This is a genomic window from Nocardioides sp. NPDC092400 (assembly GCF_040684155.1).
GTDB lineage: Bacteria > Actinomycetota > Actinomycetes > Propionibacteriales > Nocardioidaceae > Nocardioides.
Map to the genome: position 1 here is coordinate 471,913 of NZ_JBFBFJ010000001.1, position 56,526 is coordinate 528,438.

At 74.0% G+C, this 56,526-nt stretch carries 52 protein-coding genes and 3 tRNA genes (2 of these 55 cut by a window edge); 29 read left to right on the top strand and 26 right to left on the bottom strand.

Annotated elements, in window-relative coordinates; all coding sequences use genetic code 11:
• Nucleotides 1–299, top strand: the 3' portion of a protein-coding gene (locus tag AB0N29_RS02355) for a serine/threonine-protein kinase (RefSeq protein ID WP_364863803.1). It extends 1,060 nt beyond the left edge of the window; 299 of the gene's 1,359 nt are visible here — the last part of the coding sequence; its start codon lies off the left edge, out of view; it ends in the stop codon at nt 297–299.
• A gap of 29 nt (nt 300–328) precedes the next feature.
• Here AB0N29_RS02355 and AB0N29_RS02360 read toward each other — a convergent pair whose 3' ends face one another.
• The 6 genes from AB0N29_RS02360 to AB0N29_RS02385 all read right to left on the bottom strand — a co-directional run bounded on the left by AB0N29_RS02360 (nt 329) and on the right by AB0N29_RS02385 (nt 5,178).
• Nucleotides 329–529, bottom strand: a complete 201-nt coding sequence (locus AB0N29_RS02360) for a hypothetical protein (protein WP_364863805.1) — start codon at nt 527–529, stop codon at nt 329–331.
• 71 nt (nt 530–600) lie between these two features.
• Nucleotides 601–2,127: an FAD-dependent oxidoreductase gene (locus AB0N29_RS02365; RefSeq protein WP_364863807.1), complete on the bottom strand. Its 1,527-nt coding sequence runs from the start codon at nt 2,125–2,127 to the stop codon at nt 601–603.
• Nucleotides 2,127–2,360: a hypothetical protein gene (locus AB0N29_RS02370; RefSeq protein WP_302270297.1), complete on the bottom strand. Its 234-nt coding sequence runs from the start codon at nt 2,358–2,360 to the stop codon at nt 2,127–2,129. The genes AB0N29_RS02365 and AB0N29_RS02370 overlap by 1 nt, the downstream gene beginning before the upstream one ends.
• A gap of 55 nt (nt 2,361–2,415) precedes the next feature.
• A complete protein-coding gene (locus tag AB0N29_RS02375) occupies nt 2,416–3,366 on the bottom strand; it encodes an alpha/beta hydrolase fold domain-containing protein (RefSeq protein WP_364863810.1) in 951 nt (316 codons plus the stop codon).
• Nucleotides 3,367–3,445: 79 nt separating this feature from the next.
• Nucleotides 3,446–3,521 (bottom strand) — tRNA-Lys (locus AB0N29_RS02380).
• Nucleotides 3,522–3,591: 70 nt separating this feature from the next.
• On the bottom strand, nt 3,592–5,178 hold the full coding sequence (locus AB0N29_RS02385) for an NAD(P)/FAD-dependent oxidoreductase (RefSeq protein ID WP_364863812.1): 1,587 nt from the start codon (nt 5,176–5,178) through the stop codon (nt 3,592–3,594).
• Between the two features lie 133 nt (nt 5,179–5,311).
• Between AB0N29_RS02385 and AB0N29_RS02390 the strand changes: the two genes are divergently transcribed.
• Genes AB0N29_RS02390 through AB0N29_RS02400 form a run of 3 tightly spaced genes read left to right on the top strand, consistent with a single transcriptional unit; the run spans nt 5,312 to nt 9,957 of the window.
• Entirely contained in the window at nt 5,312–7,333 is a 2,022-nt protein-coding gene (locus AB0N29_RS02390; protein ID WP_364863814.1) for an ATP-binding protein, read from the top strand.
• Between the two features lie 27 nt (nt 7,334–7,360).
• A complete protein-coding gene (locus AB0N29_RS02395) occupies nt 7,361–9,445 on the top strand; it encodes a penicillin acylase family protein (RefSeq protein WP_364863816.1) in 2,085 nt (694 codons plus the stop codon).
• Entirely contained in the window at nt 9,442–9,957 is a 516-nt protein-coding gene (locus AB0N29_RS02400) for a GNAT family N-acetyltransferase (RefSeq protein WP_364863818.1), read from the top strand. Before AB0N29_RS02395 ends, AB0N29_RS02400 begins: the two co-directional genes overlap by 4 nt.
• A gap of 291 nt (nt 9,958–10,248) precedes the next feature.
• On the opposite strand, the gene AB0N29_RS02405 is transcribed toward AB0N29_RS02400, so the two are convergent.
• The 5 genes from AB0N29_RS02405 to AB0N29_RS02425 form a co-directional block, all read right to left on the bottom strand.
• Nucleotides 10,249–11,802 (bottom strand): DUF222 domain-containing protein, encoded by a 1,554-nt coding sequence (locus tag AB0N29_RS02405; protein WP_364863820.1) that lies wholly within the window; start codon nt 11,800–11,802, stop codon nt 10,249–10,251.
• Nucleotides 11,803–11,863: 61 nt separating this feature from the next.
• Nucleotides 11,864–12,481, bottom strand: coding sequence for a response regulator transcription factor (locus AB0N29_RS02410; protein WP_302270305.1), 618 nt, complete (start codon nt 12,479–12,481; stop codon nt 11,864–11,866).
• 48 nt (nt 12,482–12,529) lie between these two features.
• A complete protein-coding gene (locus AB0N29_RS02415; protein ID WP_364863822.1) occupies nt 12,530–13,594 on the bottom strand; it encodes a CDP-glycerol glycerophosphotransferase family protein in 1,065 nt (354 codons plus the stop codon).
• Complete coding sequence (locus tag AB0N29_RS02420; protein ID WP_364863824.1) at nt 13,591–14,364, bottom strand: HAD family phosphatase; 774 nt, start codon at nt 14,362–14,364, stop codon at nt 13,591–13,593. Before AB0N29_RS02420 ends, AB0N29_RS02415 begins: the two co-directional genes overlap by 4 nt.
• Complete coding sequence (locus AB0N29_RS02425; RefSeq protein WP_302270311.1) at nt 14,342–15,826, bottom strand: mannitol dehydrogenase family protein; 1,485 nt, start codon at nt 15,824–15,826, stop codon at nt 14,342–14,344. Before AB0N29_RS02425 ends, AB0N29_RS02420 begins: the two co-directional genes overlap by 23 nt.
• A 215-nt stretch (nt 15,827–16,041) precedes the next feature.
• Between AB0N29_RS02425 and AB0N29_RS02430 the strand changes: the two genes are divergently transcribed.
• From AB0N29_RS02430 to AB0N29_RS02440, 3 genes are all read left to right on the top strand, one after another.
• Nucleotides 16,042–17,538, top strand: a complete 1,497-nt coding sequence (locus AB0N29_RS02430) for an ABC transporter substrate-binding protein/permease (RefSeq protein WP_364863827.1) — start codon at nt 16,042–16,044, stop codon at nt 17,536–17,538.
• Complete coding sequence (locus tag AB0N29_RS02435; protein ID WP_364863829.1) at nt 17,535–18,299, top strand: amino acid ABC transporter ATP-binding protein; 765 nt, start codon at nt 17,535–17,537, stop codon at nt 18,297–18,299. Before AB0N29_RS02430 ends, AB0N29_RS02435 begins: the two co-directional genes overlap by 4 nt.
• A 91-nt stretch (nt 18,300–18,390) precedes the next feature.
• On the top strand, nt 18,391–19,839 hold the full coding sequence (locus AB0N29_RS02440; protein WP_364863831.1) for a sugar porter family MFS transporter: 1,449 nt from the start codon (nt 18,391–18,393) through the stop codon (nt 19,837–19,839).
• Nucleotides 19,840–19,921: 82 nt separating this feature from the next.
• Here the strand turns inward: AB0N29_RS02440 and AB0N29_RS02445 are convergent.
• Both AB0N29_RS02445 and orn read right to left on the bottom strand, forming a co-directional pair.
• Nucleotides 19,922–19,997, bottom strand: a tRNA-His gene (locus AB0N29_RS02445).
• A gap of 46 nt (nt 19,998–20,043) precedes the next feature.
• Nucleotides 20,044–20,679, bottom strand: coding sequence for an oligoribonuclease (orn, locus tag AB0N29_RS02450; protein WP_302270319.1), 636 nt, complete (start codon nt 20,677–20,679; stop codon nt 20,044–20,046).
• A gap of 127 nt (nt 20,680–20,806) precedes the next feature.
• Between orn and AB0N29_RS02455 the strand changes: the two genes are divergently transcribed.
• The 5 genes from AB0N29_RS02455 to AB0N29_RS02475 all read left to right on the top strand — a co-directional run bounded on the left by AB0N29_RS02455 (nt 20,807) and on the right by AB0N29_RS02475 (nt 25,128).
• Nucleotides 20,807–21,289, top strand: a complete 483-nt coding sequence (locus tag AB0N29_RS02455) for a MauE/DoxX family redox-associated membrane protein (RefSeq protein ID WP_364863834.1) — start codon at nt 20,807–20,809, stop codon at nt 21,287–21,289.
• A gap of 1 nt (nt 21,290) precedes the next feature.
• Nucleotides 21,291–22,028, top strand: coding sequence for a thioredoxin domain-containing protein (locus AB0N29_RS02460; RefSeq protein WP_302270322.1), 738 nt, complete (start codon nt 21,291–21,293; stop codon nt 22,026–22,028).
• Between the two features lie 15 nt (nt 22,029–22,043).
• Nucleotides 22,044–23,087, top strand: a complete 1,044-nt coding sequence (locus tag AB0N29_RS02465) for an adenosine deaminase (RefSeq protein ID WP_364863837.1) — start codon at nt 22,044–22,046, stop codon at nt 23,085–23,087.
• Nucleotides 23,088–23,164: 77 nt separating this feature from the next.
• Nucleotides 23,165–23,839: a response regulator transcription factor gene (locus AB0N29_RS02470; RefSeq protein WP_364863839.1), complete on the top strand. Its 675-nt coding sequence runs from the start codon at nt 23,165–23,167 to the stop codon at nt 23,837–23,839.
• Nucleotides 23,840–23,883: 44 nt separating this feature from the next.
• Complete coding sequence (locus AB0N29_RS02475; protein ID WP_364863841.1) at nt 23,884–25,128, top strand: cytochrome P450; 1,245 nt, start codon at nt 23,884–23,886, stop codon at nt 25,126–25,128.
• Here AB0N29_RS02475 and AB0N29_RS02480 read toward each other — a convergent pair.
• The 3 genes from AB0N29_RS02480 to AB0N29_RS02490 all read right to left on the bottom strand — a co-directional run bounded on the left by AB0N29_RS02480 (nt 25,067) and on the right by AB0N29_RS02490 (nt 30,152).
• Nucleotides 25,067–25,876 carry a sigma-70 family RNA polymerase sigma factor gene (locus tag AB0N29_RS02480; protein WP_364863843.1) on the bottom strand — a complete coding sequence of 270 codons (810 nt, stop codon included), beginning with the start codon at nt 25,874–25,876 and terminating at the stop codon, nt 25,067–25,069. The two genes, AB0N29_RS02475 and AB0N29_RS02480, sit on opposite strands and share 62 nt — an antisense overlap.
• A gap of 116 nt (nt 25,877–25,992) precedes the next feature.
• Nucleotides 25,993–29,793 carry a SpoIIE family protein phosphatase gene (locus AB0N29_RS02485; protein WP_364863845.1) on the bottom strand — a complete coding sequence of 1,267 codons (3,801 nt, stop codon included), beginning with the start codon at nt 29,791–29,793 and terminating at the stop codon, nt 25,993–25,995.
• A complete protein-coding gene (locus AB0N29_RS02490) occupies nt 29,790–30,152 on the bottom strand; it encodes an STAS domain-containing protein (protein WP_302270330.1) in 363 nt (120 codons plus the stop codon). Before AB0N29_RS02490 ends, AB0N29_RS02485 begins: the two co-directional genes overlap by 4 nt.
• A 391-nt stretch (nt 30,153–30,543) precedes the next feature.
• Between AB0N29_RS02490 and AB0N29_RS02495 the strand changes: the two genes are divergently transcribed.
• Nucleotides 30,544–30,882, top strand: a complete 339-nt coding sequence (locus AB0N29_RS02495) for a transglycosylase family protein (RefSeq protein ID WP_302270331.1) — start codon at nt 30,544–30,546, stop codon at nt 30,880–30,882.
• 26 nt (nt 30,883–30,908) lie between these two features.
• On the opposite strand, the gene AB0N29_RS02500 is transcribed toward AB0N29_RS02495, so the two are convergent.
• Nucleotides 30,909–30,985 (bottom strand) — tRNA-Arg (locus AB0N29_RS02500).
• A 103-nt stretch (nt 30,986–31,088) separates the two neighbouring features.
• Here AB0N29_RS02500 and AB0N29_RS02505 point away from each other — a divergent pair.
• Both AB0N29_RS02505 and AB0N29_RS02510 read left to right on the top strand, forming a co-directional pair.
• Nucleotides 31,089–31,529, top strand: coding sequence for a helix-turn-helix transcriptional regulator (locus AB0N29_RS02505; RefSeq protein ID WP_364863848.1), 441 nt, complete (start codon nt 31,089–31,091; stop codon nt 31,527–31,529).
• Nucleotides 31,530–31,543: 14 nt separating this feature from the next.
• Nucleotides 31,544–31,957, top strand: coding sequence for a VOC family protein (locus AB0N29_RS02510; RefSeq protein ID WP_364863850.1), 414 nt, complete (start codon nt 31,544–31,546; stop codon nt 31,955–31,957).
• 18 nt (nt 31,958–31,975) lie between these two features.
• Here AB0N29_RS02510 and AB0N29_RS02515 read toward each other — a convergent pair whose 3' ends face one another.
• A complete protein-coding gene (locus AB0N29_RS02515; protein ID WP_364863852.1) occupies nt 31,976–32,608 on the bottom strand; it encodes a hypothetical protein in 633 nt (210 codons plus the stop codon).
• 154 nt (nt 32,609–32,762) lie between these two features.
• Between AB0N29_RS02515 and AB0N29_RS02520 the strand changes: the two genes are divergently transcribed.
• Nucleotides 32,763–33,185, top strand: a complete 423-nt coding sequence (locus AB0N29_RS02520) for a hypothetical protein (RefSeq protein WP_302270336.1) — start codon at nt 32,763–32,765, stop codon at nt 33,183–33,185.
• Nucleotides 33,185–34,663, top strand: coding sequence for a hypothetical protein (locus AB0N29_RS02525; RefSeq protein ID WP_364863854.1), 1,479 nt, complete (start codon nt 33,185–33,187; stop codon nt 34,661–34,663). The genes AB0N29_RS02520 and AB0N29_RS02525 overlap by 1 nt, the downstream gene beginning before the upstream one ends.
• Before the next feature lie 99 nt (nt 34,664–34,762).
• Here AB0N29_RS02525 and AB0N29_RS02530 read toward each other — a convergent pair whose 3' ends face one another.
• Nucleotides 34,763–36,229: an aminopeptidase P family protein gene (locus AB0N29_RS02530; RefSeq protein ID WP_364863856.1), complete on the bottom strand. Its 1,467-nt coding sequence runs from the start codon at nt 36,227–36,229 to the stop codon at nt 34,763–34,765.
• A 70-nt stretch (nt 36,230–36,299) separates the two neighbouring features.
• On the opposite strand from AB0N29_RS02530, the gene AB0N29_RS02535 reads away from it, so the two are divergent.
• From AB0N29_RS02535 to AB0N29_RS02560, 6 genes are all read left to right on the top strand, one after another.
• Complete coding sequence (locus AB0N29_RS02535; RefSeq protein ID WP_364863858.1) at nt 36,300–37,421, top strand: PrsW family intramembrane metalloprotease; 1,122 nt, start codon at nt 36,300–36,302, stop codon at nt 37,419–37,421.
• The gene (locus AB0N29_RS02540; protein WP_364863860.1) at nt 37,418–39,208 is read left to right on the top strand and encodes a GTPase domain-containing protein; all 1,791 of its coding nucleotides are present in this window, start codon (nt 37,418–37,420) and stop codon (nt 39,206–39,208) included. Before AB0N29_RS02535 ends, AB0N29_RS02540 begins: the two co-directional genes overlap by 4 nt.
• 57 nt (nt 39,209–39,265) lie before the next feature.
• Nucleotides 39,266–40,915, top strand: coding sequence for a YfjP family GTPase (locus AB0N29_RS02545; RefSeq protein WP_364863862.1), 1,650 nt, complete (start codon nt 39,266–39,268; stop codon nt 40,913–40,915).
• 170 nt (nt 40,916–41,085) lie between these two features.
• Nucleotides 41,086–41,547 (top strand): single-stranded DNA-binding protein, encoded by a 462-nt coding sequence (ssb, locus tag AB0N29_RS02550; protein WP_364863864.1) that lies wholly within the window; start codon nt 41,086–41,088, stop codon nt 41,545–41,547.
• An 87-nt stretch (nt 41,548–41,634) separates the two neighbouring features.
• On the top strand, nt 41,635–43,317 hold the full coding sequence (gene ettA, locus AB0N29_RS02555) for an energy-dependent translational throttle protein EttA (RefSeq protein ID WP_302270344.1): 1,683 nt from the start codon (nt 41,635–41,637) through the stop codon (nt 43,315–43,317).
• 142 nt (nt 43,318–43,459) lie between these two features.
• Nucleotides 43,460–44,266, top strand: coding sequence for a hypothetical protein (locus tag AB0N29_RS02560; protein WP_364863867.1), 807 nt, complete (start codon nt 43,460–43,462; stop codon nt 44,264–44,266).
• 48 nt (nt 44,267–44,314) lie between these two features.
• Here AB0N29_RS02560 and AB0N29_RS02565 read toward each other — a convergent pair whose 3' ends face one another.
• Complete coding sequence (locus tag AB0N29_RS02565) at nt 44,315–44,806, bottom strand: MarR family transcriptional regulator (protein WP_302270346.1); 492 nt, start codon at nt 44,804–44,806, stop codon at nt 44,315–44,317.
• A 173-nt stretch (nt 44,807–44,979) separates the two neighbouring features.
• On the bottom strand, nt 44,980–46,194 hold the full coding sequence (locus AB0N29_RS02570) for an acetyl-CoA C-acetyltransferase (protein ID WP_364863870.1): 1,215 nt from the start codon (nt 46,192–46,194) through the stop codon (nt 44,980–44,982).
• A gap of 68 nt (nt 46,195–46,262) precedes the next feature.
• On the opposite strand from AB0N29_RS02570, the gene AB0N29_RS02575 reads away from it, so the two are divergent.
• On the top strand, nt 46,263–47,123 hold the full coding sequence (locus AB0N29_RS02575; protein WP_364863872.1) for a thioesterase family protein: 861 nt from the start codon (nt 46,263–46,265) through the stop codon (nt 47,121–47,123).
• On the opposite strand, the gene AB0N29_RS02580 is transcribed toward AB0N29_RS02575, so the two are convergent.
• Nucleotides 47,063–47,701: an RNA polymerase sigma factor gene (locus AB0N29_RS02580; protein ID WP_302270351.1), complete on the bottom strand. Its 639-nt coding sequence runs from the start codon at nt 47,699–47,701 to the stop codon at nt 47,063–47,065. The two genes, AB0N29_RS02575 and AB0N29_RS02580, sit on opposite strands and share 61 nt — an antisense overlap.
• Nucleotides 47,680–48,471, bottom strand: coding sequence for a hypothetical protein (locus AB0N29_RS02585; RefSeq protein WP_364863874.1), 792 nt, complete (start codon nt 48,469–48,471; stop codon nt 47,680–47,682). Before AB0N29_RS02585 ends, AB0N29_RS02580 begins: the two co-directional genes overlap by 22 nt.
• A 331-nt stretch (nt 48,472–48,802) precedes the next feature.
• Between AB0N29_RS02585 and AB0N29_RS02590 the strand changes: the two genes are divergently transcribed.
• Nucleotides 48,803–49,489 carry a DapH/DapD/GlmU-related protein gene (locus AB0N29_RS02590; RefSeq protein WP_364863876.1) on the top strand — a complete coding sequence of 229 codons (687 nt, stop codon included), beginning with the start codon at nt 48,803–48,805 and terminating at the stop codon, nt 49,487–49,489.
• Nucleotides 49,490–49,492: 3 nt separating this feature from the next.
• On the opposite strand, the gene AB0N29_RS02595 is transcribed toward AB0N29_RS02590, so the two are convergent.
• Nucleotides 49,493–49,885 (bottom strand): globin, encoded by a 393-nt coding sequence (locus AB0N29_RS02595; RefSeq protein ID WP_364863878.1) that lies wholly within the window; start codon nt 49,883–49,885, stop codon nt 49,493–49,495.
• Nucleotides 49,886–49,995: 110 nt separating this feature from the next.
• Here AB0N29_RS02595 and AB0N29_RS02600 point away from each other — a divergent pair, with 110 nt between their 5' ends.
• Entirely contained in the window at nt 49,996–50,424 is a 429-nt protein-coding gene (locus AB0N29_RS02600; protein ID WP_302270355.1) for an OsmC family peroxiredoxin, read from the top strand.
• Between the two features lie 81 nt (nt 50,425–50,505).
• Here AB0N29_RS02600 and AB0N29_RS02605 read toward each other — a convergent pair whose 3' ends face one another.
• Nucleotides 50,506–51,549 carry a mechanosensitive ion channel family protein gene (locus tag AB0N29_RS02605; protein ID WP_364863881.1) on the bottom strand — a complete coding sequence of 348 codons (1,044 nt, stop codon included), beginning with the start codon at nt 51,547–51,549 and terminating at the stop codon, nt 50,506–50,508.
• A 114-nt stretch (nt 51,550–51,663) separates the two neighbouring features.
• On the opposite strand from AB0N29_RS02605, the gene AB0N29_RS02610 reads away from it, so the two are divergent.
• Both AB0N29_RS02610 and AB0N29_RS02615 read left to right on the top strand, forming a co-directional pair.
• Nucleotides 51,664–52,026 (top strand): hypothetical protein, encoded by a 363-nt coding sequence (locus AB0N29_RS02610; RefSeq protein WP_302270357.1) that lies wholly within the window; start codon nt 51,664–51,666, stop codon nt 52,024–52,026.
• The gene (locus AB0N29_RS02615) at nt 52,013–52,402 is read left to right on the top strand and encodes a DUF5130 family protein (RefSeq protein WP_302270358.1); all 390 of its coding nucleotides are present in this window, start codon (nt 52,013–52,015) and stop codon (nt 52,400–52,402) included. The genes AB0N29_RS02610 and AB0N29_RS02615 overlap by 14 nt, the downstream gene beginning before the upstream one ends.
• 87 nt (nt 52,403–52,489) lie before the next feature.
• On the opposite strand, the gene pepN is transcribed toward AB0N29_RS02615, so the two are convergent.
• Nucleotides 52,490–55,054, bottom strand: a complete 2,565-nt coding sequence (gene pepN / locus AB0N29_RS02620; protein ID WP_364863884.1) for an aminopeptidase N — start codon at nt 55,052–55,054, stop codon at nt 52,490–52,492.
• A gap of 112 nt (nt 55,055–55,166) precedes the next feature.
• Here pepN and AB0N29_RS02625 point away from each other — a divergent pair, with 112 nt between their 5' ends.
• On the top strand, nt 55,167–56,526 hold the 5' portion of the coding sequence (locus AB0N29_RS02625) for a CHAP domain-containing protein (RefSeq protein ID WP_364863886.1). 287 nt of this gene lie beyond the right edge of the window; only the first 1,360 of its 1,647 coding nucleotides appear in the window; its start codon is at nt 55,167–55,169; its stop codon lies off the right edge, out of view.

Sequence of the window (56,526 nt, forward strand, 5' to 3'; positions counted from 1 at the left end):
CGTCCACCGAGGGCACGGCGGCCGGCCGCCCGGTCTCCACCGCGACCCGGTCGGCCACGGCGGCGCCGGACGGTGGGCGGAACGGTTCCCGGGCCGCCGGCGGCGGCTCGACCGCGGGCCAGGGCGGCGGCGGCGGGGACGGTGCGAAGGGCAACGGTCGGGGCCACGGCCACGGCAAGGCGAAGGGTCACGGCAAGGGAGCCGGCAAGGCCGGGGGTCACGGCAAGGCGAAGGGCCACGGCAAGGGCGGCAAGGGCGGCAAGGGCGGCAAGGGCGGCAAGGGCGGCAAGGGCCGCTGACCACGCGGCCCGTCCCGGCCCGCTCCCGCTCAGGTGCAGGTCGGGCAGGCCAGGCGGACCGGGAGGTCCGCGCACAGCGGTGCGCCTCCGGCGATGGGCGTCGCGGCGCCGGTCAGGCGCGGCAGCATCGGCTCGCCGCACCGCAGGCAGCCGCCGGCGGTGACGGTCTCCCGGTCGGTCTCGTGGTCGGTCTCCCGCTGGACGGTCCCGGTGCTCTCTCCCTGGTGCATACCCTGACCGGTATCCCAGGGTGACGCCGGTCACGCGGTCGCGCAGGTGAAGGTTCTCGCGACCGCTCCCGTCACTGACCGGTGAGCGGGCAGGTCGCCGGTCCCTCGAGGACCGCGCCGTCGGGGGCGAACCGGGAGCCGTGCAGGGGGCAGTCCCAGCTCTGCTCGGCGTCGTTCCACCGCAGCACGCCGCGCAGGTGGCTGCAGACGGCGGAGACCCGCCGCTCGACGCCGTCGACGACCGAGACCGCGGTCGGCGTGCCGACCCGGTCGTACCGCACCACGCCCTCGCCCTCGCCGGGCGTGCCGACCAGCGGGTGCGAGCGGAGCGTGGGACGGACCCAGCCCCAGCCCAGCTCGACGGCGACCTGCGTGTTGAGCCGGGTGGACCGGGGGAGCCCACGGAGCTCGCGCGGGTCCCAGGTGGCGTACGCGCCGGCCCACGGGACCCGGCCGCCGAGCACACGGGCCGCGAGCAGGTGGGCGGCGGCCACGCCGTTCGTCAGGCCCCACTTGGCGTACCCGCCCGCGACGAGGAGGTCGTCCCGTCCCGGGAGGAGCGGGCCGGCGTAGGGCAGGCCGTGGTGCGGCACGTAGTCCTGCGCGGACCAGGCGTGGGTCTCCTCGGCGCCCGGCCAGTGCTCGGAGGTCCAGGCCCGCAGCTCGTCGAGGCGCTCCCGCTCGGAGACGGCGGCGCCGACGCGGTGGCCGGCCCCGCCCACCAGCAGCAGGTGACCGTCGGGACCGGCGGGGTCGCCCGGGCTGACAGGTGCGTCGCGCAGGGAGCGGGTGGGGGAGTCCGCGGAGAGGTACATCCCGTCGACGGCCGGGGTGGGGGTGCGGAAGGCCAGGCCGTAGGAGCGCGACGGCTCGACGCGGGCGAAGAACCCGCCGCGGTCGAGCACCGGCACGCCGGTCGCCAGCACCACCGACCGGGCGCTGACGGTGCCGTGGTCGGTGACGACGCGCGCCGGGACGTGCCCGGTGACCCGGCGCACGCGGGCGTCCTCGACGATCCGCACCCCGTGAGCGCGTGCGTCGTCGGCGAGCGCCTCGAGCAGCGCCACCGGGTCGACCTGCAGCTGGTCGGCCAGCCGCAGCGCGCCGAACGTGTCGTAGGGCAGCGGCGGGTCCTCGACCCACTCGACCTCGGGGCCCGGGCCGAGGTCGACGCCGTCGAGCGCACGCTGCTCGGCGCGGAGCCGGCGGCGGCCGACGAGCGAGGTGGCGTAGGTGTACGCCGGACGGCGCTGCGCCTCCACGCCGTGCTCGGCGACGAACCGGGCCAGCCAGGCCTGTCCCTCGCGGTTGCCGGCGGCGTACGACGCCAGCACCGACGGCGGGTGCCGACGCGCGATCCGGGAGAACGTCGTGCCCTGCAGGAGGCTGACCTTGGCCGTGCTGCCGCCGGTGGTGCCCGCGCCGATCCTGCGGGCCTCGACCACGGCCACCGAGAGGCCGCCCCGGGCGAGGAGCCCCGCGGTGGTGAGGCCGGTGATCCCGCCGCCGACGACGACCACGTCGTGGGTCCCGCCGAGGGTCGGCGCACCCGCGTCCGGACGCGGGTGCCGTGCCTGCCAGGGCGAGACCAGGGCCATCAGGCGGGCTTCTCCTGCGGTTGCCTGGCCGCGAGGAAGCGCTGCACCTCGGCGAGGTCGTAGGCCGTCTCGGGGTGGGCGGTCACGGGCGCCGGTCCGATCCCGGCGCGTCGCCAGTGCTCGACGGTCTGCCGGTCGACGGCCGCGACCTCGGCGAGCTCGGCCGCCGTCAGCACGATGGGCGCGGCCCTGGGTGCGGTCGTCACGGGGTCGTGCTGGTCCTGCTGCGTCACCGGTGGCCCTCCTGCGGTCCGTCTGCGGTGCGCCGGTACCCCGCCGTGGCTCCCGTCACGCCCGCGGGGCCGCTCCCGTCCGGGCGGCGTCGCGGACCGCCCGGGCCAGTCGGCGGCGGGTACGGCGGGCCTCGGGGACCGCGCGGGTCATCCAGACGTGGAACATCGCGGGCACCTCGAGGACCCGCAGGTCGGTCGAGCCGTCGCGCAGGCGGGCGGCGAGGGCGTCGACCGCCGGGCGGAGGATGTCGCGGTCGCCGATGTGCACGTCGACCGGCGGGAGGCCGCGGAGGTCGTCGGCCAGCGGGTCGACGAGGGGGTCGGTCGTCGGGCGGTCGCCGGCCCACCACCGGGCCGCCGCTCGCAGGCCGGACTCGGCGAGCACGGGGTCGGTGGGCTCGAGGTCGCGCACGGCCTCCTCGTCGAGAGTCGGGTCCAGCCAGGGACTGAGCGCGACCACGCGGGCCGCCTGCGGACCGCCCTCGTCGCGCAGGCACCGGGCGAGGACGAGGACGAGCGCCCCGCCCGCCGAGTCGCCCATCAGCACCAGCGGCAGGTCGTCCGCGGCGGCCTCCCGTGCGAGGTCGAGGAGCCGGGGGAGCGCGTCGTCGACAGTCGCCACCGGGGCCAGCGGGTACGCGGGCACGACCACCTCTGCGGCGGCCGAGCGGCCCGAGAGCGCCCGGACCAGCCGCCAGTAGTCCGGTGTCAGCGGGTGGACGTAGCCGCCCCCGTGCACGTAGAGCACCCGTGCCCGCGGGCGGCCGCGCCGCGGTCGGACCGTCCACACGGTCAGCCCCTCGGGCCGGTCGGTCGCCACGCGCCGTACCCACCGGGTGAGGCGGGTCGGCGGCGCGTCCCCCTGCTCCTGGAGCCGCTTCGCCGTGGCGCGCGTGTGCTGCGCGCCCTCGAAGGCCTGCTTGTCGCGACGGGCCCGCATGCCGAGGACGTAGAGGCGCGTCCACGGCGTCGGTGCGCGACCGTCGACCGCCCAGTGCACCGTCATGGCGTCCCGTTGTCCCGCGCCGGTCGGCCCGAAACGAGGACCGGCTCCGACCTGCATCTCTGCTGGTCGGAGCCGGTGGTGGTACGCCATCAGGGACTCGAACCCCGAACCCGCTGATTAAGAGTCAGCTGCTCTGCCAATTGAGCTAATGGCGCCCGGTGAAGCGAGGACTACGTTACCAGTGGGCGGCCACCGGGAGAAATCGCCGGGTGGCGTGCGCAGGGGTCAGCGGGCGGCCAGCACGGCCTGGGCCGCGTTGTGCCCGGCGATGCCCGACACCGCGCCGCCACGACGCGCGCCGGAGCCGCAGAGCAGCACCGAGTCGACACCGGTCTGCACGCCCCACTGCTGTGCGGGGGTGTCGAGCCGGGCCCGGTTGGCCGCCCAGGGCCAGTCCAGGTCGCCGTGGAAGATGTGCCCGCCCGGCATGGCGAGGTCGCGCTCGACGTCCTGCGGGATCTTCGCCTCGATGCACGGCCGGCCGGCGGCGTCACGGGCGACGCACGACTCGATCGGGTCGACCAGGTGCTCGTCGAGGGAGGCGATCGCCCGGGCCACCGCGGTCGCCTTCGCGGCGGCAGGGTCGGCCTCGAAGAGCGTGGCCGGGGTGTGCAGGCCGAAGTACGTCAGCGTGTGGGTGCCCTCCGGCTCCCCGCCGAGGACCGAGGAGTCGGTCAGCGAGTGGCAGTAGACCTCGCCCGGCAGGACCGAGGGGACCCGCCCGGCCGCGGCGTCGGCGTGCGCGCCGGCCAGCTGGCTGTAGTCCTCGGCGAGGTGGAGGGTGCCCGCGAACGCCACGGCCGGGTCGACGCCGGAGCGCAGCCGCGGGAGCCGGTCGAGCAGGAAGTTGATCTTCAGCTGGGCGCCGACCGGCTTGGTGGCGGGGTCCTCGGGACCGCCGAGCAGGATGCGCAGCACCCACGGCGCGACGTTCGCCAGCACGGTCCCCGCCTCGACCGTCCGCAGCCGCTCGCCGTCGTGCCAGTCGACCTCCACGCCGTCGGCATGGGCCCGGACGGCGCTCACCCCGGCTCCGGTGCGCAGGGTCGCCCCGGCTTCTGTCGCGGCCCGGGCGAGCGCGTCGGTCACCGCGCCCATGCCGCCGACGGGCACCCGCCACTCGCCCGTGCCGTTGCCGACGAGGTGGTAGAGGAAGCACCGGTTCTGCACCAGCGAGGGGTCGTGGAGCGAGGCGAACGTGCCGATGAGCGCGTCGGTCGCGACCACGCCCCGGACGGTGTCGTCGCGGAACCGGCGCTCGACCGCCTCGCCGAGGGGCCGCACGACGATGTCGCGCCACGTGCCCGGGTCGACGCGGTCGCGGACCGCCCGCTCGGTCGGCAGCGGCTGGAGCAGCGTCGGGGCGACGACGCGGGCGAGGTCGGCGACGTCGGCGTAGAACTCCCGCCACGCGTCGTACTCCTCGTCGGAGCCGGTGAGGGCGCGGAAGGACTCCGCCGTCGCGGGACCCTCCGTGCGCTCGACGAGCAGCCCGCCCGCGCGGCCGTCGCGGAGGACCGGGGTGTACGACGCGGTCGGGCGCGACACCAGGGTCAGGTCCAGGCCGAGGTCGGCCATCAGCGCCTCGGGCATGAGGGAGACGAGGTAGGAGTAGCGCGACAGCCGCGTGCCGTGGCCCGCGAACGCGGCGGAGGAGACGGCGGCCCCGCCGGTGTGGTCGAGCCGCTCGAGCACGAGGACCGAGAGGCCCGCGCGGGCGAGGTAGGCGGCCGAGACCAGGCCGTTGTGGCCGCCGCCGACCACCACGACGTCGTAGCGGGTGCGGTCCTGAGCAGCGTCTCCCGAGATCACGCGGGTCACGCTAGGCCATCGCCCCTTCGGGTGGTCGGGGCACGGCCAGGTCACGAAATGGACGACTGCCTGCGGCGGCGGGTGGTTGATGGTTGCATCCATCCCGGAGGTTCCGCTCGGGGAGGGGTGGGTCGTGAGGCTGGACCCGTCGGTCCGGGTCGGAGGGCTGCTCGCTGCGCTCGTCGTCAGCGGGTTCCTCGCCCTGCACGCAGCACCGGACGGCGGGACCGTCATCGGGATCTGGCCGGTGGGCGTCGCGTCCGCGCTCGCCCTCGAGGTCGGCCGCCGGCGTGCGCCGTACGTGCTCCCCGTGGTGCTGTTCGTCGCCGTGCTCACGATCTGGCTGGGCGGCCGGCCAGCGGACGTCGCGATCGGGTACGGCCTCGGCATCACGGTCGAGACGGCGCTGGTGGTCGCCGTGCTCACCCGTGGGGTCGAGGGTCGGCCGCCCCTGCGCACGGACGCCGACCTCCGGCGCTACTACCTCGCCGTCGCCGGGGCAGGGCTGGTGGCGGCGGCCTCGGGCGGGCTCACCTCGGTGCTGACCGGGTTCGGGAACCCCGGCACGGTGGCGCTCGCGCTGGGCACCGCCCACCTGGCCTCCCAGATCACGCTGCTGCCGTTCTTCATGCGGCTGCCTCCGCACGGCTCCATCGCGAGCGTGACCGAGCGGGTGCTGCAGTGGGCGGCGATCATCGTCATCACCCCGCTGGTCTTCTCCTTCGACGACGTGCCGTCGATGGCGTTCATGGTGGTGCCGTTGCTCGCGTGGGGCGCCCAGCGGATCCGGCCCTTCGAGGCGCTCGCCCAGATGGCGGCGCTGGTCTTCTTCGCCATCCTGATGACGACCGCCGGGCGCGGGCCGTTCGCCGCCGCCCCGCAGGCCTACGACCTGCCCGCGGACGCCCGGGGCGTGTTCCTCGCGGCGTTCGCCACCACGTGCGCGCTCATCGTGGTGCCGCTCCTGATCCGGGTCGGCGCCCACATAGTGATCTCCCGCGAGGCGCGCTCCGAGCGCGACAAGGTGCAGAGCATCGTCGACGGCGCGACCGGCATCGCGATCATCGGCGCCGACGCCGAGGGCCGGGTCACCCTCTTCAACCCGGGGGCGGAGCGGCTGCTCGGCTACTCCGCAGCGGAGATGATGGGCCGGTCGACGCGGATCCTGCACTCCATGCGGTCTGTGGTCGACAAGGCCAGGGAGCTGCGCACCGCCCCGGACTTCGGCTCCGTCGTGCAGCGGATCGTGACCGGTGAGCACGCGGGCACGCTCATGCGGTTCCGCCGCAAGGACGGCGTTGAGCGGATCCACTCGATGACCCTGACCCGGATGGTGGACGAGCGCGGCGCGACCGTCGGGTACGTCAGCACGTCCGAGGACGTGACCGACTCCGTCGACGCGCAGCAGCGGCTCCAGGACGCCCTCGACACCGAGCGGCAGGCCGTCGACCGCCTGCGGGAGGTCGACCGGGCCAAGGACGCGTTCGTCTCCTCGGTCAGCCACGAGCTGCGCACCCCGATCACCAGCATCATGGGCTACCTCGAGCTGCTCGGCGACGGCTCGTACGGCCCGCTGACCCCGGACCAGGGGAAGGCGCTGAAGCGGGTCTCCGACAACAGCGGCCGGCTGCTCGGCCTGATCGACGAGCTGCTCACGCTCTCCCGGCTCAGCGAGGACGGGCTCGCGCTCAGCACCCGCGCCTTCGACCTGCGGGAGGTCGTCCGCGAGGGGTACGCCGTCGTGGCGCCGGCCTGGGCGCACCGGCGGCTCGAGGTCTCCCTCGACCTCCCCGAGGAGCCCGTCGAGTTCGTCGGCGACCGGGACATGCTCGAGCGGGTCGTGGTCAACCTGGTGGGCAACGCCGTGAAGTTCACCCCCGAGGGCGGCGCCGTCTCGGTGGTCCTGGGCGGCCACGGCTCCGAGGTCCACCTCGACGTGCGCGACACCGGGGTGGGCATCCCGCACCAGGAGATCGAGCAGCTGTTCTCGCGCTTCTTCCGCAGCTCGATCGCGCTCGAGAAGGCCATCCCCGGCTCCGGCCTGGGGCTGTCGATCACGCGGGCGATCGTGGAGAAGCACGGCGGCGCGATCGACGTCGAGTCCGCGGTCGGCCGCGGCACCCTGTTCCGCGTCCGGATGCCCACGGCCGCCTGACCCGGCGACCCACTAGGTTGCGGGCCCATGGCCCGGACCTACCGCGACGCGTGGGGCGTCGCGCACGTGCGGGCGACCTCCCTCGCCGACCTCGCCCACGGACAGGGCGAGGTCACCGCGCGCGACCGCACCTGGCAGCTCGAGCACCTGCGCCGTCGCGCCACCGGCACCACCGCGGAGGTGTTGGGCGCGCCGGCGCTGCCGTGGGACCGGCTGGCCCGGCGCACGTGCCTCGCCGACGTCGCCCGCCGGGCCCACGCGGGCCTCGCCGGCGAGACGCGGGCCTTCGTCGCGGCGTACGTGCGGGGCGTGAACGAGGGCCTCGAGACCGCCGGTCGCGGCGGCGTCCCCGAGCTCGACCGGCTCGGCATCGACGCCCGGCCCTGGGAGGAGTGGACGCCGCTGGCGGTGTTCCTCGCCCAGCACCTGCTGTTCGCGAGCCTGCCGGGCAAGCTGTGGGCGCACCGCGCCCGGGAGGTGCTCGGCGCCGACGCCCGCCTGCTGTCGCACGAGGGGCCCTCGGCGAGCGGCTCCAACGCCTGGGCCGTCGGCGGCGACCGCACCGCGACCGGCGCCCCGCTCATCGGCGGCGACCCGCACCGGGTGGTCGAGGCCCCGGGTGTCTACCAGCAGGTGCGGCTGGCCTGCGAGGACCCCGCCGACCCCGTCGACGTGGTGGGGCTGGCGTTCCCCGGCGTCCCGGGCGTCCAGCACTTCGCGCACGCCGGCGAGGTGGCGTGGGCGATCACGAACGGCATGGCCGACTACCAGGACGTGTACGACGAGCGGCTGCGGCGAGCCGGCGACGGGGCGGCGGTGGAGGCGCTGGGGCCGGACGGCTGGGAGGCGGTGGCCGCCCGGACCGAGACGATCGCCGTGCGCGGCGCTGCCCCGGAGACGGTCGAGGTGGTCGTCACGCCGCGCGGACCGGTGTTCGAGGGCAGTGTCGACGCCGGCACCGGCCTCTCGGTCCGCTTCGCCTCCGACGTCCTCGGCGACCTCGGCTTCGACGCCCTGCTGCCGCTCCTGCGCTCGAGGACCGTCGACGACGTGGACGCGGCGCTCGACCGGTGGGTGGAGCCGGTCAACAACGTCGTCGTCGCCGACACCAGCGGCGCCGTGCGCTACCGCCTCGCCGGGCGGATCCCGCTGCGGGACGAGGCCAACCGGCACGGGGTCGTCGACGCCGCCGACCCGGCGACCGCCTGGGCCGGCTGGCTGGACCCGCTGCCGCGGCACGACGTACCTCCCGACGGGCAGGTGGTCACCGCCAACGAGCGGCGCGGCCCGGAGAGCGACCCGGTCGGCGCGACGTTCGCCTCGCCGCACCGTGCCCGCCGGATCGCGGCCCTCCTGGACGGCCGGGACGGGCTCACGGGGGAGTACTTCGCGGCGATCCACGACGACGACCTGTCCGCGCAGGCGCTCGTCCTGCGTGACGCCCTGGTCGAGGGGCAGCAGCCGTCGGCCGCGGGCGAGGCCGTCCGCGACGCCGTCCTCGAGTGGGACGGCCGGATGGCGGCGACGTCGGTGGGAGCCGCGGCGTACGCCGCCTGGCGCGCGGCGCTGGTACGGCGGATCGCTGCCGAGCCGGTGTTCGCGCCGTTCGCCGACCCTCGCCACGACCTGGTCTTCCTGCCCTGGATGGACCTCGTCGGCCGGGTCGGGCACGCGCTGGAGACCCTCGCCGCCGCGGGCGACCCGTTCGGCATCGACCTGCGCGCGCTCGCCCGGGACGCGCTCGACGACGCCGCCGGGCACCCGGCGACCTGGGGCACGACGCACGTCGCGACGCCCGTGCACGCCTTCGAGGTCGCCGACGCCGACCTCGAGCCGCCGTACGTGCCCGCGCTGCCGGTCTCCGGCGACAGCGACTGCGTCCGGTGCACCGGATCGGTGCCGGGATGGACCGACGAGTGCTACCGCGGCTCGGTCGCCCGCTACGTCTGGGACCTGTCCGACCGCCAGGCCAGCGCTTGGGTCGTCCCGCTCGGCACGGCCGGCGACCCCCGCAGCCCCCACCACCGCGACCAGCTGCCGCTCTGGGCGGCCGGCCGACTCGCCCCGGTCGTCACCGACTGGGACCGCCTGACCGAGGAGACGCCCCGATGACCCTGCACCTCGACCCGTTCGTCCCCGAGCGCGACAGTGCGACCCTCCACTCGTGGGTGGTCGAGGAGCGTGCGCGCTTCTGGATGATGCAGGACCACACCCTCGAGGAGGTCCGCGAGATCTACACCTGGCTCGACGAGCAGCCCACGCACCACGTGTGGCTGGTGCGCGAGGAGTCCGGCGAGCCCGTCGCCCTCTTCCAGGACTACGAGCCCACCGCCGAGGAGGTCGGCTCGACGTACGACGTCCTCCCCGGCGACCTGGGCATCCACTTCATGCTCGCCCCCGCCGACACCGTGCGGCACGGCTTCACCGCCGAGGTCGTGGGGCTGCTCCTCGACCACGCGTTCGCCGACCCGGCCGTCCACCGGCTCGTCGCCGAGCCGGACGCCCGCAACGACAAGGCCGTCGGCTTGGTCCGCCGCCTCGGCTTCGAGCTCGGCCCCGTCGTCCAGCTCTCCACCAAGCCCGCCCAGCTCGCCTTCCTCACCCGCCAGGCCGCCGGCCGCTGAGGCGTGCTCCGCCGGTCGAGCTGCGAGCGCGAGCGAGCGTCGTCGAGACCCGGCCTCCTGCTGGTCGAGCAGCGAGCGCGAGCGAGCGTCGTCGAGACCCCCACCCGCTGGTCGAGCAGCGAGCTCAAGCGAGCGTCGTCGAGACCCCCACCCGCTGGTCGAGCAGCGAGCTCTGGCGAGCGTCGTCGAGACCCGGCGAGGTGCGCAGGGCGCCGGGGTGGTCGGCGGGCCGGCCTCCTGCCGGTCGAGCAGCGAGCGCTGGCGAGCGTCGTCGAGGCCCGGTGAGGGTGGTTACGGGCAACGAGTGGCTCGGGGGGTCTCGACGACGTTCGGCGCTGGGGCGCCTCTCTGCTCGACCAGCATCATGGATCGCTGGGTCGGCCTAGGTCCTGCGGTGGATCGCGACCTTTCCTCCGGGTAGGTGGGTGGTGTCGTAGGCGGGGTCGTGTATGCGGGCGTGGTGTCGGGGGCAGAGGTTGCGGGCGTTGGCGAGGTCGGTGGCGCCGCCGTTCGACCAGGGTTGTCGTGGTGGGCGTGGCAGAGGTGGGCGGGCCAGTCGCAGCCTTCTGCGGTGCAGGTCGGCTGGGTGAGGTTCAGCGCCCGACGTTGTGCGCCGGTGAACAACCGGGTGGTGCGCCCCAGGTCCAGGAGCTCGGACTGAGTGCCGAGGACGCCGGGGATCAGGCCTGCTTCACAGGCGAGCCGTCGTGCCTGGGCGGCGGAGATGGTGCTGCCGTCGTCGAGGACACCCGGTGCGAGGCCACCCATCAACGAGGCGATGTCCATGGTGACGACGACGGTGGCGTTGAGCCCGCCGAGCTTCGGGACCGAAGTAGCGGGGAGGCGTTCGAGGAGCTCGCAGAACGCATCACCAATCCGCTCCGGAACCGGTCGGCGCTCGACCGCCTCGGGCGCGCCTTGATCCTGGGTGGCGGCTTGGTGCTTCGGAGCCGCGAAGGCGAGGAGCGTCTTCTTCAGCATCGCGCCGTGGAGCTCGGGGATCTTGAACTTCCCGACCACCAACCCGCGCCCGTCGGGGCTCATCGTCAGCCACGCGGTCTCGCGGGCGAGTCGCTCCTCGGCCTCCAGGGCGCGGGCGTCGCGGGCCTCGCCGATCTCGGGGGCGACGACGGTGAGGACGTGCTTGGCCAGGACCCGCAGGGCCTTGGGGTCCCGGTGCCGTGCCTCGGCGAGCAGGTGCTGCTCGGCACGAAGGGGGATGGTCGGGTCGTCCAGGTCGGTGGGCAGCCGGTCGAGGCACTCGGTGATCACCCGGGCGTGGTCGACCGACACATCACCGTCCGCGAGGACTGCCGCGGTGAGGTCGTGACGGTCCAGCGACTCGGCCAACCGCATCCGGTGCTTCGCCGAGGGCCTCGTCTGGCGGGTCTCGGTCGCCCACCAGGAGGCGGTGTCGGTCGCACCGACACGTTCGCCGGCGTGACGGCGTTCGGCTTCCGCGGCGAGCCGCAGCTCTAGGGCCTCGACCCGGGCGCGGAGGCGGGCAGCCTCGAGAAGGGTCGCCGCGACGTCGTCGTCGGACATCGACCACAGGTGCGACTCGTGCGCACGGTCGAGCCTGGCGTGGGACTTCGCGACAGCGCGGCACACCAGGTGTGCGCTGCGTCGGGAGTCCTTGGCCATGGGTCTACTCAAGCACCGACCACCGACAGTCCCGGGGCTGTTTTCCCAGTTCAGACCGCATCGTGGACCACCATCTAAGGGCCTTCGCTGGCCACTCGAGTGCCCGAGGCTCTGCGCATCTCGCCGGGTCTCGACGACGCCTCGCCGGGGCTCGGCTGCTCGACCAGCAGCCGCCTCGCCAGGGCTCGGCTGCTCGACCAACAGCCGCCTCGCTAGCGCTCGGCTGCTCGACCAGCGACGCTCGGCCGCTCGACCAGCGGGGTCAGTTGGCGGAGACGCCGTGGTGGGCGCACCAGATGACGGCCTGCGAGCGGCGGTCGACGCCGATCTTGCGGTAGGCGGCGCGGACGTAGGTCTTGACGGTGTTGACGCTGACGTAGAGGCGCTCGGCGATCTCGGCGTTCGACAGGCCCGCGGCGACCAGGCCCAGCACCTCGAACTCCCGGACGGTGAGCCCGTGGGGGAGCAGGAGCAGCTTGGCGTCGACGTGGCGGGTGGAGGGGTTGCCGCCGGGCCCGGCGCGGGCGACCCGGTCGAAGACGTCGATCATCTCGATCGCGGTCGCGTCCATGCGCACGACGCCCGCGACCCCGCGCTCGAGGGCGGCCGTGGTCAGCGCCGGCTCCTGCGGGCGGGCGAGCGCGACGACCCGGGCGTTGCTGCGGACCAGGTGCGCGAGGTCGCTGCCGGCCGTGCCGTCCACCGGGTCGAGGCCGGCCGCGTCGTACAGCACGACGTCGAGCCCGGCCAGGTGCCCGTCGGAGGAGGCCGCGTCGCACAGCCACACGCGCGCCGGGTGACGCCGCAGCATCGTGGAGAGCCCGGTGAGCACCAGCTCGTGCGGACTGATCACGCCGACGCTCAGCGGCTTGCTAGCCATGGCCGACCGGTGCCCCGTCCGGGCGGGCTCACACCGACGACACGGCGATCAGGACAGCCCGAGCCGCTCCAGCACCCGGTCGGTCGCCCGGCCGTCCTCGAGGGACGTGTAGCGCTCGCGGAACGCGGCGTACTGCGCGGCGTGCTCCTTCTCGACCCGCTCGAGGTCGCCGATGACGTCGACCAGCTCACCGGTGGTGCGGACGATGGGGCCGGGCGCCTCCGGGACGAGGTCGAAGTAGAACCCCCGCACCGAGTCCTGGAACCGCTCGAGGTCGTAGGCGAAGTGCACGATCGGCCGACCGGTGATCGCGTAGTCGAACATCGTCGAGGAGTAGTCGGTCACCATGACGTCGGCCGCGCAGTAGAGGTCGCGGACGTCCGGGTGGTACGAGACGTCGTGGACGTGGGGGACCGCCGCGATCCGGGAGCGACCGGTCACCATGTTGTGGGCGCGCACGAGCAGCACGTGCTCGGGGCCGAGAGCAGCGGCGAACCGGTCGACGTCCAGGGCGAGCGGGACCTCGGGGCGGCCCTCGGCGAAGGCCTCGTCGTCGCGCCAGGTCGGCGTGTAGAGGACGACCTTCGCGCCGTCGGGGACGCCGAGGGAGGCCCGCACGCGCGCACCGGCCTCCCGGGACTCCGGCAGGCTCAGCAGGTCGTTGCGCGGGTAGCCGGACTCGAGCACCTCGCCGGTGAAGCCGAAGGCGCCCCGCAGCCGCGGCGTGCTCGCGGCGTTCGGCGAGAGCAGCAGGTCCCACTTGGCGATGTCGTGGTCGAGCCGGTCCAGCCGACCCTCGGGCGCCCACAGCACGTCCCGGTGGATCCGCTTGAGCGGGGTGCCGTGCCAGGTCTGGACGTACGTCGTGCCGGCCGGCTTGGTCCACTCGACCTCGGTGTGGGTGTTGGCAACCAGCAGGTCGGCCGACTCCAGCGCCTCGGTCGCCGCGGGGGAGTCGATGTCGACGGTCGTCACGCCGTCCGGGAACGCCGCCAGGTGCTCCTGGTCGGCGAGCCACACGTGCTCGAGCCCGGGCCGGTCCGCGACCCGCTCCCACAGGGCCCGCGGGTTGTCGGAGAACCGTCCGTGGAAGCTGTTCCAGACGATCTTCATGCCGACACCTCCGTACGTCGTTCCTCCTGCAGCCCGAGCAGGTCGACCAGCTCGTCCCAGTCCTCGACGACCGCGACCACGCCGGCGTCCAGCAGCGCACGTCGGCGCTCCGCCCGCTCCGGCTCGGGCACGAAGACCAGGTTCCCGACGGTGGGGATGCCCGCGCCGACGGCGGAGCGGGCGCCGGAGACGGCGTCCTCCACTGCGACCGCCTCGTGCGGGGCGAGCCCCAGCCGCTCGAGCGCGAGCAGGTAGACGGCCGGGTCGGGCTTGCTGGTCGGCGCCGGCAGCGAGTCCTGCGCGCTGAAGCGGTCCGCGACCGGCAGCACCTCGTCGAGGTCCGCGGCCGTGAAGCAGGCAGCCAGGCGGCCGAGGGCGCTCGAGCTGACGACGGCGAGCTGCCAACGGTCCGCGAGGAGGCGCAGCGCGTCGCTCACGGCCGGGTCGGGCACGAGGGTGGCGGCCAGGTGCCGGGTGACGACGTCCTGCTCGCGGGCGACCCAGGTCTCCATCTCGTCGTCGGGGACCGTCACGCCCTGCTCGGCGGCCAGGTCGCCGGCCAGGCTGCGGAAGTTGCGGCCGAGCGCCGCGGCCTGGAGGTCCGCCGGCTCCCAGTGGTGGTCGGAGCCGAGCCGGGCGAGGAAGTCGTTGGTCACCCCGGTGGACGCGGCGAAGGCCGGCTCCTCGGAGGCGAACAGGTTGCCGTCCGCGTCCAGGAGCAGGGCACGCACCGGTCCCAGGTCCAGCTCAGGATGCTGCGGCTGCTGCACGGTCCTCCACCTCTCGTCCGACGAGCGCCTGCTGCAGCGCCGTGACGAACTCCGGGCAGCGGGCGAGCCGCTCGAACCCCTCGGCGGCCGCCAGGAAGGGTCGCACGTCGTGCCCTGCCCGCGAAGCCGGCCCCAGCAGGTCGGCGAGCGCGGGGTCGGCGAGGGTGTCGGCGAGGTCGCCGGAGGTGACCAGCCCGTCCGCGACCGCCTGCGCGGAGCGGCGCAGGCCGTCGATCCAGGCCGCGACGACGCTGGTCAGCAGGGCGTGCGGCCGGCCCGCGAGCACGGCGCGCTCGAGCGAGGGCAGGACGTAGTTGCGCATCCGCACCGAGCCGCGGCGCCGCAGCCGGGTCAGCGGGTCGGCGATGGCCGGGTTGCGGAACCGGTCGAGCACGCCCCGCAGGTACGACGGCAGGTCGAGCCCGGGGACCGGGTCCAGCAGCGGGCAGACCTCCTCGGCGAGCATCCGCTCGACGAGGGGACCGACGGCGGGGTCGGCCATCGCGGCGTCGGTGGTCGAGTGCGCGGTCGCCTCGCCGAGGAAGCCGAGGGCCACGTGGCCGGCGTTCAGCAGGCGCATCTTGGCCTCGACGTACGGCCGGGCGTCGGAGACGACCTCTACGCCGACGTCCTCGAGCGGGGGGCGCGGGCCGCCGAAGGAGTCCTCGACGACCCACTGGCTGAACGGCTCGGTGACGACGGGTGCGCGGTCGTGGACGCCCAGCTCGTGGCGCAGGAGTCCCCGGTGCTCGGCCGTCGTGGGCGGCGTGATCCGGTCGGCCATGCTGTTCGGGAAGGCGACGTGGCGTGCGATCCACCGGGCGAGCCCCGGCTCGAGCGCCTCGGCGGCCGCCACGACGCACCGACGCGTGGCGTCGCCGTTGCCGGGCAGGTTGTCGCACGACAGCACCGTGAACGGCGCCTGGCCGGCGCGGCGCCGCGCGCCGAGCGCGCGGGCCAGCAGGTCGAAGGCGGTGGGCGGCACGGCGGGACCGGTGGCGGCCGACACGGCGTACGACGGCGCCGTGACGGTCAGCGTCACGAGCAGCGTGCGGGGGTCGACCAGTGCTGCGATGGCGTTCGCGGCGCCGTCGCGGCCGCCGGCGGCGAGGTAGTCGCGCAGCACGCCGACGACGTGGGCGCGCGGCTGGCCGAAGGAGAGCTCCAGGGTGGTGTAGAGGAAGTCCTGGGCGGCGAGCTCGGCGCGGTGGCTGTTCGTGCGCAGCCCGACACCGCGGACGCCCCAGTCACGGGCGCCGAGGGCGGCGAGGCGGTCGAGGTAGACGGCCTGGTGGGCACGGTGGAACGCGCCGACCCCGAGGTGCACGACACCCGTGCCGAGCGCTGCGACGTCGTAGGTGGGGCGGCTGACCCGGGGCGGGAGGGCACCGAGGGTGCCGAGGCCCAGACGGAGCGCGGTGGCCGGTGCGGGGAGGACGTGGTCCTGGTTGGGACGAAGCACTCACACCTCCTGTCGTTCGTGGGGCACCAGGGGTGCGAACAGAACTGGTCACCTACCCGTTCTGCTACGTCACCAAACATTCGTCTCGGCGACCCCTTCGGTCGGTTGACTCATGGGTTCCCCTGTGTGTGGCCGCGAGGCTCGCCCGCACGGGTGACAGCCGCCGCCGCGTACGACGTCGAGTGCTCGACCCCGCAGCGGGGTACGGAGTGCGGGTGCCGTTGACCCGTCCTCTCGCGCTGCTCGCCGTCGGCTGGAGCCTCGTCCTGGGCGCGCTGCTCGGCGTCGCCGCCCCCGCGACCGCCGCGGACGCCGCGGACGACGACGCGCCCCGGGTCGTGCGGGTGGGCACGGAGGGGGTCTACCCGCCCTTCAGCTACCGCGACTCCGAGAGCAACGAGCTGACCGGCTTCGACGTCGACGTGGTGCGAGCGATCGGTGAGGAGGCCGGGTGGGACGTGCGCTTCGTCGAGGCGCCGTTCGACGCGCTGTTCCCGGCGCTCGACACCGGCCGCCTCGACGTCATCGCCAACCAGGTGACGGTCACCCCCGAGCGGGAGGCGCGCTACCTGTTCAGCACGCCGTACACCTACTCCCGAGGCGTCATCGTCACCGGGGCGGACACCGACGACATCACCTCGCTCGCGGACCTCGAGGGACGCACGACCGCCCAGACCGCGAGCAGCAACTGGGCGCAGGTCGCCGAGGACGCCGGGGCGGAGGTCGACTTCGTCCAGGACTTCGGGCCGGGCGTCGAGCTCCTCCTGCAGGGCCGGGTCGACGCGATCGTCAACGACAACATCGCGGTCCTCGACTACCTCGCGACGTCCGGGACCGACGAGGTGAAGATCGCCGGGCCGGCGGGCGACGAGGTCCTCGAGCAGGCCCTGGCGTTCACCCAGGACGACGCGGCGCTCCAGGAGGAGGCCGACGCGGCGATCGAGGCGCTGACCGCGGACGGCACCCTGGAGGAGATCTCCGAGGAGTACTTCGGCGCGGACGTGACCGTCGAGGGCGGCACGACCGACGTGGAGGTCGACGCCTCCGACGCCCGCTCCCGGTGGGAGGTCGTCCAGGACACCGCCTGGCCCATGCTCGTCGGGCTGGTGAAGGGCAACATCCCGCTCACCGTGGCGAGCTTCGCGATCGGGCTGGTCCTGGCCGTCGCGGCGGCCCTCGCCCGGCTCTCCTCGATCCGGGTCCTCGACTGGATCGCGCGGGCCTACATCTCGCTCATCCGCGGCACGCCGCTGGTCGTGCAGCTGTTCATCGTCTTCTTCGGCCTGCCGCAGCTCGGCGTGGACCTCGACCCCTACCCCGCCGCGATCCTGGCCCTGAGCCTCAACGTCGGTGGGTACGCCGCCGAGGTGGTGCGTGCGGCGATCCTCTCGGTGCCCCGCGGGCAGTACGAGGCGGCGACCGTCATCGGCATGGACTACCGGCAGTCGATGCGGCGGGTGATCCTCCCGCAGGCCGCCCGGATCGCGGTGCCGCCGCTGTCCAACACGCTGCTCTCGCTCATCAAGGACACCGCGCTCGCCTCGCTGGTGCTGGTCCCCGAGCTCTTCCGCGAGGCGCAGGTGACGGCGGGCGCCACCTTCGAGTACCTCCCGCTCTACGTGATGGCCGCGCTCTACTTCTGGGTGGTCTGCTACCTGGTGAGCCTGGCCCAAGGCCCCCTGGAACGACGACTGAGCAGGTACGTGGCATGAGCGAGCTGATCGAGGTCCGGGGGCTGGAGAAGTCCTTCGGCGACAACCGGGTCCTCCAGGGCGTGGACTTCACCGCCGCGGCGGGCACCGTGAGCGTGCTGCTGGGCCCCTCCGGGTCGGGCAAGACGACGGTCCTGCGCTCGATGAACGTGCTCGAGACGCCCGACGCGGGGACCGTGCGGATCGGCGACGCCGAGCTCGACTTCACCCACCCGCCGGCCGGCAAGGCGGATCACCGCCGCGCGGTCAAGGCGCTCCGCGCGCGCAGCGGGATGGTCTTCCAGTCCCACAACCTCTTTCCGCACATGACCGTGCTCGGCAACCTCCTCGAGGGACCCGTGCAGGTCCAGGGCCGCGACCGCGACGAGGCCGCCGAGGACGCCCGCGCGCTGCTGGCCCAGGTCGGGCTGGAGGGGCGGGAGGACGCCTACCCCGCGCAGCTCTCCGGCGGGCAGCAGCAACGCGTCGGCATCGCCCGCGCGCTCGCCCTGCGCCCGGAGGTGCTGCTCCTCGACGAGCCGACCTCCGCGCTCGACCCCGAGCTCGTCGGCGAGGTGCTCGCGGTGATCCGGGACCTGGCGCGCGAGGGCTGGACGCTGGTGATCGTGACCCACGAGGTGCGCTTCGCCCGGGACGTCGCCGACCAGGTGCTCTTCCTCGACGGCGGTGTCGTCGCGGAGCGCGGCGGCCCGGAGGTGCTCGTCGAGCCGCGGGAGGGGCGGACCCGCCGCTTCCTCCAGCGGGTGCTGGACGCCGGCTGAGCGACGGGCGGACCGCCGGGCGGCGTTGACGGTGCCGCCTGCGGGTACCACCCCCGGCGGCGGGCCGACCGGGCCCCGGGGGAGGAGCGGCATGACGACGACGGCCGGGGACCAGGGGACCAGCGGTCCGACGATGACCGGGCGGATGCTCGTGGTGGCGCTCGTGTCGGCGGTGAGCGGGTTCCTCTACGGCTACGACACCGGCATCATCTCCGGCGCGCTGCTGCAGATCAGCGACGAGTTCGACATCGGGCACGGGCTCGAGCAGGTCATCGCGGCCAGCATCCTGCTGGGCGCGGTGATCGGGGCCTTGAGCGGCAGCGTGCTCTCCGAGCGCGCCGGCCGGCACCGCACGATCCTGGTGATCGCCGTGGTCTTCGTCCTCGGCACCCTCGCGGCGGCCCTCGCGCCGTCGCCCTGGGCACTCGCCGGCGGCCGCGTCCTGCTCGGCGTCGCGGTCGGCGGCGCCACCCAGACCGTCCCCATGTACGTCGCGGAGCTGGCGCCGGCGGCCCGGCGCGGCCGGCTCGTCCTCTGCTTCCAGCTGGCCATCGGCGTCGGCATCGTGGTCGCCACCATCGTCGGGGCGACCGAGGCCCTCGACTGGCGGATCGCGATCGGCGCCGCGGCGGTGCCGGCCCTCGTCATGGGCGTGCTCATGCTGCTGCTGCCCGAGAGCCCGCGCTGGCTGGTCAGGCAGGACCGGTCCGACGACGCCCGGGCCGTCCTCGAGCGCCTGCGGCCGGCGTCGTACGACGTCGACGGCGAGCTGGCGGAGATCGCCGACCTCGACGAGCAGGAGCGGGGCGTCCGGGACGACCGCCGCGGGTGGCGGGGGCTGCGTCAGCGCTGGGTGCGCCCGGCGCTGGTGGTCGGCTGCGGGATCGCGGTCTTCACCCAGCTCAGCGGCATCGAGATGATCATCTACTACTCGCCGACGATCCTGACCGACAACGGCTTCAGCACCAGCACCGCCCTGCAGGTCAGCGTCGCGCTCGGCTTCGCCTACCTGGTGGCGCAGCTCGTGGGACTGGCGCTGGTCGACCGGGTGGGTCGGCGGCGGCTCGCCCTCGTGACGATCCCGGGCGCCGCGCTGGCGCTGGGCACCCTCGGGACGGTCTTCGCCACCGGCCACTCCGGCCGCGGCAGCACGCCGTTCATCATCGCCTGCCTGGTGGTCTTCATGCTCTTCACCGCCGGTGGCCTGCAGCTCATGGGGTGGCTCACCGGGTCCGAGATCTACCCGCTCGCCGTCCGGAGCGCCGGCACGGCCGCCCAGTCGGCGGTGCTGTGGTCGACCAACCTGCTGATCACCCTGACGCTGCTCTCGACCATCGAGCTGCTCGGGGTGGGGCAGACCTTCTGGCTCTACGCGGCCTTCAACGTGGCGGCGTTCATCTTCGTGTGGCGGCTCATGCCCGAGCTGACCGGCCGCAGCCTGGAGAACATCGAGAGCCACCTCGCCAACGGTGAGTTCAGCCCGGCCGACTTCGAGGAGCCGGAGCCGGAGCCGGAGCCGGAGCCGGCACCCGGGCGCTGACGCGAGCGGCTGAGGCCCCCGGAGACGGGACGAGCCCCTGACCGGTGTCCCGGTCGGGGGCTCGCATCGTGCCGTTCGGCAGTGGGGTGAGTAACGGGACTTGAACCCGCGACATCTGCGACCACAACGCAGCGCTCTACCAGCTGAGCTATACCCACCATGGCGGTCCGACCTGGGTCGGGGCCGCTGGGAAGTATAGGCGACTCAGTCCGCGGGGGTGGAATCCTGGGGTGCGGTCCCGGTGAGGGCGCCGCCGTGGCGCGCGGCGATCGCCTTGGCGGTCGCCGAGTCGGGCCCCGGGGCGGGGACGAACACGGCCTCCCGGTAGTAGCGCAGCTCCTCGATGCTCTCGCGGATGTCGGCGAGCGCGCGGTGGTTCCCCCGCTTGGCGGGCGCCTGGTGGTAGGCGCGCGGGTACCACCGGCGGGACAGCTCCTTGATCGAGCTGACGTCGACGATCCGGTAGTGCAGGAACGACTCGAGCCCGGTCATGTCCCGGGCGATGAACGCGCGGTCGGTGCCGACCGTGTTGCCGGCCAGGGGCGGGCGGCTGCCCTCGGGGCAGTGCTGACGCAGGTAGGCCAGCGTCCGCTCCTCGGCCTCGGCGAGGCTCACGCCCTTCGCGAGCTCCTCGAGCAGCCCGGAGCTCTCGTGCATGCTGCGCACGAAGTCGCCCATCTGCTCCAGCGCCTCCTCGGGCGGCCGGATGACGATGTCGACGCCGTCGCCGAGGACGTTGAGGTCGAAGTCGGTGACGAGGGCCGCCACCTCGATCAGCGCGTCCGCGCGCAGGTCGAGGCCGGTCATCTCGCAGTCGATCCAGACGAGTCTGTCGTTCACGGAGGGCACCCTACGGGCAGCCCCGGTCAGGGTCCCCGCAGTGGTCCCGCAGTGGTCCAGGCGCTTCTCAGCCGCCGCTGGCCGGGACCTCAGGGTCGGCTCAGGTGGGCTGCCTAGCGTGCCCGACGTGAGGGAGTGGTTCGGCCTGGTCGCCCGGCTCGTGACCGGCGGCGTGTGGATCGTCGCCGGTGCGCTGAAGCTGCCCGACCCCTACGAGAGCGTGCGAGCGGTCCGCGCCTACGACCTGCTCCCGGAGTCGATCGTCCCCACCGTCGGCCACCTGCTCCCGGTGCTGGAGGTGGTGGTCGGTCTGGCGCTCGTCCTGGGCGTGCTCACGCGCGGCGCCGCCGCCGTGTCCGCGCTGCTCTTCCTCGCCTTCATCATCGGCATCGCGTCCGCCTGGGCGCGCGGGCTGCAGATCGACTGCGGCTGCTTCGGCGGCGGCGGCTTCGAGGAGGGCGCCGCCAGCCAGTACCCCTGGGAGATCGCCCGCGACGTCGGTCTCCTCGCCCTGTCGCTGCTCCTGGTGTGGAGCCGCTCGACGCGGCTCGCGCTGGACAGCGCCCTGTTCCGTCGTACGACGAGCACGTCCACCACCCGAGAGGCCTGAGGTGTCCACCAAGAACCGCCAGCAGTCGCGCGCCGAACGCGCCGCCGCCGCCATCCTCGAGCAGGAGCGCCAGGAGCGTCGCCGCCGGGCGCTGATCGTCGGCGGGGTGGTCCTGCTCCTGCTGGTCGTCGTCGCGGTCGGCGTGCTCGTGCAGCGCGGGCGCGACGACACCGGGGAGGTCGCCGCCCCGCCGGCCGGCGCGACCGGCCAGTACTCGCTCGCGATCGGTGACGCGGACGCGCCGCACCAGGTGGTCGTCTACGAGGACTTCCTCTGCCCCTTCTGCGGCGCCCTGGAGGGCGAGACCCGCGCGGACCTCGAGCGGCTCGCCGCGGACGGCCAGGTCTACGTCGAGTACCGCCCCTTCGACCTGCTCAGCAGGTACGGCGACTACTCCGCTCGCGCGACGAACGCCTTCGCGGCCGTCCTCGACGCGGCCGGTCCGCAGGTGGCCAAGGAGTTCCACGACCTGCTCTTCGAGAACCAGCCGGGGGAGTCCGGGCCGTTCCCGAGCGACGACGACCTGGTCGACCTCGCCGTCGAGGCGGGTGCGGAGGAGGCGCAGGTGCGCGGGGCGATCGAGGACCGCGAGTTCGACCAGTGGGTGCAGAACGCCACCGACGCCGCCTCGCGGGCCGGCGTGAACGGGACGCCGACGGTGCTGGTCGACGGCGAGGTCTTCACCGACGGCGACACCGTCGAGGAGCTCGCCGACAACTTGGTCGCCGCGGTCGAGTGAGCCGATGATCCGGGGGTGTCCCTCACCCCCGGGTTCGTCGCGGGCCTGCCGAAGGCCGAGCTGCACGTCCACCACGTCGGGTCCGCGTCGCCGCGGATGGTCGCCGAGCTGGCCGCGCGCCACCCGGGCACGGTCCCGAGCGACCTCGACGAGCTGCGCAGGTTCTACGAGTTCCGCGACTTCGCGCACTTCATCGAGGTCTACCTCGCTGTGGTCGACCTGGTGCGCACCCCCGAGGACGTCCGCTACCTGACCTACGAGGTCGCGCGGGAGATGGCACAGGGCCAGTCGCTGCGGTACGCCGAGCTGACCTGCACGCCGTACACCTCGGTGCGGCCGCACGAGCCGGAGCTCGGGATGCCGATCGAGGCCTACACCGAGGCCATCGAGGACGCCCGGGTGGCCGCCGAGCGGGACTTCGGCCTCGTGCTCCGGTGGGTCTACGACATCCCGGGCGAGGCGGGCGTCCCCAGCGCGGACGCGACCCTCGACTTCGCGCTCCGGCACCGGCCCGAGGGCCTGGTCGGCTTCGGCCTCGGCGGTCCCGAGATCGGCGTGCCGCGCGCGCAGTTCCAGCCGCACTTCGACGCCGCCCGTGCCGCGGGGCTGCGCTCCGTCCCGCACGCCGGCGAGACGACCGGTCCGCGGACGGTGTGGGACGCCCTGCACCTGCTCGGCGCCGACCGGATCGGCCACGGCACCTCGGCCGCCCAGGACCCCGCGCTGCTGGCCCACCTCGCCGAGACCGGCGTCCCGCTCGAGGTCTGCCCCTCCTCGAACGTCGCCACCCGGGCCGTGGCCGACCTGGCCGAGCACCCGATCGTCGCGTTCCGCGACGCGGGGGTCACGGTCACGGTGGCCTCCGACGACCCGCCGATGTTCGGCACCTCCCTCAACCGGGAGTACGAGGTCGCGGCCGAGCTGCTCGGCCTCGACGACGACGGGGTCGCCGACCTCGCGCGGACGGCCGTGCGGGCCTCCTTCGCCGAGGAGTCCCTCCGGGCGAGGCTGCTCGCCGAGATCGACGCGTACGTCGCGCACGGGACCCGTCCCGCCTGAGGTCGACGGGCAGGACTTGTCCGTGCCCGTCCGCGCGGACGGGCCCGCGGGCTGGACGGACCAAATAGGATGCGTCCATGTCCGTCCATCCTGTCCGCGTCGCCGTGGTCAACGACTTCGAGCTCGTCGTGGCCGGGGTCGCCGCGATGCTCGCGCCGTTCTCCGACCAGGTCGTGGTCGTGGAGCTGGACAGCGGCGTGCCGCCCGTCTGCGACGTCGACGTCGTGCTCGTCGACACCTTCGGCCAGGGCGAGGGCGAGCACCTCAGCGTCGACGACCTCCTCGACGACGGCAAGCCGCGGGTCGTGGTCTACAGCTGGAACACCCGGCCCGACGTGGTCGAGCGGACGATGGCCCGGGGCGCGGCGGGCTACCTGCCCAAGTCGGCACGCGCCGAGGAGATCGTGGCCACCGTCGTGAAGGTGCACGCGGGGGAGGCGGTCCGTCCCCAGGGCGGGGTGGACGCCGACCTGGCGGCGGAGCTCGCGGACGGGGAGTCGTCGGGGTCCTGGCCCGGGAAGGCGCACGGGCTCAGCGCGCGGGAGGCCGAGGTGGTCTCGCTGATCAGCCGGGGGCTGTCCAACCAGGAGATCGCCGAGCGCACCTACCTCTCGATCAACTCCGTGAAGACCTACATCCGCACGGCGTACCGCAAGATCGGCGTCACGCGGCGCTCGCAGGCCGTGGCCTGGGGGCTCCAGCACGGCCTCCTCCCGGACCGGTCGCGCCAGGTCCAGCCGCTCGATTCCTGACGGGGCACCCGACTGGGAGCGCCGGGACGGGACACCGGGCCGCCATGGACCTCACCCTCCGCCTGCTCCGACACGGGTACGACGGCGTCGCCGCCGACCGGGAGGCGCGTGGCGTCGGTGCCGATGCCGGGACCCACGCCAGCCGTCTCGCCGGTCGCCGGGCGGTCGTCGTGCGCAGCGAGCCCGGCGTGCGGTTCTTCTACGACGAGTCCGCGGCCGAGCGCAAGGGCGTCGTGCCGCCGCCGCTCGCCTGGCTGCTGTTCGGGCGCGGCGCGCTGCACGGGATGGACGGCGTGGCGCACCGCGAGCGCAAGCAGGTCATGGTCGACGTGCTGTCCGCCGACGGGCTGGGCCCGGTGGTCGACCGGGTCGCCGCCGAGCTCACCGCTGCGACGGAGCGCTGGCCGGGCCGCCAGGTGAGCGTCCACCCGGCGCTGGTCTCGGCGTACGGCCGGGCGGTGCTGCAGTGGGCGGGCCTCGACCTGCCCGACCGGCGGGCCGACCAGCTGGCGCACCGCCTGGGGCAGCAGGTCGACGGCTTCGGCTTCGCCGGGGCGGCCTACCTGCGCGGCTGGGCCTCCCGACTGTGGTGGAACCGCTGGGCGACCCGGCTAGCGGCCGACGTCCGCTCCGGCCGCGCCGGCGTGCCCGAGGACTCACCGGCCGCCCGGCTCGTCGGCGGCCTCGACGTGGACGACCGGACCGCGGGGGTGGAGCTCGGCAACATCCTGCGTCCCACGATCGCGGTCGCCTACCTCGGCACCTTCGCCGCGCTGCGGCTCGCCGAGCACCCCGAGTGGCGGGAGCGGCTGGCGGACCCGGGGGAGGAGCTGGCCCGGCTGGCGTTCGCGCAGGAGGTGCGGCGCACCACGCCGTTCGCGCCGGTGCTCGCCGCCCGGGCGACGCGCCCCGCGCGGATCGACGGCGTGCGGGTGCGGCGCGGTGACCGGCTGGTGCTCGACATCATGGGCATCGACCACGACCCCGCGCGCTGGCCCGCCCCGCACGCGTTCCGCCCCGAGCGGTTCCTCGACCACGCCCCCGGCGCGTTCGACCTGGTCCCCCAGGGGGGTGGCCACCCCTCGGGGCACCGCTGCCCGGGCGAGTCGCTCACGCTGCGGGTGCTCGGGGCGACGCTGCGGGTGCTCGCGCCCATGCCGTACTCGGTGGTGGACGACGTGGTCGACCGCACGCGGATGCCCACCACGCCCCGGGACGGGCTGCTGGTCAGTGTGCCGACGGGTGCTCGGACCCGATCTGCTCCCGCATCGTCTCCAGGATCCGCGTGAGGACGCGGGAGACCTGCACCTGGCTCACGCCGAGCTCGTCGCCGATCTCGCGCTGGGTCTGGTCCTCGTAGAACCGCAGGTAGAGCACCCGGCGGTCGCGCTCGGAGAGCCCGCGCATGACCGGGGCGAGCACGGCGCGCGCCTCGGCCGGGCCCTCGTCGGGGTCCTGCGGGAGCACCTCGCCGAGGCTGGTGCCGGACTCGCTGCCGACCGGTTGGTCCAGCGACGTCGGCTGGAAGCAGCCGAGCCCCTGCAGCGCCTCGCGGTGCTCCTCGGGGGTGATGCCGAGCTCGCGCTCGACCTCCTCGTCGGTGGGCTCGCGGCCGAGCTCCTGCTCGAGCCGGTCGGTGGCCATCGTCAGGTCGCGCTGCAGCTCCTGCACGCGGCGCGGCGGCCGGACCATCCAGCCCTGGTCACGGAAGTGGCGCTGGATCTCGCCGCGGATCGTGGGCACCGCGTAGGTCAGCAGGTCCTCGCGGACGGTGGGGTCGAAGCGGTGGACCGCCTTGACCAGGCCCTCGTAGGCCACCTGCTGCAGGTCCTCGAGCGGGATCCCCCGACGGCGGTAGCGGTTGGCCACGGCGTCGGCGACGCGACGGTTGACGAGGACCACCTCGGCGAGGACCTCCTCGCGCTCGGCGCCCTGGCTGGCGCGGGCTCGGGCCAGCAGCTCCGAGGTGCGCGTCGAGCGCTCCTCGCGGGACATCGTGCGGTGGTCGGCTCCAGCGCCGTGCGTCGGGCTCTGCATGAGGCGGTCCGCTCCTTCCGAGGTCGGGTGCGTTCCACGCACCCGGGTCGGGCGCGCACTCGACGTTGCCCGGAACCGGTCTGGTCCACCACCACCCATAGGGGTGTGATAAGGCCTCAGTCCCGGGGTGCCCACCCGACCAGCGCCCACACGGTCTTGCCGTCCTCCGTGGGTCGCGTCCCCCAGTCGTCGGCCAGCACGGCGACCATGTTCAGCCCGCGGCCGGCCTCGTCGGTCCCGGTCGTGCGCCGGCGGCGCGGCCGCACCATGGCGGCGTCGCGCACCTCCACCAGGACCGCCTCGTCGAGGCGTCGGAGCTGGACCACCGGCGGCTCGGCGTGCCGCAGCGCGTTGGTCGCGAGCTCGGTGACCACCTGGACCACGTCGCCGGCCCGCCCCTCGGGCACCTCCCAGCGGGAGAGCTGGTCGGCGACCTGGCGGCGCAGCGTGCCGAGGACCTCGGGCGTGCCGACCTCGAACCGGGCCACGGCGCCCGCGGGTTCCGCCCGGGCCCGGGCGACGACCATCGCCACGTCGTCGTCGACGCCGTCGCCGGTCAGTGCGGACACGACCTCGGCGAGGAGGGCGCCCGCGGGGAGCGTCGTCCGCGGTGCCACGGTCGTGCCGAGCCGTTCCAGGCCGAGCTGGAGGTCCTCGCCGCGGCGCTCGACGAGCCCGTCGGTGTAGAGCAGCAGCACGTCGGTCGGGTCGAGGGTGACGGTGGTGGTCGCCAACCCGTAGTGGCCGGCGCCGAGGGGCGGCCCCACCTCGCGCAGCAGCGAGACCCGGCCGTCGGCGTGGGCCAGCAGCGGCGGGAGGTGACCGGCGTTCGCGTAGGCCAGCGTGTGGTCCGCGGCGTCGAACACGGCGTACACGCACGTGACGATCTGGTCCCCGGCGAGGTCCTGCACCAGCGGGTCGAGGTGCTCCAGGACGTCGGTGGGGGACAGGTCGAGCTTCGCGAACGCCCGGGTCGCCGCGCGCAGCTGCCCCATGACCGCGGCGGCGCGGACGCCGCGACCCATCACGTCGCCGATGACCACCGCGGTCCGGCCGGCGCCGAGGTCGATGACGTCGTACCAGTCGCCGCCGACCTGGGTGCCGACGACGCCGGCCCGGTAGTAGGTCGCGACCTCCAGCCCGGCCACGTCGGGGTCGGTGCGGGGGAGCAGGCTCGCCTGCAGCTCCCGGGCGATCTGCCGCTCGCGCTCGACGACCTCGCGCTCGGACTCCGCCGCGACGAGCCGCTGCTGGAGCGCCCGCTGGTCGGTGATGTCCTGGAAGGAGCCGCGCACCAGGCGGCTCCCGTCGGGGCCGGTCGCCGGCTCGCCGTAGGCCTGGAAGAGGCGCACTTCCCCGGCCGGGGTGACCACGCGGACCTCGTAGACGATCGTCTCGCCGGCGGTCGCCGCGGCCAGCCGCTCCTCGACGCGGGGCAGGTCCTCGGGGTGAACGAGCTGGGTGATGACCCTTCGGGCACCCCGCTCCTCGGCGTCCTCCCGGTTGAGGCCGAGCATGTCGAAGAAGGTCCGCGAGCCGGTGATGGTGTCCCGCGCGAGGTCGACCTCCCAGCTGCCGAGCCGCGCCAGCCGCTGCGCCTGGTCGAGCAGCTCCCGGCTGCGCTCCAGCGCGTCGCGGACCCGGTGCGCCCGGTCCAGCTCGAGGTTCACCCGGACCCGGGCCAGGAGCTCCCGCGCGGAGAACGGCTTGACGAGGTAGTCGTCGGCGCCGGCCTCCAGGCCCTCGAGCGTGCCCTCCTCGCCGGCGCGTGCGGAGAGCATGATCACCGGCACCGAGGTCAGGGTGGGGTCGGCCTGCATCCGCCGCAGCAGCCCGAACCCGTCGAGCTCGGGCATCATCACGTCGGTCAGCACGAGGTCGGGCACGTCCTGCGCCATCGCGTCGAGCGCGTCGAGCCCGTCGACGGCCGTCCGGACGTCGTACGCCGGCGCGAGAAGGTCGCGGATGTAGCGGCGCATGTCGTCGTTGTCGTCGACCACCAGCACCCGCCACCGGTCGTCGGCCGGGTCGTCGCTCGAGGAGCCGGCCGCGTCGGGCGGTGCGGCCACCTCTCCCGCCTGCTCGCCGAGCAGCCACCTGGAGCTCTGCTCCACGAACGCCTGGGCCCGTCGTTCGGCCCCGGGGTCGGGAGCGGCGTCGGAGGCGTGCCGGACCCGGTCGGCCGGCAGGTGGCCCCATCCCAGCGGGAGCGAGACCGTGAACGTCGTGCCGTGGTCGGCGTCCTCGGTGCTGCTGGTCGCGCCCACCCGGCCGTCGTGCTGCTCGACCAGCTCGCGGACCAGGGCGAGCCCGATGCCGGTGCCCTCGTGGGTCCGCGAGCGGGACCCCGCGACCCGGTGGAACCGCTCGAAGAGCCGGGGCAGCTCTCCGGCCGGGATGCCGCTGCCGGTGTCGCTGACGCGGAGCACTGCCCGGCCGTCCTCCTCGCGCAGCCGCACCGTGACCCCGCCCTCGAAGGTGAACTTCAGGGCGTTGGAGACCAGGTTCAGCACGATCTTGGCCCAGGCCTCGCGGTCGACGTACGCCGGGACCTCGGCGTCGCAGTCGATCTCCAGGCGCAGGCCGGCGCTCTCCGCCGCCGACTCGAACATCGCGGCGAGCTCGGAGGTGTACGCGCACAGGTCGGTGGCGACGAACTCACTGCCGTCCCGGCCGGCCTCCAGGCGCGAGAAGTCGAGCAGCGTGTTGACCAGCTGCAGCATCCGCTGGCCGTTGCGCGCGATCACCTGCAGCCGGTCGCGCTGCCCCGGCGGCAACGGTCGCTCCTGGTCGGCCAGGGCGTCCTCGGCGGGCGCCAGGAGCAGCGTCAACGGCGTGCGCAGCTCGTGGCTGACGTTGGCGAAGAAGTCGGTCTTCGCCTGGTCGATGCGGGCCAGCTCCTCGACCCGCTGCTTCTCCTGCTCGATCGCGCGCGCGTCGCCGATGGCGGCCGAGAGGTGGCCGGCGAGCAGCTCGAGGAAGTCGCGGTAGCCGGCGTCGAAGGGCCGGTACCGGTTGAGGCCGACCACGAGCGCGCCGTACGGCGCGGCCTGGCCGGGCTGGGCGAGCGGGGTGACGTAGGCGCGGGTCGGCGGCTCGGCCCAGGCGCCGGTCGGCAGGTCGGGGAAGAGCTCGTCGATGGCCGAGACCACGACGTCCTCGCCGCGCCACGCGGCGTCGAGGGGCCAGACGGCGTCCGGAGCGCCGACCTGCACGGTCCGGGGCGCCGCGGCGTGCTCGGACGCGATGCCGGCCAGTCCTCGACGGTGCGCGACCGTGCCCTCGGAGCCGAAGAGGTAGACCAGCACGAACGGGAGGGAGTGGCCGTTCTCGGCCAGGTGCTCGCACGCCGCGGCGACGGCCGCTGCCTCGTTGCCGGCCGCGCCGGACCGGATGCCGAGGTCGCGCAGGGTGGTCATCCGCCGGGTCGAGACGACCTCCTCGGTGTCCTCGGTGACCACGCAGAGCATGCCGGCGACCACGCCGTCGTCGTCGGCCAGCGGGCTGTAGGAGAAGGTGTGGTAGCTCTCCTCGACGTAGCCGCTCCGCTCGAGGAAGAGGAGGAGCTTCTCGTCCCACGTCGCCTCGCCCGTGGCCATGACCCGCTCGATCCGGGGGCCGATGTCCGGCCAGATCTCGCGCCACACCTCGGAGGCCGGTCGCGCGAGCGCCCAGGGGTACTTGCTGCCGAGCGTGTCGCGCCGGTAGGCGTCGTTGCAGAAGAACGTCAGGTCCTCGCCCCACGCCATCCACATCGAGAACTTCGAGGTGAGCAGGATGCGCACGGCGTTGCGCAGGCTCAGCGGCCAGGTGTCCGGCTCGCCGACCGACGTCAGGGACCAGTCGACGTCGAGGAGGTCCTGGCCGACCGTCCCGCTCCGGCGCAGGAAGTCGCTCATCGACACGTCGGCGCTCACCCGGCGACGGCGTCCCGGGCCGTGGGGTAGGTGGCCAGCACCCGGTCCAGCCCCGTGAGCTCCAGGATGCGCGCGACCGGCTGCTGGATGCCGGCGACCGCGAGCGAGCCACCGAGGCCTCGCGCGCGGCGGTGGGCGGCCACGAGCGCGCCCAGTGCGGAGGAGTCGACGAACGGCACCTGCGTGAGGTCGACGACCACGTCGACGTGCCCGTCGACCATCAGGTCGTTGAGCACCATCCGGAAGCCGCCGACGGTCGCGAGGTCGATCTCCCCGCGGGCCTGCACCACGGCGAAGCCGCCCTCGTGCTCGACGTGCAGGACCAGCTGCTCGTCAGGGGCAGGGTCGGGGGACGTCATCGTGTTCGTTCTGCTCTCCGGTTCAGGAGCGCTGGCGGCGCTGGCGGGGACGGGGACAGTCTCAGGTACCCGCAACCACGACGGTCGCATTTCGTCCCGATCGGCCCTGACGGGTGAGGCCCGCCGGACGCGTGCATCCTGCCAGCGGTCCCGTCCTCGACCCGATCCGGGCCCGACCTGACCCGGCCCGGCCTGATCCGGCCCGACCTGATCCGGTCCGACTTGATCCGCCCCGGGGGGCTCGTCCTAGGTTCGTGGGGTCCCGGTCGACCGGGGCGTCCACCTGCGCCCGCCGCACCCGCTCCGCGCAGGGGTCGAACGCGATGCCCGGAGCGGGGTGAGCGCCACGCGCCGAGCGCGACCGGCCCGCAGGCGTCACGGAGGTCCGCACATGCGCATCCGCACGCTCGTCTCGTCCGCCGCCCTCGCCGCAGCCACCCTCGTCCCCGTCGTGGCCGCGCAGGCGCCCGCACAGGCCGCCCCCGAGCGCACCTGGGACCGGCTCGCCCAGTGCGAGTCCGGCGGGCGCTGGCACATCGACACCGGCAACGGCTACTACGGCGGTCTCCAGATCAGCAAGCAGACCTGGGACGGCTTCGGCGGACGCCGGCTCGCGCCGTACCCGCACGGCGCCACCAAGGCCGAGCAGATCCGCGTCGCCGAGCGGATCCAGGACGCCCAGGGCTGGGGAGCGTGGCCGGCCTGCTCGCAGGAGGCGGGCCTGCGCTGACCCGGCGGTCCCGGGTCGGGGAGTGGTGGCGCCCCCGGCAGGACTCGAACCTGCGACCGGCGGATTAGAAGGCCGCTGCTCTATCCAGCTGAGCTACGGAGGCGGGAGGCCGGGCGACCGGCCGGCGGCCAGTATGCCGCACCGCGCCGCCCGCCCACCTGCCGCGGGCCTGTCCCGCGGCGGGCCCGGCGTGCCAGGATCCGGGCATGGCGGTCCCGTCCCCCGACTCCGAGCGGCTCCGGCGGCTCGAGCAGCTGCGGCGCGTGCGCGACCGGATCGACCGCGACCACGCGCAGCCGCTCGACGTCGAGGAGCTCGCCCGCGGCGTGCGCATGTCGGCCGGGCACCTGAGCCGGCAGTTCAAGCAGGTGTACGGCGAGTCGCCGTACTCCTACCTGATGACCCGGCGCGTGGAGCGCGCGATGACGTTGCTGCGCCGCGGCGACCTCAGCGTGACCGAGGTCTGCTTCGCCGTGGGCTGCTCCTCCCTCGGGACGTTCAGCACGCGGTTCACCGAGCTCGTCGGGGTGCCGCCGTCGGTCTACCGGGCGCAGTCGGCGGGCGCGACGGACGGGATCCCGTCCTGCCTGGCCCGCCAGGTGACCCGACCGGTCAGGAATCGAGAAGCGGCGACCCGGTCGTCCTGACTAGCGTCGCCGGCATGGACGTCACCCTCCACCACGCCTTCCTCCCGCACACCGACGCCGAGGCCGCGCTCGGGTTCTACCGCGACCTGCTCGGCCTCGAGCTCCGCAACGACGTCGGGTACGACGGCATGCGGTGGCTCACGCTCGGGCCGGCCGGCGGCACCGGCACGACCCTGGTGCTCCACCCGCCGGCGGTCGACCCCGGCCTGAGCGACGACGAGCGCCGCACCGTCCTCGAGCTGATCGCCAAGGGAAGCTGCGGCGCGGCGCTCACGCTCGCGACCGACGACCTCGACGGACTGTTCAAGCGGCTCGTCGACGGTGGCGCGGACGTCCTGCAGGAGCCGATGGACCAGCCCTACGGCGTCCGCGACTGCGCGTTCCGCGACCCCACCGGCAACCTGCTGCGGATCGACGAGGTCCGCTGAGCGACCGGTCCGGCAGGGTCACGCCCACTCGATGCTGGCCAGCACCGAGTCGACGAGTGAGGTGCGCTCGGCCGCAGGCATGTCGGTCGGGAGGAGGAACGTGATCTCGACGGCCAGGCCGGCGTGCGGGGCGCCGTACACCTCCACCACCCGGGTCTCGCCGGCCTTGCCGGTCTGGTGGTACATCTCCACGCCGTTCACGTCACGGCGTGGGCCGTTGCGCGGGCCGACGGGGTAGCCCCAGTTCTTCGTCGAGGCGCGCTGGTAGTCGTCCACCGTTGCGCCCTCGGTCGCCTCGATGAAGCCGATGCTGATGTCGCCGGAGATCTCGGGCCTGGTGGCGACCCGGACGAAGTCGCTGATCGGGTCGGCGACGGTCCAGCGCTCCGGGACCCGCATGCGGAACGCTGCGGACTCGATGACCGGGCCGGTCGCGGGCGGGGTGTCGATGGTCGCGTCCGAGCTGCTCGTCGGGCTCGCCTCCGGGTCCGTGCTCGACGCCGGGGAGGAGCCGCCCGCGCTCGGAGAGGCGCTGGCCGACTCCGGTGCCGTCCCGCCGGGCTCCTCGTCGTCGCTGCAGCCGGTCACCAGGACCACCGCGGAGAGGGCGGCGGCGAGGGCGGCGCGGCGCGGGCGGTGGCGGCTGGGCACATCGGCTCCCGGGGGTCGAGGACGCGGTCGCGCCCACCCTAGTGAGGGGGCCGGGCGGCCCGATCCGACGACCGTGGTTTCGGGTCCTGCGGACCCGGGTATGTCCGACGCGACCGCCCGGAGCGGGCGGAGGAGTCATGGGAAGGAGTCCTGGGTGAGCGTCTTCGGCATCGATCTGTCCGGCCTGCTCGAGCAGATCGACATGGCAGTGGACTCGCAGAGGGTGGACGAGGTGATCTCGCTCCTCAACGCCTCGATCGACGACATCAAGGCCAGGCCCGTCGAGCCGGTGTCGCCGGCGGCGTTCGGCAACCTCGGCACCGCCGCGATGCTCGGTCAGCACACGACGCTGGCCCGGGACACCGTCGTGGAGGCCCTGGAGGACGTGGTGACGGGCCTGCAGGTGTACGCCGAGAACGTCGACGCGTACCGCAAGGACGCCTTCGCCACCGACGAGGTCGTCGGCGCCTCCTTCACGCCGCTGCAGGCGGGCACCGACTGCGCCGGCGGCGACTTCGCCGACCAGAACAGGCCGACGGCGCCCCAGTGCACCGTCCCCGGCGGGAGTGACACGTGATGAAGGGTCCCCAGCAGCTCCGGCTCGAGGCGACCATGCTCGCCTCCGCCGTCGAGAACATCGACACCGGTCAGTCCGCCTGGCTCCAGGCGGCGACGGTGCTCGACCAGGTGGCCAGCCGTCTGGAGACGCAGGGCGTGGACCAGGCCCGACAGGGGATCGAGGGCCAGACCGGGCCCAAGGTCGTGGAGGCCTTCAACGCCTCGGCCCAGTCGCTGAGGCGCAAGTACGAGCAGCTGAACAAGGCGAGCGAGGCCCTGCGCACGTCGGCCGACGCCATCCGGCGCGGCGAGACGGCGCTGGGCAAGATGCGCGGACTGGTCATGCCGCTCCCGCCGACCAGCTCGCCCGGAGCGACGACCGACGCCGACGTCCAGGCGCAGAAGAGCTACCACACCGCGGTCGCGAAGTTCTGGGACGACTACGCCTGGAACGAGGCCGTCGCGACGGCCGCGATCGCCGACATGGACACCACCTTCACCGGCTCGACCGCGACCATGAAGCAGATCCACGGCATCCCGGACCCGGTCCCGGAGCCGAAGGGCTACCAGGGCGGCCCCGGCGGGGGCACCCCTCCGGGCAAGATGCCGACCGACCAGACGCCGACCGACGACGACCATCCGAACGGCGACCAGGACGACGACAAGGGCAACGACGGCAACAACGGCAACGACGACGACTCGCCGGTCACCCCGCCGATCGACCCCCCGGTCGACCCGCCGGTCGTGATCGAGGAACCCGGCCTGACGCCTCCGATCGGCACGCCGCCGGTCGGGGTCCCCGGTACGCCGCTCGACCCCGGCCCCGGCCTGGGCACTCCGCAGGGCCCCGGCGCCGTCGGCACGAGCCCGCTCGGCCCCGTGCCGGGCGCGGGCGCGTCCCCGGCGGGGTCGATCGGGGTCGGCGCGGGTGGAGCGATCGGCGGGATCGCCGGCGGAGCGGCCGCAGGAGGCCTGCTGGCCGGCGGCCTGTCGCAGGGCGCCCTCGGTGGCATCCGTGGCGGTGTCGTGCCGGGCGCGAGCAGTGCGGGGGCCGGCGCGACGCGGCCCATCGGCAGCTCGAGCCGGGCCGGCTCGGCCGGTGCCCTGGGCCGGAGCGGGACGGTCGGCAGCGCCGGCAGCCCGACCACCCGGCCCGGAGCCGCTGGCCGAGGCGCAGCCGGGCGTGGCACTGCCGGGCGTGGCGCCGGAGGTACCGGGGCCCGAGCCGGCGCCGGTGTCGCCGGGTCCGCGGGCGGTCGCGGAGCATCGGGTGGGCGCGGCGCGGCCGGTGGCCGTGGCGCGGCTGCCGGTGCCGGGACTCGCGGAGCAGCCGGCCGCGGAGCCGGTGCGGGCGGGGCCCGCGGCGCGGCCGCCGCAGGTGCGGCCGGCTCCAAGGGACGTGGCCGGGACGAGGAGAACGCCGTCGACCACGAGCACTACGAGGACGGCTGGGACTGGCTGGGCGAGGACCAGGTCGCGCCCGAGGTCCTCGACTGAGCCCAGCTCGTCGGGCCGGGCAGCGGCCCTGACGAGCGACGGCCCGGCCCCGTGCGGTGATCCGCACGGGGCCGGGCCGTTCGTCGTGCGGGGGCCGGGTCAGTCCCGCGAAGGCACCCGCGCGGCCATCCAGCCCTCGATCTCGTCGGCCGAGCGCGGCAGCGACCCGGAGAGGTTCTGCTGGCCGTCGGCGGTCACGAGGATGTCGTCCTCGATCCGGATCCCGACGCCGCGCAGCTCCTCGGGGACCAGGAGGTCGTCCTCCTGGAAGTACAGCCCGGGCTCGACGGTGAGGACCATGCCCTCGGCGAGGGTCCCCTTGGCGTACGCCTCCGGCGCCGCCTGCCCGCAGTCGTGGACGTCCATGCCGAGCATGTGGCTCGTGCCGTGCAGGGTCCAGCGGGCGTAGACCTTGTTGTCGGTGTCGAGCGCCTGCTCGGCCGGGACCGGCAGCAGCCCCATGTCGTCCAGCGCGTGGGCGAGGACCGTCATCGCGGCGTCGTGGGCGGCGGTGAAGGGCACGCCGGGACGGACGGCGTCGATGCCGGCCTGCTGGGCGGCCAGGACGACCTCGTACAGCTCGCGCTGCCGAGCGGTCCAGGTGCCGTCGACCGGCAGGGTCCGGGTGACGTCGGCGGTGTAGAGGTTGTGTCCCTCGACGCCCATGTCGAGCAGTACCAGCTCGCCCGGGGTGATCGCCCCGGAGTTCTCGATCCAGTGCAGCGTGGTGGCGTGCTTGCCGCCGGCGACGATCGAGTCGTAGCCGATGTCGTTGCCCATCGCTCGGGCCCGCCGGAAGAACGTGCCCTCGATCCAGCGCTCGCCGTACCGCAGGACGTTGTCCCACTCCCGCACCGAGTCCTCGAAGCCCAGCGTGGTGGCGTCGCAGGCGGCCTGCAGCTCGCCCACCTCCCACTCGTCCTTGACCAGGCGCAGCTCGGAGGCCACGCGCGCCAGGTCCTCGTCCAGCGAGGCGTCGCCCGGCAGCATCTGGTCGACGGCGGGGGAGGCCCCGCGCAGGACGCGGGTCTTGGTCGGGGCAGCCGCGGCGAGGTCGTCCTGCAGCCGGTCGACGTGGCGCACCTCGATGCCGAGGGAGTCGGAGATCTCCCGCATGGACGGCCGGCGCCCGGCCCACAGCTCGCCGTACTGCCGGTCGCGGAAGAACTCGTCGGTCTCCCGCGAGGAGCGCGGGCGCGCGTAGAGCACCGAGCTGCCGTCGGCCTCGACGACCAGCACCGCGTCGCTGGTCTGGTTGCCGGAGAAGTAGGCGTGGGCGGTGTCCGCGCGGAACCGGTAGTCGGTGTCGTTGGCCCGCACCTTGTAGCCGCCGGCCGGCAGCACCAGGCGGTCGCCGGCGAAGGCAGCCGCGAGCCGCTCGCGCCGCTTGGCCGCCCACGGGGCGACGGGGTGCGCAGGCAGGTCGAGCTCGCGGTCGCCCCACCCGGTGCGCATGAAGGAGGAGTACGCCGCCGGGACGGCGGGGTCGTGGGACTCGGTCCGCGGCGTGGCCGCCGGGTCGTTCTTCGGCTGCGCGGGGACTTCCGGGGTGGCTTGCTCGCTCATCCGTCCACTGTAGATCGGGCCGCCGACGGCGTGGCACCCCGCAGGTGGCGCCACCGATAGGCTTCGCCCCGTGTCGGCACCGCGGAGGGACAGCCTCGCCTTCACGGTCGTGGTGACCGTGCTGGTGGCGATCTGCGCCGCGCTCATGCTGCTGGTGATAGCGCTCTCGGGAGCGCCGCGGACCCTGCTGACCGCGACCGTCCTGGCCGCGCTGCCGGTCGGCCCGGTCGTCGCGTGCTACCTGTGGCTGGACCGGTACGAGCCGGAGCCTAAGCGGCTGCTGGCCAGCGGGCTGCTGTGGGGCGCCTTCGTGGCGACGGCCGCGGCCATCGTCGTCCAGGGCGTCGGTGGCTACGCGGTGGGCGTCTCGGAGGAGGCCAGCCTCGCCGTCGTCGCGCCGGTGACCGAGGAGGCCAGCAAGGGACTGTTCCTCCTGCTCCTGCTGTGGTGGCGCCGCGCCGAGCTCGACGGGATCCTGGACGGGCTGGTGTACGCCGGCATGGTCGGCGTCGGGTTCGCCTTCACCGAGAACATCCTCTACCTGGCGGCCGCCTACGACGGCACCGACGGGATGGGTCCGGGCGGCACCGACGCGGTCACGACGACGTTCGTCGTCCGCTGCCTCTTCAGCCCCTTCGCCCACCCGCTCTTCACGACCTTCACCGGCATCGGGGTGGGCATCGCGGTGGCCTCGCGCTCCGGCGCCGTGCGTGTCCTCGCGCCGCTGGGCGGGTACGTCCTGGCAGTGCTCGCCCACGGTCTCTGGAACGGCTCGACCGTCTACGGCCTGGGCAGCTTCGCCCTCGTCTACGTCGTGCTGATGGCGCCCGCCCTCGTCGGCGTCGCCTGCCTGGCGGTGTGGGCTCGGCGCAGCGAGCGCCGGATGCTCACCGCCGCCCTCACCGACGCGGCCCGCCGCGGCCTGGTCCCCGCCACGGACATCGGGTGGGTCACCGACCTCGGTGCCCGCCGCCGCGCCCGCGTCCACGCCCGGGCGCTCGGCGGCGTCCCCGCCGAGCGGGCGATGCGCGACTACCAGCAGGCAGCCGTCGAGCTCGGGTTCCTCCACCACCGCTACCTGCGTGGTACGCCGCCGCCGGACTTCGCCGCGCGCGGTCACGAGTACGTCGCGAGGATCGGTGCCGTGCGCCCGTTCATCGCCTTCCCCGGACAGGTGGTACCCACCCGATGAGCCCGACCCAGCCGCAGGAGAACCCCGGACCGACCGGCGGGGACAGCCGGATGCTGACGGCGCTGGTGCAGCTGCGCAGCGCCCTCCAGGCGGCCGCGCTGCCGCTCGAGCTGCCCGGCGCGGAGGAGCAGCGCACCGCTCGCCAGGAGATGGTCGACCAGCTCGAGGACTACGTCATCCCACGGCTGATGACCATCGACGCGCCGCTGCTCACCGTCGTCGGCGGCTCCACCGGGGCCGGCAAGTCGACGTTGGTCAACAGCCTCGTCGGGACCCGCGTCACCACCCCCGGCGTGCTCCGGCCGACCACCCGGTCGCCCGTCCTCGTGCACCACCCCGACGACGCGGAGTGGTTCGGCCAGGACCGGCTGCTCCCGGACCTCGAGCGGGTGCAGCACTCCACCAACGACCCCGACGCCCTCCAGCTCGTCGCCTCGCCGGCCGTCCCGCAGGGCCTGGCGATCCTCGACGCGCCCGACGTGGACTCCGTCGAGGAGCGCAACCGCCTCCTCGCCGCCCAGCTGCTGGCCGCCGCGGACCTGTGGCTGTTCGTCACCTCGGCCGCGCGCTACGCCGACCAGGTCCCGTGGGGGTTCCTCAAGCAGGCGGCCGAGCGGTCCACCGCCGTCGCGATCGTGCTCGACCGGACGCCCGACGAGGCGATCCAGACCGTCGCGACGCACCTGGCCCGCATGCTCGCGAGCCGCGGCCTCAAGGACTCGCCCCTGTTCACCGTCACCGAGGGCCAGGTCGACGCCGACGGGCTGCTGCCCCCGCACCACGTGGCCGACATCCGGGGCTGGCTGGAGTCGCTGGCCGCGGACGCCGACGCACGCGGTGCCGTGGTCAAGCAGACGCTCGAGGGCGCGATCCGCACGCTGACGAACCGCTCGTTCGGCGTCGCCGCCGCCGCCGACGAGCAGGTGGAGGCCGCCCGCCGCCTGCGTGAGGACGCCGATCACGCTTACGACGCCGCGGCCGAGCAGATCCGCGCCGCCTGCGCGGACGGCACGCTGCTGCGGGGCGAGGTGCTGGCGCGGTGGCAGGAGTTCGTCGGCACCGGTGAGCTGCTCAAGTCGTTGGAGAACCGGGTCGGCTGGCTGCGCGACCGGGTGGTCAGCGCCGTCAAGGGCAAGCCGCAGCAGGCCGAGCGGGTGACCGTGGCCGTCGAGTCCGGGCTGGAGACCCTCGTCCTCGAGCACGCCGAGTCCGCCGCCGAGCGGGCCGAGGCGGCCTGGCAGCAGTACGCCGCGGGCCAGGCCCTGCTCGCGGGCGCCGACCAGGACCTCGGCCGCGCCTCGCGCGAGCTGCGCCGGCAGGTCGAGCGGGCCGTGCGCGAGTGGCAGCAGGACGTGCTCGAGATGGTCCGCCAGGAGGGCGCCGACAAGCGCACCACGGCCCGCTTCCTCGCCTACGGCGTCAACGGGCTCTCGGTCGCACTCATGGTCGTGGTCTTCGCCAGCACCGGCGGCGCGCTCGTCGGGGCCGAGGTCGGCATCGCCGGCGGCAGCGCGGTCCTGGGCCAGAAGCTGCTCGAGGCGGTCTTCGGCGACCAGGCCGTGCGGTCGCTCGCCGAGCGGGCCCGCCGCGCGCTCGACGTACGCATCTCCGAGCTGCTGGAGGCCGAGCGAGCGCGGTACACCTCCGTCCTCGACGGCCTCGAGCTCTCCGCCGGTGCGCCCGAGCGGCTGCGGGCGGCGTCCCGCCGGGTCGACGACCTGCGCTTCGCCGCGTCGCGGGGTGGGGCCGGGGACGGTGCGGACGACGGCGCCGGCTCGGGCTCCTGAGCGCGGGACGCCTAGGGTGTGTCAGGACCGATCGACCGAGCTGCTTGTAGGGAGACCATGACGTCCTTGCTCGAGGGTGCCAAGAAGCTGGTCACCCGGGGTACCGACATCGGTGCCCGGATCGAGGGCCTCGACGCGGCCGTGCAGGCCGGCCGGGGACGTCTCGACGACCAGCTGCTCGACGACGCGCACGCCGTCGCCGAGCGTGCCGCGGGTCGCCTGCGCCTCTCCGCCGACCACACGGTGGTCGGCATCGCCGGCGCCACGGGCTCGGGCAAGTCCTCGACGTTCAACGCGCTCACGGGCCTCGAGCTCTCCGCCGTCGGCGTGCGCCGCCCGACGACCTCCTGGGCGACCGCCTGCGTGTGGGGTGCGGACGGTGCGGCCGAGCTGCTGGAGTGGCTGGGGATCCCGCCGCGCCACCAGACCATGCGCGACTCCCTGCTCGACACCCGCCGCGAGGACGCGGCGATGGAGGGCGTGGTCCTGCTCGACCTGCCCGACCACGACTCCACCGAGGTCTCCCACCACCTCGAGGTCGACCGGCTCGTCCAGCTCGCCGACCTCCTCGTGTGGGTCCTGGACCCGCAGAAGTACGCCGACGCGGCGATCCACGACCGGTACCTCGTGCCGCTGCAGACCCACGCGGACGTCATGGTCGTGGTCCTCAACCACATCGACACGGTGCCCGAGGAGCGGCGCCAGGCGATGGTCGACGACGTGCGCCGCCTGCTCGACGCCGACGGGCTGCCCGGCGTGCCGGTCATCCCGGTCAGCGCGCGCCACGGCATCGGGCTCGACGAGCTGCGCGCCGAGATCGGGGAGCGGGTCAAGGCCAAGAAGATGACCCGGACCCGGCTCGAGGCGGACCTGCGCGGCGCGGCCGAGCGGGTGCAGGAGGCCAGCGGCACCGCGAAGACCCGTGCCCTCCCCGAGTCCCGCGTGGCGGACCTGGAGTCCGCGCTCGCCGAGGCCGCCGGGGTGCCCACCGTCGTCGCCGCCGTGGAGCGCTCCACCCGCCTGCGCGCCGGGCGGGCGACCGGGTGGCCGGTCGTCTCCTGGCTCTCGGGCCTCAAGCCCGACCCGCTCAAGCGGCTGCACCTCGACCTCGGCTCGGCGGGCAAGGAGTTCACCGGGCAGGCCCGGTCCTCGATGCCGGTGGCCACCCCGGTCCAGCAGGCGCGGGTCGACACCGAGGTGCGCCGGCTGGCCGACGACGTCTCCGACGGCCTCGGCCGGCCGTGGGTGGAGTCCGTCCGCCGTGCGTCGACCGGCCGCCTCGGGGACCTGCACGACCGCCTGGACCTGGCTCTCTCGCAGACCGACCTCGGTGTCGCGAAGATGCCGGTGTGGGCCGGGCTGGTCCGCGTGCTCCAGTGGCTCCTCGTCCTGGCCGCCGCGGCCGGGCTGGTGTGGACGGTGCTCCTCGTCGTCTCGGGCACCCTTGGCGACGACTCCACGCCGAAGCTGGCCGGGATCGCGCTGCCGCTCGTGCTGCTCCTGGGCGGGGTGGCGCTGGGGCTCCTGCTGGCGCTCGTCTGCCGGTTCCTCGTCGCCGCGACGGCCCGCCGCCGGGCGGCGGTGGCCGACCGGCGGCTGCGCACGGCCGTGCACGACGTGGCCGAGGAGCTGGTCGTCCGGCCGGTCGAGGCGGAGCTGCAGGCCTACACCGTCGTGCGCAACGGCCTCGTCGCCGCCCTGAAGTAGCGCCGCCGGGCCGCGGTGCCCACCTGCTCTCCACACGGTGCCCTGGGGCCTCGTGCTTCTCAGGCCGGCGTCGACCGGCCCGGCGTGGTCGGCGCCCGCCCGCAGCCTCGTCCGTGTGACCGAGGAGGGCCGAGACGCGGCCCGCCCGGTGCGAGACGAGGAGAGACATCGTGAGCAACGAGACGACCGTGACGCTGCAGGGATGGGTCGGCAGGGACGTGGCCCTCCGCCAGGCCGGCGACGCCCAGGTGGCCAGCTTCCGCGTGGGCGCGACCCCGCGCCGGTTCTCCCGGAGGACGGGGGAGTGGGGCGACGGCGAGACCCAGTGGTACACCGTCAACGCCTGGCGGGCGCTGGGGGAGAACGTGGCGGCGTCGGTGCGGCGCGGCGACCCGGTCGTCGTGCACGGCCGGCTCAACGTCAGCACCTGGGTCAGCACGGCGGGTGTGGAGGTCACCTCCTTCGAGGTCGAGGCGACCTTCGTGGGTCACGACCTGGCCCGCGGCACCAGCGCGTTCACCAGGACGCCGCGTCCCCAGAGGCCCGAGGGGCAGGGGCCCGCACCCGTGGCGTCGCCCGACGGCGCCGCGGCGGAGGGGTCCACCCCGGAGGCCGCGACGGTGGCCGCCTGAGCGCCGGAGCGCGGGGCGGCCCCCGGCGGGCCGCCCCGTTCACCCCGGACGGGCGTTCGGCGGCGATCCCAACTACGCTCGCTGACCATGGCGGAATATGTCTTCACCCTGCGCAACGTGCGCAAGGCCCACGGCGACAAGGTCGTCCTCGACAACGTGACCCTCTCGTTCCTGCACGGGGCGAAGATCGGCGTGGTCGGGCCCAACGGCGCGGGCAAGTCCTCGCTGCTCAAGATCATGGCCGGGCTCGACCAGCCCAACAACGGCGACGCGATCCTCGACCCCGAGGCGACGGTGGGCATGCTCCAGCAGGAGCCGCCGCTGACCGAGGGGAAGACGGTCCTGGAGAACGTCCAGGAGGCCGTCGGCGACATCAAGGCCAAGCTGGACCGCTACAACGCGATCAGCGAGGAGATGGCGAACCCCGACGCCGACTTCGACACGCTGCTGGCCGAGATGGGCGACCTCCAGACCGACCTCGACCACGCCAACGCGTGGGACCTCGACTCGCGCCTGGACCAGGCGATGGACGCGCTGCGCTGCCCGCCGGCCGACGCGCTCGTGGACCACCTCTCCGGTGGTGAGCGCCGCCGCGTGGCGCTGTGCAAGCTGCTGCTCCAGCAGCCCGACCTCCTCCTCCTCGACGAGCCCACCAACCACCTCGACGCCGAGTCGGTGCAGTGGCTCGAGGGTCACCTGAAGAGCTACCCCGGCGCCGTCCTGGCGGTGACCCACGACCGGTACTTCCTCGACAACGTCGCGGAGTGGATCGCCGAGGTCGACCGCGGCTCGATCCACGGCTACGAGGGCAACTACTCCACCTACCTGGAGACCAAGAAGGACCGCCTCAAGATCGAGGGCCAGAAGGACGCCAAGCGCGCGAAGATGCTGGAGAAGGAGCTGGAGTGGGTCCGCTCCAACCCCAAGGCCCGGCAGGCGAAGAGCAAGTCGCGCCTGGCCCGCTACGAGGAGATGGCGGCCGAGGCCGATCGGATGCGGAAGATCGACACCTCCGAGATCAACATCCCGGCCGGACCGCGGCTCGGTGACGTGGTGCTCGAGGCCAAGGGGCTCACCAAGGGCTTCGAGGGCCGCACGCTGATCAACGACCTGTCGTTCTCGCTCCCGCGCGCCGGCATCGTCGGCGTCATCGGCCCCAACGGCGTCGGCAAGACGACGCTCTTCCGGATGATCACCGGCAACGAGGAGCCCGACGGCGGCGAGCTCAACGTGGGCCAGACCGTGAAGATCTCCTACGTCGACCAGAGCCGCGGCGGCCTGGACCCGCAGAAGAACGTCTGGGAGGTCGTCTCGGACGGCCTGGACTTCATCAAGGTCGCGAACTTCGAGATGAACTCCCGGGCCTACGTCGCCTCGTTCGGCTTCAAGGGCCCCGACCAGCAGAAGAAGTCCGGCGTGCTGTCCGGTGGCGAGCGCAACCGCCTGAACCTCGCGCTCACCCTGAAGATGGGCGGCAACCTGCTGCTGCTCGACGAGCCGACCAACGACCTGGACGTCGAGACGCTGTCCTCCCTCGAGGACGCGCTGCTCGACTTCCCCGGCTGCGCCGTGGTCACCTCCCACGACCGGTGGTTCCTCGACCGGGTCGCCACGCACATCCTCGCGTGGGAGGGCGACAACGAGGACCAGGCCAAGTGGTTCTGGTTCGAGGGCAACTTCGCGGCGTACGAGGAGAACAAGGTCGAGCGCCTCGGTGTCGAGGCCGCCCGACCGCACCGCGTGACGCACCGCCGCCTCACCCGCGACTGACGGCGACCGCCGGGCCTGCGGGCCCGGCGGCGGGTCCGGCGGGTCGCCCAGACCACACCACGGGACTCATAACCACCGGGTCCCGTGGTCGTTGGCACCCTCGACAGGCCGTCGTCCGGCGGCCGTCCTGGGGGGAGGACCCATGAGGATCCGGCGCTCTGCCGTCGTCAGCTCAGTGGTGGTCGCGCTGGGGGTCGCGGCCGCCGTCGTCGTCGCACCCCTGCTCAGCTCGGGTGCCGACGGCGGCACCGAGGAGCAGGCGACCACCATCCGCAGCACCCTGGCCGGCCAGTCGGTGCGGCTCTCGGTCCCCGGGGACGACCCGAAGGGCCTGGTCATCTGGTTCCACGGCCAGGGGGGCGGCGTCAACGACCGTGTCGACGGGCCGTGGCTCGACGCGCTGCGGCGCGACGGCTGGGCGGTCGCGTCCTCGGAGTTCCACTCCCAGTCGTGGGGCAACGAGGCCTCCACCAAGGACACCCGGCTGCTCGTGGAGTGGGCGGAGAAGCAGGTCGGCACGAAGGCCCGTGTCTGGGTCTCGGGCTCGATGGGCGCCTCGATCGCGCTCAATGCCCTTACCCACGGCGTCAAGGCGCCGGCCTGCTGGTACGGCGTGAAGCCGGCGCTCGACCTGACCCAGATGGACCAGGTCCCCGGCGGTCCGGGCTACATCCGGCGCGCCTACGGCGGCGGGTCGGTCCCGGCCGACCGCAACCCGATCCAGAACGTCGAGCGGCTCCCGGGCGAGACCCGCTACCGCGTGGTGTCCTCCCGGCAGGACGAGTGGGTGCCGTGGCAGGAGAACACCCAGCCGCTCGTGCAGCAGCTGGAGTCGCGCGACGTCGCCGTCAGCGTGCTGGACGTCAAGGGCGGCCACGCGGACCCCTCGCACTGGGACGCGGCCGACCTGGTGTCGTACGCGAGCTCGTGCGTCGGCAAGGGCGCCTGACCCGCGCCTGACCCGCTCCGGGAGGGTCCGGCCCGGTCCGGCCGCGGCTCAGCGCTGGCGGATCTCCATCTCCGGGTGGGCCGTCACGAGGTGGTCGGCCGCGGCGCCCATGACCCGGCCGAGGGCGGCGAAGTCGTCCTCGCTCGCGAGGTCGACGAGGTGGTCGCGGACGCCCTGCACGTGCACGGGCGCGGCCCGGCGCAGCAGGTCCAGGCCCTTCTCGGTGAGGGTGCAGACGATGCCGCGACCGTCCTCGGGGGAGCTGGAGCGGCGCACGAGGCCGGCCTTCTCCATCCGGGCGACGGTGTGGGTGACCCGGCTGCGGCTGTGCGCGAGCGCGTCCGCGAGCTGCGCCATCCGCATCTGCCCGTCCCGCTCGGAGAGCCGCACTAGGATCTCGTACTCCACCAGCGAGATGTCGAAGCCGGCGCGCAGGTCGTCGTCGAGCCGGTCGAAGAGGAGGGTGGTCCCCATGACCAGGGACCGCCACGCCCACTGCTGCCGGTCGTCGAGCCACTGCGGTCCGGTCGCCTCTGCCACGGGGTCACTCTAGGCGGGCGGGACGCCGGTCGGCCGCATCCCGGCGCGCCCGTCGGGACCCGCTGCAGGATCGGTGTGGCGCACGACCGCGTCCAGCGGCGTGGCCGGGCAAGCAGAACGCCTGGCCACGTTCGGTGGCCAGGCGTTCGCGGGGTCCAGCGACGAGCGGGTGCTCAGATCCGCTCGAGGACCATGGCCATGCCCTGGCCGCCACCGACGCAGAGCGTGATGAGGCCGGTGGTCTTGTCGTGCCAGTCCAGGCTGTTGAGCATGGTGTTCTGGAGCCGGGCGCCGGTCATGCCGAACGGGTGGCCGACGGCGATCGCGCCGCCGTTCACGCTGAGCCGGTCCAGGTCGATGCCGAGCTCCTGGTAGGACGGGATCACCTGGGCGGCGAACGCCTCGTTGATCTCGACCAGGTCGATGTCGTTGATGCTCATGCCGGCGAGCTTCAGCGCACGCTTGGTCGCCTCGACCGGGCCGAGGCCCATGATCTCCGGAGAGAGGCCCGAGACACCGGTGGAGACGATCCGCGCGAGCGGCGTGATCCCGAGCTCGGCGGCCTTGGTGTCCGACATCATCACGACGGCGGCGGCGCCGTCGTTGAGCGGGCAGCAGTTGCCCGCGGTCACGACGCCGTCGGGGCGGAAGACCGGCTTGAGCTCGGAGAGCGCCTCGAACGTGACGCCGGCCCGGGGGCCGTCGTCGGCCGAGACCACGGTGCCGTCGGGCGTGGTGATCGGCGTGATCTCGCGTGCCCAGAAGCCGTCCTTGATGGCCTTCTCGGCGAGGTTCTGCGAGCGCGCGGCGTACCGGTCGGACTCCTCGCGGGTCACGCCGCGCAGGCGCGCGACGTTCTCGGCGGTCTGGCCCATGGCGATGTAGACGTCGGGCAGGACGCCGTCCTCGCGCGGGTCGTGCCAGTCGACGCCGCCCTCGGCCATCTGCTTGGTGCGGGCCTTCGCGTCCTCGAACTTCGGGTTGTGGGTGTCGGGCCAGTGGTCCGAGGTGCCCTTCGCGAAGCGCGACACGGTCTCGACGCCGGCGGAGATGAACACGTCGCCCTCGCCGGCCTTGATCGCGTGGAAGGCCATCCGCGAGGTCTGCACCGAGGAGGCGCAGTAGCGCGTCACGGTCGCGCCCGGGACGGCGTCCATGTCGTTGAGGACGTTGACGATCTTGGCCATGTTGTTGCCGGACTCGCCGCCCGGCAGGCCACAGCCGAGGTACAGGTCGTCGACGGTGCTGGGGTCGAGCTCCGGGATCTTGTCCAGGGCGGCCTTGACGACCTGGGCGGCCAGGTCGTCGGGGCGGATGTCCTTCAGCGAGCCCTTGTTCGCTCGGCCGATGGGCGAACGGGCGGCAGAGACGATGACGGCTTCGGGCATGCAGAACTCCGATCTCGGGGGATGTGCCGCCTCAGACTAGATCAGCGCCGGCTGGAAGGATCTGCGGTGTGAGACACGTCTACGAGTGCCCGACCCGCTGGGGCGACATGGACCTGCTGGGCCACGTCAACAACGTCGTCTACGTCGACTACCTGCAGGAGGCGCGCGTCGACATGCTGCGCACCCACGGGCGCTCCCGCGACGCCGAGGAGCTCGCCGAGGGTGCGGTCGTCGTGCGCAACGAGGTGACCTACCGGGCGCCGCTGTTCTTCGACTTCCGCCCGGTGCTCGTCGAGTGCTGGGTCACCGAGCTGCGCGCCGCCACGTTCACGCTCGCCTACGAGGTCTTCCACGGGCACGAGGACGGCTCGCGCACGGTCTACCTCCAGGCCGCGACCGTCCTGACGCCGTACGTCTTCGCCGAGGAGCGCCCGCGGCGGCTCACCGCCGAGGAGCGCGCCGGCCTGGCGGTCTACCTCGAGCCGGCCGAGGCGTCCCCGCGGGTGGCCGTCGCCGCCCGGCCGGCGGGCGCCGGCCACTACCCCGTGCAGGTCCGCTTCTCCGACGTGGACGTCTACCGCCACGTCAACAACGTGACGTACTTCGAGTACTTCCAGGAGGCGCGCATCCACTACTTCGAGCAGCTGTGGGGAGAGCTGCGCCGGACGCTGGAGCAGCCGCTGCTGGTCGTCGCCCGCAAGGAGGTCGACTACCGCGTGCCGGTGCTGCACCGGCCGGCGCCGTACGACGCGTGGTCGTGGATCTCGCGCGTGGGCACGACGTCGTTCGACGTCCAGTCCGAGCTGGCCGACGGCGACATGCTGCTCGCCCGCGCGCACACGACCATCGTGGTGGTCGACCGGGAGGCTCAGCGCCCGACGCCGCCCCCGCCGCCGTTCCGTGAGGCGTTGGTCGCCGCGCTGGCCTGAGCCGCGCCGGCGGCCGGGTCCGGCCCGTCCGGCTGGTGCGGAGGGCCGTCGAGCAGGCCCAGGCCCCGCAGTCGGCGCAGGCCCCGGTGCCGGGCGACCCGGACGGCGACCGCGCTGATGTCGAGGGCCCGGGCCGTCGCCTCGGTGTCGAGGCCGACCACCTCCAGGCACCCGATGACGTCGCGCTCGCGCGGCGGGAGCTGGGCGAGCACCTGGCGGACCCAGTCCTTGCCCACCAGGTAGGTCTCCGGCGCCTCGGCGACCTCCCGCACCTGCTCGTCGGCGGTCGGGTCGGTGCGCCGCCGGTCGCTCTTGCGGCGCGCGTTCATGCCGACGTTGCGGGCGATGCCGAACAGCCACCCCGCGAACTGCTCGCCGGTGCCGGTGAACTCGTGGATCTTGCCCGCTGCGGTCAACCACGCCTCGGAGGCGACGTCCTCCGCGGCCATGGCCGAGTCGCCAGAGGGACGCGTCTGCAACCACACGACGAGACGCCCGGCGTGGTCGACGTACAACCTCCGCCAGGCGTCCTGGTCGCCCTCCTTGGCGCGGGTGATCAGCTCGTCGTCTGAGTCCACCCGCGGTCCCCGCTGCCGGCACCGTTGCCGCCGTTGCCCTGCCCGTTGCCCTGCCCGTTGGCGTTGCCCTGCCCGTTGCCCTGCCCGTTCCCTTGGCCGCCGCTCGGCTCGGCGCCGCCGTTCCCGGCCCCCGTTCCAGGCCCGTTCGCCGGACCCTGGGCGTTCCCGCCGCCCGGGTTGCCGCTGCCGCCGTTGCCGTTGTTGGCGGGGTTGCCCGAACCGGGTCCCTGGCCGTTGGACTGGCCGCCGCCCTGGCCCTGGCCGAGCCCGGGGTTGTTCCCCGGGCCGTAGCCCGGCCCGTTGCCGTTCGCGTTCCCAGGACCGGTGTCGCCGGCGAGCGTGCTCGATCCGGCGGAGGGGACCGTTGAGGTGCCCGGCCCGCCCGGCCCCACGGGGGAGGTGCTGACGGGCGAGCCGGGCGTCGCGGGCCCCGAGGCGCCGGGCGCACCCGGCGACCGCGAGGGGTTCCGCGACGGCCCGCCGGAAGGCGCCGACCCGTCGGTCGGCGTGGAGCTGCCCGGCGGGGCGCTGGGTACGTCCGGCTGGACCGGTTCCTGCGTCGGCCGCGGCTCCGGGGGAGCCGAGCGCTCGTGGTCGACGACGGCGGCGATGGCAGCGCCGCTGCCCGCGAGGGCGGCGACCGAGGCGACGGCGAGCGCGGCGCGGATGCGCGCCGGTCGCCGGGTGCGGGGAGACGGTGCGGACGCTGCGGCCAGCGAGGCCAGGCGCGCGACCAGAGCGTCGTCGGGTCGCAGGTCGGGGGGATCCACCCGCAACCGTTCCGTGCTCGGTCGTGCCATCTCTCGCTGCCTCCGTCCGCGTGCAGAACGGTAACGCCTGGAGCGCCACCGCGGCGCCTGCGCACCACTGGTCCAGCCGGGCGGAGTGCCCGGTCGTCGCTACTTGTCGCCAGGCACGTCGGGCGTTACAGCGGGCGTGCCTGTGCCCCGCCGGTTGGTTGCTCCGGCGGGTTGTGGGGTCTCGACGACGCTCGCTGGCGCTCGCTGCTCGACCAGCAGTGCGCGGGGTCTCGGCGACACTGCGCCAGGCCCGCGGCTGCGTACGGCCGCTCCCGACGAGCGCCGACGCTAGGGTCCGGGCGTGAGCCCGATCGCCCGCCTGGTCAACCGTGCCGTCCACGCCGGGTGGAGGTGGGTGGACCGGGCCGGGGAGATCGTGCCGGGGACCCGGGCGGCGGGGGAGTTCGGGAGCTTCGGGGCCGGGTCGTGCATCGACTTCCCGCCGGCGACGATCCTCGGCGCCGGCTCGATCCACCTGGGGTCGGGGACGCTGGTCGGGCGGCAGGTGACGCTGTCGGTCGGGTGGGGGACCGGCGAGCAGGTGCTGCCCCCGCGCGGTCTGGTGATCGGCGACCGGTGCATCCTCGGCGCCCGCACGAGCATCACGGCCCACGAGTCGATCGAGATCGGCGACGACGTGTTCTGCGGGCAGGGGGTGTTCGTCACGGACGCGAGCCACGGCTACCAGGTGCCGGACCGGCCGGTGGGGGCGCAGTTCGGGGCCTCCGACCCGGTCGTGGTCGGGGCGGGCTCGTGGATCGGGCACCACGCCGTGCTGCTCCCCGGGACGCGGCTGGGGCGCAACGTGGTCGTGGCGGCCGGGTCGATCGTCCGCGGGGTGGTCGAGGACCACGCCGTGGTGGCGGGCAACCCGGCGCGGGTGGTGCGCCGCTACGAGCCGGGGGTCGGCTGGGTCGGGTCCAACGGCGACGTGCGACCGGTGCTGGCCGACGACCTGGACGGCCTCACCCGGGCCGCGACCGGCTGAGCCTCAGGACGCCGCCGGCGGCTCGTCGAGGGTGTTGACCATGAACTGGGCGGCGTGGGTGACGTACTCCCAGAACTGCGCGTCCTGCTCCGGGGTGAGGTCGACCGAGTCGAGCCCGGCGCGGAAGTGCCGCAGCCAGTGGTCGCGCGACTCCGGCGTCACCTGGAACGGCGCATGCCGCATCCGCAGGCGGGGGTGGCCGCGGGTCTCGGAGTACGTCGTGGGGCCGCCCCAGTACTGCACGAGGAACAGCAGGAAGCGCTCCTCGGCCGGGCCGAGGTCCTGCTCGGGGTACATCGGGCGCAGCACCTCGTCGGTCGCCACGCCCTCGTAGAACTTCGCGACGATCCTCCGGAACGTCTCGAAGCCGCCGATCTCCTCGTAGAACGTGGTCACACGTCCATTCTGCCGACGGCCGTCCAGCCCGTTGAATCCGCGTGCGAGACTCGCGACGAACGGGCCTCCCGGCCCGCCCACCGACGACAAGTCACAGGAGTGATCGACGCATGGCAACGACGCGCACCGCGCAGACCACCTGGCAGGGCTCGCTCCAGGAGGGCTCCGGCTCCGTGGAGCTCCAGTCCTCCGGCGTGGGGACCTTCGACGTCTCCTGGCCCTCCCGGGCCGAGTCGGCGAACGGGAAGACCAGCCCCGAGGAGCTCATCGCCGCGGCGCACTCCTCGTGCTTCTCCATGGCGCTCTCCGCCGCCCTCTCCAAGGCCGGCACCCCGCCGACCACGCTCGAGACCAGCGCCGAGGTCGAGCTGACCCCCGGCACCGGCATCACGGGCATCAAGCTCACCGTGGTCGGCACCGTCGAGGGGGTCACCGAGGAGCAGTTCGTCGAGGCCGCGAACGGCGCCAAGGAGGGCTGCCCGGTCAGCCAGGCGCTCGCCGGCACGACGATCACGCTGGACGCCTCGCTCAAGGGCTGACCGGCTCCACGCCGTACGACGCACAGCGGCCCGCCCGGTGATCCGGGCGGGCCGCTGTCGTGCTCGGTGTCGGGTGCGGGGTCAGACCTTCTCGGTGGCGTCCGCGCCCGCGGCGTCGGCGTCCGCGGCGACCGGCGGCTGGGCCTTCTCGTCGTCGCGGTGCCACACCACGCGCTGGGCGAACGGGATCTCGATGCCCTCGTGGTCGAAGCGGGCCTTGATCCGCTGGCGCAGCTCGCGGGCCACGCCCCACTGCTCCATCGGCGCGGTCTTGACCATCACCCGCAGGGTGACCGAGTCGGCCGCGAGCACCTCCACGCCGGTCACCTCAGGCTCCTCGATGACCACGTTGCGGAAGTCGTCGTCCTCCCACATGCCGTGGCTGACGTCGCGCAGCACCTCCTGGACCCGGACCAGGTCCTCGCCGTAGGCGACGTTGACGTCCACGACGGCGCGGGACCAGTTCTGGCTCATGTTGCCGACGCGGAGGATCGACCCGTTGGGGACGTACCAGACCGTGCCGTTGAGGTCGCGCAGCCGCGTCACCCGGAGGCTGACCGCCTCGATGGTGCCGGTGGCCTCGCCCACGTCCACGACGTCGCCGACGCCGTACTGGTCCTCGAAGATCATGAAGATGCCGGACAGGAAGTCCTTGACCAGCGACTGGGCGCCGAAGCCGAGCGCGACGCCGACGATGCCGGCGCTGGCGATGATCGGGGCGATGTTGACGCCCAGCTCGCTGAGGACCATGGTGCCGACGATCGCCACCAGGATGCCGGTGATCACGCTCTTGAGCAGGTCGCCCATGGTCTTGGCGCGCTGCACCCGGCGGGTCTGGGTGGCGGCGTCGCGAGCCGCGACGGCATGGACGGCCTTGCCGCGCTTCGGGAGGCGGGTCACCCGGTCGGGGAGCACGCCGTCCTCGGCACTGGCGACCAGCCGGTCGACGACCTTGTGCAGCGCCCAGCGCACGAGGAGGCCGAGCACCAGGAGCACGGTGACGGCCAGCGGCTTGCCGATGATGACGTCGGCGACCTGGGCCACGGTGTCGTTGCCGAAGAGGTCCAGCGCGACCTCGCAGGTCTGCTCGCCCTCCTCGCAGGGGGCGGCGGTGGCGGAGAACATGGGGACCATGTCTAACAGGTCCGCACGGGCCCGCCGAAGCCTCGGACGACCGGTGTGAGCCATCCGACCGGACGGGCCTCCGAGGTCGCCGAGGGGTGCCGATATCCTGCCTCCGTGACCGCCACGTTCTCCTCCCTCCGTCGGGCCGCCGCGCTCCTCACCGGCCTCCTCGTCGTCCTGACCGCCGGTGTCGCGCTGGCCGCCCCCGCGAGCGCCGACGTGCCCGAGGGCTGGTCGGACCCGGACCCGGTCAACACGCTGCACGCGCTGCTCCTGCTGGGCGGCGTCCCGCTGCTGCTCTTCGTCCTCATCTGGCTGCTCGTCTACGTCCCCGCCATGGTGCGCGGCGAGCGCGTCGCCCCCGGCACGGCCACCGCCGAGGACCAGTGGATCGGCGGCCCGCGCAAGTCCACCGCCGAGCTCGCCGGTCCTGACGGCGACGACTCGCAGGCCGGTGGCGCCAGTGCCCGCTGGTGAACCCCTGACCCCGGCCCAGCGGACCCGCCTCGACGAGGCGATCCGCGCGGCCGAGCGTCACTCGAGGGTCGAGTTCTCCGTCTTCATCGGCCACGCTGAGGGGCCGGCCAGGCCGTTCGCCACGCAGCTGCACAACTCGCTCGTCGCGCCGGCCCGGAGCATCCTGGTGATGGTCGACCCCGGCGCACGCACGCTGGAGATCGTCACCGGCGGCTGGGTGCGCCGCTCGCTGACCGACAAGGAGGTCGAGCTGGTCGCGCTGCACATGCAGCAGGCCTTCGCCGAGGACGACCTCGTCGGCGGCCTGGTCCGGGGCATCCAGATGCTCGCCGACCACGCCCGCTCGCCCCAGACCCTGCACGCGCCCGAGGCCTGACCCGGGCAGCGCCCGACGCCCCGACGTACGACGACGGCCGGCCTCCCCGAGGGGAGACCGGCCGTCGTCGCGTACCGGGCCGGACCGTCAGGAGCGGGCGTCGCGCTCCTGGGCGGCCAGGGCGCGGACGACCTCGGCGCGGGCCTCGCCGACGTAGCGCTGGGCGCCCTTGGGGGCGTCGTTGTCGGCGAGCCAGGCGTCGAGCCGGGCGACGGTCTCCGCGGAGGCGAGCGCCTTCGGGAAGCCGTACTCCAGGACGACCGAGCCCTTGTGGAAGCCGAGGAGGTCGATCGCGGTGTCCGCGGCCTCCAGGTACTTCTCGAGGTACGGCGCGAGGACGTCCTCCTGGCCGAACCGGAAGATCGAGAAGACCATCTCCCGCGACGTCTCGTTGGGCGTGGCCGGGTCCATGACCGCCGCCCAGCCGGCCTCCTTGGCCGCGGCCGTCGGCTGCGCGACGCGGGCGGCGGCGGCCTTCTCCTTGCCGGCGTTGGTCGGGTCGCGGTCGAGCTCGGCGTCGATCTCCGCCTCGCCGATCGCGCCCGTGCGGGCGAGGTTCTTCACCAGCTCCCAGCGCAGGTCCTGGTCGACGCTGAGGCCCTCGACGGTGAAGGAGCCGTCGAGCAGCCCGCGCAGGTCGGCGACGGCCTGCTCGCCGTGCGCGGCGAGCGCGTAGGAGCGGACGAAGGTGAGCTGGTGGTCGCTGCCGGGCTCCGCGGCGAGCAGCAGCTCGCGCAGGCCCGACTCCCACTCGGCCCTCAGAGCCGGGCGGCCCGCCGGGTCGGAGTAGAACTCCACGGCCAGCGCGGTCGAGGCGGGGATCCGCGTGACGCCCCACGCGTCGGTCTCCTGGCCGATGTTGGCCAGCACCAGGCGCACCCAGTCCGTCGTGCGCATCTCGCCGTCGCGGGTCATGTCCCAGGCGGCGCCCCACGCGAGCGCGCGGGGGAGGGAGTCCTCGAGCCTGGAGAGCCCGGAGACGACGGTGGCCAGCGACCGCTCGTCGAGGCGGATCTTGGCGTAGGCGTGGTCCTCGTCGTTGAGCAGCAGCAGTGCCGGCTGCTCGCGGCCCACCAGCTCCTCGACGGCGGTCGAGGCGCCCTCGACGTCGACCTCGACGTACTCGCGGCGCACGAGCCGGCCGCCGACCTCGTCGTAGAGGCCGATGCCGAGGCGGTGCCGGCGCAGGGTGGGCTGGTCGGGGTGGGCGCTCTGCTCGACGGAGAACGACGTGTAGCGGCCCTCGCCGTCGAGCTCGAAGCGCGGCGCGAGGGTGTTGACGCCGGCGGTCTGCAGCCACTCCTGCGCCCAGCCGCCGAGCTCACGGCCCGAGGACCTCTCGAGCGCGGCGAGCAGGTCGGCGAAGGTGGCGTTCCCGAAGGCGTGGTCCTTGAAGTACTGCCGCAGGCCCGCGACGAACGGGTCGAGGCCGACCCAGGCGACGAGCTGCTTGAGCACCGACGCGCCCTTGGCGTAGGTGATCATGTCGAAGTTGACCTCGACCGCGTGCAGGTCGACGTTGTCGGCCGCGATCGGGTGGGTCGAGGGCAGCTGGTCGGCGCGGTAGCCGGTCTGCTTGCGCGCGTTGGCAAAGCCGGTCCAGGCGTCGGTGAACTCGGTCGCCTCGGCCTCGCACCAGTAGCAGGCCCACTCGGCGAAGGACTCGTTGAGCCAGAGGTCGTCCCACCACTTCATCGTCACCAGGTCGCCGAACCACATGTGCGCCATCTCGTGGGTGATGACCGAGGTGCGGAACTCGTAGAACGAGCGCGGCTGGCGGCTGCGGGGGAGGTACTCGTCGCGCAGCGTCACGCAGCCGGCGTTCTCCATCGCGCCCATGTTGTACTCCGGCACGTAGAGCTGGTCGTACTTGCCGAAGGGGTAGGGGAAGTCGAACTTCTCCTCGAAGAACTCGAAGCTCTGCTTGGTGATCTTGACCAGCTCGGCGGTGTCCATGTGCTCGACCAGCGACTGGCGGCAGTAGTGGCCGAGCGGGATCGACCCGTGCTTGCCCTCGTAGACGTCGTGCTCGGCGTGGTACTCGCCGGCCACGATCGCGGTGATGTACGTCGACATCGGCTGGGTCGGCTCGAAGGCCCAGACCGCCTTGCCGGCATCGCCGTCGACGGCGCGCGGCTCGGGCGTGGGGGAGTTCGACACCACGACCCAGTGGGAGGGCGCGGTGACGGTGAAGGTGAAGGGCGCCTTGAGGTCGGGCTGCTCGAAGGTGGTGAACACCCGGCGCGCGTCGGGGACCTCGAACTGGGAGTAGAGGTAGACCCGGTCGTCGGTCGGGTCGACGAACCGGTGCAGGCCCTCCCCGGTGTGGGAGTAGGTGCAGTCGGCACGGACGACCAGCACGTTCTCGGCCTGGAGCCCGGGCAGGGCGATCCGGCTGTCGGCGTACGCGGTGGCGGGGTCCAGGGGCTCGCCGTTCAGCGTGATCTCGTGGACCTGGGCGTCGACGAGGTCGGCGAAGGTCTCCGCACCGGGCTCGCGGCAGGTGAACGCGATCGTGGTGGTCGAGCCGAAGGTGCCGGTGTGCTCGGCCGCGGTGGCGGCCGTGAGGTCGAGGTCGATGGCGTACGACGTGACGTCCAGGAGGGCCGCGCGGGTGGCGGCCTCGTCCCGGGTGAGGTTGGTTCCAGGCATGGGAGGATCCTGCCACCGGCTCGCAGGGGCGGTGCAGGCGCCCGAGCAGCGCCGGAAGAAAAGTTTCCCGACTCGCGTGTCGGTGCTTGACATCTTTCACTAGAGTGCCGCTGTGCCCCAGCAGTCACAGCCGTCCCGTGCGCCGCAGACCTCCCCGGTCCGGCGTCCCGCCGCGGCCCTCGTGCTGCTCGTCAGCACCCTCCTCGGCCTGGTCGCCGGGCTCGTCGTGGTGCCGGTCGCGCCGGCCGCGGCCGCCTCGACGTACCTGTGCACCGGCTACCAGGGGTGCCGCCAGGCGGGCTACTCCAACGCCGGCTACGAGGCCGCCGGCTCGAAGATGTACTGGCGGATGTACGCGGGGCACAACTGCACCAACTACGTCGCCTACCGGATGGTCAAGAGCGGCATGCCGGACGACCGACCGTGGTCCGGCGGCGGCAACGCCGAGAACTGGGGCCGGGCGATGGCGTCGATCACCGACGCCACCCCCATGGTCGGTGCCGTCGCGTGGTGGAAGGCCAACACCGGCGGCGCCGGGTCGGTCGGCCACGTCGCCTACGTCGAGCAGGTCGTCTCCGCCTCCGAGATCGTGGTGTCCGAGGACAGCTGGCGCGGCGACTTCCACTGGCGGCGGATCACCAAGTCCGGCGGCAGCTGGCCCAGCGGCTTCATCCACTTCAACGACCGCGTGGTCGTCAACGACGCGCCGCCGGCCGTCGTCGGCACCCCGACCGTGGGCCGGCCGGTGACCGCGGACGCCGGGGCGTGGCAGCCGACGGCGACGTACACCTACCAGTGGCTGGCCGGCGGCAAGCCGGTCGCCGGCGCCACGAGCTCGACGTTCACCCCCACGCCCGCCCTCAAGGGCACCCAGCTCGCCGTACGGGTCACCGCCCAGCGCAAGGGGTACGCCGCGGCGTCGGCGACCTCCCCGGTCGCCCCCGCCGTCGCGCCGGGCGCGTTGGAGCCCGGGCCCGCGCCGGCCATCAGCGGCACCGCGGAGGTCGACCAGACCCTCACCGTCTCGCAGCCGACGTTCACCCCCGCCCCGGAGAAGCAGGCCGTGCAGTGGCTGGCCGACGGCCGGCCGATCGCCGGCGCGACCGGGTGGTCGCTGGAGCTCGGCCAGGAGCAGATCGGCGCGGCCGTGTCGGCGCGGGTCACGGCGAGGTCGGCCGGCTACACCAAGGCCGTCGTCGAGGCGGCGCCCACCCCGAAGGTCATCGCCGGCACCATCGAGGTGACCGACCAGTTCCGGGTCCGCGGCGTGCCGCGCGTGGGGCGGACGCTGACGGCCGTGGACGGCCGGTTCTCCCCGGCCGACGCCGAGGTCACGCGGACCTGGCTGCGCGACGGCACGCCGGTCGGCACCGGCCCGACCTACGTGCTCACCCCCGAGGACGCCGGGCACCGGATGTCGCTGCGCGTGGACCTCGCCGCCCCGCACTACCGGAGCGCGACGAGCACCGTCC

Coding starts and splice junctions, on each gene's coding strand:
- AB0N29_RS02540 (WP_364863860.1), top strand. CDS start 37,418: ATGAGCCCGACCCAGCCGCAGGAGAACCCCGGACCGACCGGCGGGGAC.
- AB0N29_RS02495 (WP_302270331.1), top strand. CDS start 30,544: ATGCGCATCCGCACGCTCGTCTCGTCCGCCGCCCTCGCCGCAGCCACC.
- AB0N29_RS02545 (WP_364863862.1), top strand. CDS start 39,266: ATGACGTCCTTGCTCGAGGGTGCCAAGAAGCTGGTCACCCGGGGTACC.
- pepN (WP_364863884.1), bottom strand. CDS start 55,054: ATGCCTGGAACCAACCTCACCCGGGACGAGGCCGCCACCCGCGCGGCC.
- AB0N29_RS02480 (WP_364863843.1), bottom strand. CDS start 25,876: ATGCAGAGCCCGACGCACGGCGCTGGAGCCGACCACCGCACGATGTCC.
- AB0N29_RS02365 (WP_364863807.1), bottom strand. CDS start 2,127: ATGGCCCTGGTCTCGCCCTGGCAGGCACGGCACCCGCGTCCGGACGCG.
- AB0N29_RS02400 (WP_364863818.1), top strand. CDS start 9,442: ATGACCCTGCACCTCGACCCGTTCGTCCCCGAGCGCGACAGTGCGACC.
- AB0N29_RS02415 (WP_364863822.1), bottom strand. CDS start 13,594: ATGAAGATCGTCTGGAACAGCTTCCACGGACGGTTCTCCGACAACCCG.
- AB0N29_RS02375 (WP_364863810.1), bottom strand. CDS start 3,366: ATGACGGTGCACTGGGCGGTCGACGGTCGCGCACCGACGCCGTGGACG.
- AB0N29_RS02560 (WP_364863867.1), top strand. CDS start 43,460: ATGAGGATCCGGCGCTCTGCCGTCGTCAGCTCAGTGGTGGTCGCGCTG.
- AB0N29_RS02475 (WP_364863841.1), top strand. CDS start 23,884: ATGGACCTCACCCTCCGCCTGCTCCGACACGGGTACGACGGCGTCGCC.
- AB0N29_RS02395 (WP_364863816.1), top strand. CDS start 7,361: ATGGCCCGGACCTACCGCGACGCGTGGGGCGTCGCGCACGTGCGGGCG.
- AB0N29_RS02600 (WP_302270355.1), top strand. CDS start 49,996: ATGGCAACGACGCGCACCGCGCAGACCACCTGGCAGGGCTCGCTCCAG.
- AB0N29_RS02605 (WP_364863881.1), bottom strand. CDS start 51,549: ATGTTCTCCGCCACCGCCGCCCCCTGCGAGGAGGGCGAGCAGACCTGC.
- AB0N29_RS02525 (WP_364863854.1), top strand. CDS start 33,185: ATGAAGGGTCCCCAGCAGCTCCGGCTCGAGGCGACCATGCTCGCCTCC.
- ettA (WP_302270344.1), top strand. CDS start 41,635: ATGGCGGAATATGTCTTCACCCTGCGCAACGTGCGCAAGGCCCACGGC.
- AB0N29_RS02410 (WP_302270305.1), bottom strand. CDS start 12,481: ATGGCTAGCAAGCCGCTGAGCGTCGGCGTGATCAGTCCGCACGAGCTG.
- AB0N29_RS02510 (WP_364863850.1), top strand. CDS start 31,544: ATGGACGTCACCCTCCACCACGCCTTCCTCCCGCACACCGACGCCGAG.
- AB0N29_RS02440 (WP_364863831.1), top strand. CDS start 18,391: ATGACGACGACGGCCGGGGACCAGGGGACCAGCGGTCCGACGATGACC.
- AB0N29_RS02505 (WP_364863848.1), top strand. CDS start 31,089: ATGGCGGTCCCGTCCCCCGACTCCGAGCGGCTCCGGCGGCTCGAGCAG.
- AB0N29_RS02360 (WP_364863805.1), bottom strand. CDS start 529: ATGCACCAGGGAGAGAGCACCGGGACCGTCCAGCGGGAGACCGACCAC.
- AB0N29_RS02435 (WP_364863829.1), top strand. CDS start 17,535: ATGAGCGAGCTGATCGAGGTCCGGGGGCTGGAGAAGTCCTTCGGCGAC.
- AB0N29_RS02470 (WP_364863839.1), top strand. CDS start 23,165: ATGTCCGTCCATCCTGTCCGCGTCGCCGTGGTCAACGACTTCGAGCTC.
- AB0N29_RS02530 (WP_364863856.1), bottom strand. CDS start 36,229: ATGAGCGAGCAAGCCACCCCGGAAGTCCCCGCGCAGCCGAAGAACGAC.
- AB0N29_RS02570 (WP_364863870.1), bottom strand. CDS start 46,194: ATGCCCGAAGCCGTCATCGTCTCTGCCGCCCGTTCGCCCATCGGCCGA.
- AB0N29_RS02490 (WP_302270330.1), bottom strand. CDS start 30,152: ATGACGTCCCCCGACCCTGCCCCTGACGAGCAGCTGGTCCTGCACGTC.